The sequence below is a fragment of the Isoptericola nanjingensis genome (genome assembly GCF_050311635.1).
Lineage (GTDB): Bacteria > Actinomycetota > Actinomycetes > Actinomycetales > Cellulomonadaceae > Isoptericola > Isoptericola nanjingensis.
This window is the reverse complement of record NZ_JBNOZL010000007.1, coordinates 1-55,983: the sequence shown is the minus strand read 5'-3', so window position 1 is coordinate 55,983 and position 55,983 is coordinate 1. Positions and strand designations below refer to the sequence as shown.

Genomic DNA, 55,983 nt, shown 5'->3' with positions numbered 1-55,983 from the left:
CAGCGTGGCCGGGTGCGAACCGCCCGGGTGCTCCACCTCGCGCATGCCTACGACTCTCGCATCGGCACGCGGAGCCCGCCCCGCGACGCCGCGGCCGCTGCGTCGTCGTACCCGGCGTCGACGTGCCGCAGGACGCCGAGCCCCGGGTCGTTGGACAGCACGCGCGCGAGCTTCTGCGCCGCCAGGTCGGTGCCGTCCGCGACGGACACCTGCCCGGCGTGGATGGACCGCCCCATCCCGACGCCGCCGCCGTGGTGCAGCGACACCCAGGTGGCGCCGGACGACGCGGCGGTGAGCGCGTTGAGCAGCGGCCAGTCGGCGATGGCGTCGGAGCCGTCGGCCATGCCCTCGGTCTCCCGGTACGGGGAGGCGACGGAGCCGGAGTCGAGGTGGTCGCGGCCGATGACGACCGGCGCGCTCACCTCCCCGGACGCGACGAGGTCGTTGAACGCCAGCCCCGCACGGTCGCGCTCGCCGTGGCCGAGCCAGCAGATGCGGGCCGGCAGGCCCTGGAACGCGACGCGCTCCTGGGCGGCGCGGATCCAGCGGTGCAGGTGGTCGTCGTCGGGGAAGAGGTCGAGGACGGCCTTGTCGGTGGCGGCGATGTCACGCGCGTCGCCGGACAGCGCGGCCCAGCGGAACGGGCCCTTGCCCTGCGCGAACAGCGGCCGGATGTAGGCGGGGACGAAGCCCGGGAAGTCGAACGCCCGGTCGAAGCCGCCGCGGCGCGCCTCGTCGCGGATCGAGTTGCCGTAGTCGAACACCTCCGCGCCCGCGTCGAGGAAGCCGACCATGCCCTCCACGTGCCGGGCCATCGACTCGCGCGCCCGGTCGGTGAACTCCTCCGGCTTGGCGTCCGCGCAGTCGTGCCACTCGTCGACGGAGACCCCCACCGGCAGGTACGACAGCGGGTCGTGCGCCGACGTCTGGTCCGTGACCACGTCCACCGCTACGCCCCGACGCAGCAGCTCCGGCACGACCTCCGCGCTGTTCCCCTCGACGCCCACCGACAGCGCCCGGCGCCCCGCCTTCGCCGCCTCGACCCGCCGGACGGCGTCGTCCAGGTCGTCCGCGACCTCGTCGAGGTAGCGCTCGCGCACGCGCCGCTCCAGGCGCGACCGGTCGACGTCGACCACGAGGCACACGCCGCCGTTGAGCGTGACGGCCAGCGGCTGCGCGCCGCCCATGCCGCCGCACCCGCCGGTCAGCGTGAGGGTCCCCGCGAGCGTGCCGCCGAACCGCTTGGCGGCGACGGCCGCGAGCGTCTCGTACGTGCCCTGGAGGATGCCCTGCGCGCCGATGTAGATCCACGACCCGGCCGTCATCTGGCCGTACATCGTGAGGCCCTGCGCCTCGAGCTTCCGGAACTCCGGCCACGTGGCCCAGTCGCCCACGAGGTTGCTGTTGGCGAGGAGCACGCGCGGCGCCCACTCGTGCGTGCGCAGCACGCCCACCGGCTTCCCGGACTGGACGAGCAGCGTCTCGTCGTCGGCCAGCGTCGTGAGGGTGCGGACGATGGCGTGGTAGCTCGGCCAGTCGCGCGCCGCCCGGCCGGTGCCGCCGTAGACGACCAGGTCGTCGGGGCGCTCCGCCACCTCCGGGTCGAGGTTGTTCATGAGCATCCGCAGCGGCGCCTCGGTCTGCCAGCTGCGGGCGGTGAGCGTCGTGCCGCGCGGCGCGCGCACGGGGACGGGGGTCCCCCGGTCGTAGGACATGGCGTGGGACATCGTCGTCTCCTTCGGGAGTGGCTCGGGGGTTCGGGAGGGTCAGCGGAGCGGGCCGACGGCGGCGCTCGCGGCGGCGACGACCTTGCCGTCGGCCACGAGCCGCGTCACGGCGTCGATCTCGGGGGCGAGGAACCGGTCCGGCCCGGGGCCGGGGACGGCGGCGCGCAGCAGCGCGTGGACGGCGCCGGTGCCGGCGGCGGGCGACAGGCCCGTCGCGGGGGTGCAGCGCAGGTCGAGGGCCCGGGCGGCGGTCATGAGCTCGACGGCGAGCACGCGGCCCAGTTCGTCGACGGCGCGGCGCAGCTTGCGTGCGCCGGCCCAGCCCATGGACACGTGGTCCTCCTGCATCGCGGACGACGGGATGGAGTCGACGCTCGCCGGCGCGGCCAGCCGCTTGAGCTCCGAGACGATCCCGGCGGCCGTGTACTGGGCGATCATCAGGCCGGAGTCGACGCCCGGGTCGTCGGCGAGGAACGCCGGCAGGCCCTCGTTGCGCGCGACGTCGAGGAACCGGTCGGTGCGCCGCTCGCTCATGCTCGCGACGTCGGCCACGGCGATCGCGAGGAAGTCGAGCACGTACGCGACGGGCGCGCCGTGGAAGTTGCCGTTCGACTCGACCCGGCCGTCCACCGTGACGACGGGGTTGTCGATCGCCGACGCGAGCTCACGCCCCGCGACCGACGCCGCGTGCTCGACGGTGTCCCGCGCGGCGCCGTGCACCTGCGGCGCGCAGCGCAGCGAGTACGCGTCCTGCACGCGGGTGCACTCCGGGCGGCCGTCGGCGTCGAAGGTCCGGTGGCTCGCCACGACCGGCGACCCGGCGAGCAGCGCCCGCAGGTTCGCGGCCGACGCCGCCTGCCCCGGGTGTGGCCGCATGCCGACCAGGTCCTCGGCGAACGGCGCGTCCGAGCCGAGCAGCGCCTCGACGCTCGACGCCGCGGCGACGTCCGCCGTCGCGAGCAGGCGGTGCAGGTCGTCCAGCGCGAGGCACAGCATCCCGAGCATGCCGTCGGTGCCGTTGATGAGGGCCAGGCCCTCCTTCTCGCGCAGCTCCAGCGGCGCGATGCCGGCCGCCGCGAGCGCGTCGGCGGCGTCGACGGCGCCCCCCGATGCCGTCACACGCACCGGGCCCTCCCCCAGCGCGGCGAGCGCCACGTGCGCCAGCGGCGCCAGGTCGCCGGAGCACCCGAGCGACCCGTACTCGTGCACGACCGGCGTGATGCCGGCGTTGAGCATCGCCGCGTACGTCTCCGCGACCACCGGGCGGGCGCCCGTGCGGCCGGTGGCGAGCGTCGCGAGCCGCAGCAGCTGGAGCGCGCGCACCACCTCGCGCTCCACCTCGGGGCCGCTGCCCGCGGCGTGCGAGCGCACCAGCCCGAGCTGCAGCTGCGCCCGCTTGTCGGTGGGGATGTGGCGGCGGGCGAGGGCGCCGAAGCCGGTGGAGACGCCGTAGTGCGGGCGGGCGTCGTCGGCGAGGTCCTCGACGACGGCGCGGCTCGCGGCCATCCCGGCCAGGGCGCGGTCGGTGAGGTGGACCTGCGCGCCGTGGCGGGCGACCGCGACGACGGCGTCGACGGTCAGCGGGTCGCCGCCGACCTCGACGACACGGTTCTCGGCGACGGCGCGAGCGGTGGTGACGGTCATGCCGCCAGCACACACCGTCCGCGGCGCGCTGGACACGGGTTCCGGCGAGGTTCAGTCTGGGATCCCAGACAGGACGACCGCGCGCGAAGGAGGCCCGATGGCGGACGTCCCGGCGGCGCGCAGCACGCTGCGGGTGCTGACCTACCTGGCCGCGCAGGCGGGCCCGGTCCCGGCGGCAGCGGTCGCGCAGCACCTGGGCCTGCCGCGGTCCACCGTCTACCACCTGCTGTCCGTGCTGGTGGACGAGGGCTTCGTGACGCACCTGCCGGAGGAGCACCGCTACGGGCTGGGGACGGCGTCGCTGTCGCTCGGGTCGGCGTACGCGCGGCAGGCGCCGCTCGCCCGGCTGGCGCGCCCCGTCGTCGCGCGGCTGGTCGAGACGACGGGCGAGAGCGCGCACCTCGCCGTGCTGCACGGCCGCGAGGTGCTGTACCTCGTGGAGCAGCGCGCGCCGCACCGGCCGAGCCTCGTGACCGACGTCGACGTCCGCCTGCCCAGCCACCTCACCGCCAGCGGCCGCGCGGTGCTGGCCCTGCTGCCGGCCCCGCAGGTGCGGGCGCTGTTCCCGTCGGCCGCGGCGCTCGCCGACCGCACCGGCGTCGGCCCGCGCACGCTGCGCGACCTGCGCGAGGTGCTGCGCGACACCCGCCGTCGCGGCCACGCCACCGAGGACGGCGAGGTCACGACCGGCCTCGCGTCCGTCGCGCACGCCGCCCTCGACCACACCGGCCGCCCGGTGGCGGGCGTGGCGCTGACGTTCTGGTCCGACGACGTCGACGCCGCGCGTCGCGACGAGCTCGCCGCCGCGGCCGGTCGCGCCGCCGCCGAGATCAGCCGCCGGCTGGGCGCCCGCTGACCCCGCCGCGCGCATCGAGCGCGGGTCAGTCGAGCCACTCCTGCGCGGCGGCGACGAGCGTCGCGACGCCGAGGTCCAGCGTCGGCTCGGGCTCGGGCGCGAAGAACGGCGAGTGGTTGGACGCGACGCCCTCGGGGAGCCGGCCGGCCGTCAGGTCGACGCCGGCGAACCGGGCCGGGTCGAAGCCGCCGAGGAACCAGTACACGAGCGGCGCACCGGCGTCGGTGGCGAGCTCGCCGACGTCCTCCGACGCCGCCATCGGCGGCAGGGTCAGGACGGCGGGCCGGCCGCCGGCCGACTCGATCAGGCCCCGCTGCCCCTCCAGCGCGGCGGCCAGCACCGGGCGGGTGCGCTCGGTCGCCACCGGGTCGTTGACCATGGCCGCGAAGGTGGTGATCGTCTCGACCTCGGGCGCCTCGCTGGCGCCGGACGCGACGGCCTCGGCCTCGACGATGCGGCGGATCGCACCGAGCACGCGATCGCGCACCGGCTCGGTGAAGGTCCGCACGTTGACGAGCAGCTCGGCGCGGTCCGGGATGATGTTGGGCTGGGTCCCGGCGTGGATCGCCCCGACCGTCACGACCGCCGAGTCGCTCGCCGCGATCTCGCGGGACACGACGCCCTGCAGCCGCTGCACCGTGGCCGCGGCCATGAGCACGGGGTCCACGGTGGTCTCCGGCATCGACCCGTGGCCCCCGCGCCCGTGCAGGGTGATCCGCAGCGAGTCCGTGGCCGACATCGCGACGCCCGGCGTCACGCTCACCACGCCGGCGGGCGTGGGCATGACGTGCTGGCCGAGCACGACGTCCGGCGCGCCGCCGACGGTCGCGTAGAGGCCGTCGTCGAGCATGGCCCGCGCGCCGTTGCCCAGCTCCTCCGCCGGCTGGAAGACGAGCAGCAGCGTGCCCGACCAGGCGTCCCGGCGCGCCGCGAGCTCGGCCGCGGCGCCGAGCAGGCAGGTGACGTGCACGTCGTGGCCGCAGGCGTGCATGACGCCGGTCTCCTGACCGTCGGCGGCCGTCGTGACCTGCGTCGACGCGTACGGCAGCCCGGTCCGCTCGGCGACCGGCAGCCCGTCCATGTCCGCGCGCAGCAGCACGCGCGGTCCCGCGCCGTTCGCCAGGACGCCCGCGACGCCTGTCCCGCCGATCCCCTCGTGCACGTCGTAGCCCCAGCCGCGGAGCCGGTCGGCCACGATCCGGGCCGTGCGGTGCTCGGCAAAACCGAGCTCCGGGTGGGCGTGCAGGTCGGTGTAGATCGCCGTCAGCTCGGACGTCGTCAGCGCGCTCATGGCGTCATCCTGCCGCCGCGGGGCGTCGCCGTCCTGGGCAGCCGGGACGGTCGCTGTGTGCAAGATCTCCACGGCCCTATAAGGGAATGTTCAGGTTGGCAGTGCAGAATCGTGGCCATGACGTCAGCGACGACGAGCACCACGAAGGGCAAGACGACGACCCGTCTCGCCGCGGCGAGCCTCCTCGCCCTCGCGATGATGCTCGGCGCGTGTTCCGCCCCCGCCGACGTCGAACAGTTCATCGCCGACGCGCAGAGCCAGGCCGAGGCCATCGACTCCGACCTGCAGCGCATCGAGGAGCAGGTGACCGGCATCCCCGACGAGCTCCGCACCGACGTCACGAACGCGATGGCCTCCGCCCAGGCCGCGACCGACGAGGCTCGGGAGGCGCTCGCGCGGGCCGAGAAGTCGCAGGACGGCGCGGTCGTCGCCCTCGAGGACGCGCAGGTGGCGCTCGAGGCGGCATCCGCCGAGGTCAAGCACGTGACGGACGAGGCGCGGGAGAACGGCTCCGACAAGGTGGCCGACCTGCTGTCCACCCTGCAGGAGCAGATCGACGCCCTGCGCGGCGAGACCGAGAACGCCGCCGCCTGACGCGGCGGCGCCCTCGGGCACGCGGAGGGTCACGCTAGGCGGGCTCGCCGAGACGCAGCATCACCTTGCTGGAGCCGGTCGACCGGTCGGCGGCGACGGCGAGCGCCTTCTCGGCCTCCTCGACGTCGAAGACGTGCGAGACGACGGGCGACACGTCGAGCCCCGCGGCCATCGCGTCGATCGCGTCGGTGATCTCGTCGATGAACCGGTAGGAGCCGACCCAGGTGATCTCCCGGGTGACGAGGTCGCCGAGCGCGGCAGTGACCTCGCCGCCGGGCAGGTTGCCGACCTGCACGAGCGTGCCGCCGCGCGCAGTCGCGCGCAGCACGCCCGCGAGGGCGCCCGGCGCACCGGACGCCTCGATCACCACCTCGACGTCCTCGGGCAGGGCGTCGCCCTCGGAGAGCACGCGGACGTCGTCCGCCCCCATGCGGGAGGCGACCGCGGCCGACGCCGACGCGACGTCCGCCGCGACGATCCGCGCCGCCCCGGCGCGGCGGGCGGCCGCGACGACGAGCGCCCCGATCGGGCCGCACCCGTTGACGAGCACCTGCCGGCCGCGCAGGTCGCCGGCGCGCGCGACGGCGTGCATGGCGACGGCGAGCGGCTCGGCGAGCGCCCCGTGCTGCGTGCTCACACCGTCGGGCAGCGGGCGCAGCTGGTCGGCGCGCACGACGACCCGCTCGGCGAACCCGCCGTCGGTGTGCGGGTCGAAGGCCGCGGAGCCGAGGTACCGCACGCGGGCGTGCAGGTTGGTCCGGCCCGCGAGGCGCGCCGGCAGCGGCTCGTCGCCGACCGGCGTCGCGGGGTGCACGGCGGCGCGCAGGCCGACGTCGACGCGGTCGACGCCAGGCCCCGTCGCGACGACGTGCCCCGCGATCTCGTGCCCGAGCACGAGCGGCACGCGCAGCACCGCGGTGCCGGAGACGCCGTTCCGCCAGTACGACAGGTCCGACCCGCAGACGCCTCCCCACTCGACGGCGAGCAGCACCTCGTCGGGACCGGGGACGGGGTCGGGGCGCTCGTCCACGCGGACGTCGCCGGCCCCGTGCACCACGACGGCCCTCATACCGCGTCCTCCAGCCGCACGAGGTCACGCCCGCGCACCTCGGGCGCGATCCGGGCCGCGACCAGGGTGATGAGCGAGTACGCGACGAGCATCGCCGCGATCGGCCACCAGTGACCCGTCAGCGCGGTGAGGCTCGCCGCGACGACCGGGCCGATCGCAGTGGCGAGGATTCCGCCGAGCTCCTTGGCGAGCGCGAGCTGCGTGAACCGCGTGCGCGCGCCGAACAGCTCGGCCATGGTGACGCTCTCGAGCGAGAACAGGCTCAGCACGGCGACGTTCAGCAGCAGCGCCACGGCGACGACGACGAGCACCGGGTTCCCGGTGGTGACGAGCAGCATCCCCGGCACGGCGACCAGCACGGACAGGATCGTCATCGCCGTGTACACCGGGCGGCGGCCGAAGCGGTCGCCGAGCAGACCGACCACGGGGATGGTCACGAAGCCGACGAGCGAGCCGATGGCGATGGCCGTGGTGCCCACCGACTCGTCCACGAGCACGGTGGTCGCGATGTACCCCACGAGGAAGGTCTGTACGAGCCCGGAGTTCCCGGCCTGGCCGAAGCGCAGGGCGAGCGCCAGGAAGAAGGCCTTGCCCTTGCGCTGGTGCAGCGCGGCCTCGAGCGTGCTGCGCTCGCCCTCCGTGCCGGCGGCACGGTCGGCGGCCGCGAGCTCGTCGCGGGAGAGGGCCACGCCGTCGACGACGTCGGACCGCTGCTCGAACACCGGGCTCTCCTTGAGGCGGCGGCGCAGCCACACGGCGAAGATCATGAGCACGAAGCTCAGCAGGAACGGGAGCCGCCAGCCCCAGGACAGGAGCTGCTCCTCGCTCAGCACGGCGAGCAGCAGCGCCCAGAGCGCCGATGCCGCGAGCGTGCCCGAGTTGGTGCCGAGGCAGACGAGGGACGCGATGAGGCCGCGCTTCTTCGCCGGAGCGTACTCGGCGAGCATCACCGTCGCCCCCGCGATCTCCGCCCCGGCGCCGAAGCCCTGGATCATCCGCAGCGCGACGAGCAGGATCGGGGCCCAGATGCCGATGACGGCGTGGGTGGGCAGGGCACCGATGAGCGTGGTCGAGACGCCCATGAGCGTGATGGTGATGACGAGCACCCGCTTGGCGCCGATGCGGTCGCCCATCCGGCCGAAGTAGATCGCGCCGGCGAGCCGCGCCACGTACCCGACGCCGTAGGTGCCCATCGCGGCGATGAGCCCGATGGCGGGGCTGACGTCCGGGAAGAAGATCCGGTTGAACACGATCGCGGCGGCGAGCGAGTAGAGCTGGAAGTCCATGAACTCCATCGCCGTGCCGAGCCATCCGGAGACGGCGGCGCGGGTGAGGTCCTTGGTGGACCGCTGCCCCGGAGGGCTGGTGGTGGACTCGTGCGTCACGGTCTGCTCCTTCGCGTCGCCGACCGTCATGGTCGACCCTCGTGGCCGGCGGCTGCGCCGGCAGGGTGCGCGGCACCCACTTTCATGGCAGTACTGGTATACAAGTACTGGAACGTCAGTCTGTCAACCGGCGGTACGCACGGGGAGGTCGATTAGAGTGGCGGCCATGAGCCTTCCGGGCGGTCGTCGGACCGCACGCCGCGCGGTCCACGAGACGCTGCGCCAGAAGGTCGTCACGCTCGAGCTCCCCCCGGGATCGGCGCTCTCCGAGAACGAGCTCGCGGCGAGCCTCGGCGTCAGCCGCACCCCGGTGCGCGAGAGCCTCCTCCTGCTGTCCGAGGAGGGCTTCGTCCAGGTGTTCCCGCAGGTGGGATCGTTCGTCTCGCGCGTCGACCCGCAGCGCGTCGCCGACGCCCAGTTCGTCCGCGAGGCGGTGGAGCTGGCGTCCCTCGCGGCCGTCCCGGACCCGCCGGGCGACGACGCCGTCGCCGCCCTGCACGAGAACCTCGAGCAGCAGCACCGGCCGGGCATCGACGTGGAGGAGTTCTTCCGTCTCGACGAGGAATTCCACCGCGGGCTGCTGGGCCTCTCCGGCCACTCCAGCGCGTGGAGCACGGTGGCCTCCGCCAAGGCGCACCTCGACCGGGCCCGCCGCCTCGGGCTCAACGAGACCCCGCCGGACGCGTTCGTCGCCCAGCACCAGCAGATCCTCGACGCGCTCGTCGCGGGCGACCGCGCCACCGCGCACGACGTCCTGCGTTCCCACCTGCGCGCCGTCTTCGACGACATCGAGCAGGTGCGGGCCCGCTCCCCCGAGCTCTTCGCCTCCGACGCCGGCTCGGTGCCGGTGCGCCGCAGCGTCGCCGTCTGGACCTGACGCCCCGGGGTCAGGGGCAGCCGGCGTCAGTCCGGGTCGCTCGGGTCGATCGGCAGGTGGTGGTCGAGGTTGACCGTGCCCCTCCGCCAGTACCCGGAGACCTGCACCTGCTCGGCGGGGAGCCCCAGCTCGCGCCGGAGGTAGCGGCGCACGGGGACCAGGTCGTCGGCCTCGCCGAGCCCGACGAACAGCTCGTCGGGCTCCAGCCCACCCAGGGAGCGGACGGCGTCCGCGAGCTGCCCCGGGCCGTCGGTCCGGTAGAGGATCTCGACTGCCGCGCCGTCCAGCTCGCTCTCGACGTGCGCCTCGTCGACGTCGTCGCCGATCTCGACGATCGCGGTCACCGGCACGTCCGCCCCGACGGCAGCCACCCAGCGGGCGAGGGCAGGCAGGCCGGTCTCGTCGCCGGCCAGGGTCAGCCGGCCGATCCCGTCCGGCACCCCGACGCTGCCGCGCGGCCCCGCGAGGACGACCTCGGCGCCCACGGCCGCCCGGGACGCCCAGGCGGACGCCGGCCCCTCGTCGCCGTGCAGCACCCAGTCGATGTCGACCTCGGCCACCCCGTCGACCGTCCGCGTGGCCCGCACGGTGAGGTCCCGCGAGATGGAGACGACGCCGGTCGGCCGCTGCAGCCCGCCGTCCGCGGCCAGGGTGGGGGCGTGCAGCTCGCCGGTGGCCGGGTCGGGCAGGAACACCTTCACGTGGCCCTCCGGGCCGGGCGCCCGCAGCGCCGCGAGCGACGTCGGGGCGCCCGGGTCCGCGCCGTCGACGTCGCGGAACGTGGTGCGGCGCAGCGTGCCGGTCAGCTCGGTGACGGCGTGCACGCGCACGCGGCGGGGGACCAGGCCGAGGCGGGTGCGGGGTCGCGTGAACACCCGTCGATTCCACCACGACGATCAGTTCGGTACGGAGCAGATCTGTTCGGCACAGTCCCGTGCCGAACAGATCCACTCGTTGCCGAAGTGACGGTCCGGCCGGCTCAGCCGAAGAACACCCGCAGGTCGGCGACGACGTCGTCCGGCACCTCCAGCGCGGCGTAGTGGCCCCCGCGCGAGAACTCGGACCAGTGCTGGATGTTGGAGTTGTCCCGCTCGGCGAGGCTGCGGATGGTCTGGAAGTCGTCCTTGAACACGGCCACTCCGAGACGGCCGGTGCTCACGACCGGCTCCGCCCCGGTCCGCTGCTCGGAGTAGTGGTAGCGGGCGGCGTTGGCGTAGGTGTTGGTCAGCCAGTACAGGCTCGCCTGCGCCAGCACCTGGTCGGCCGAGACGAGCGCGGTGCCGTTGCCGAAGCTCTCGAACAGCTCGGAGTAGGCCAGCGTCGCCACGGGCGAGTCCGCCAGGCCTGCCGCGACGGTCTGCGGACGTGACGCGTTCATGGTGTTGTACGCGCCCACGGACTGGAACCACTGCATGTGCCCGAGCGCCGCGTACTCCTTCGGCCCGAAGCCGTCCATCTCGCCCTCGGCCCCGGAGGGGAACGAGAACAGGTGCAGCACGTGGGCGCCGAGGAACCCGTCGGGCTCGGCGACGGCGAGCTCGCGGGAGATCATCGCACCCGCGTCGCTGCCGTGGATCCCGTAGGCGCCGTACCCGAGCCCTCGCATCAGCCCGTCGTACAGGCTCGCCACCTGGGACATCGTCCAGTCCCTGCCGTTCGGGGCCGGCGCGACCGGGGTCGAGAACCCGAACCCGGGCATCGACGGCACGACGACGTCGAACGCGTCCTCGGCACGCCCGCCGTGGGCGACGGGGTCGACGAGCGGGTCGATCATGTCGAGGAAGTCGAGCACCGAGCCGGGGTAGGTGTGGGCGAGCAGCAGCGGCGTCGCGCCCGGGTGCGGCGAGCGCACGTGCAGGAAGTGGATCGTCTGCCCGTCGATCTCGGTCGTGAACTGCGGGTAGGCGTTGAGCCGTGCCTCCACGGCGCGCCAGTCGAAGGCCTTCCAGCGCTCGACCATGTCGCGCAGGTACGACTCGGGGGTGCCGTACTCCCACGAGTCGCCGGGGGCGGCCGGCGCGAAGCGGGTGCGCTCGAGGCGCTGCTGCAGGTCGTCCAGGTCGGCCTGCGGGACGTGCACGGCGAAGGGGCGGAGCTCGAGGGTGGCGGCTGTCGAGGTGGTCGTCGAGGTCATGGCGTGCTCCCGAGATCGTGGGCCGGGCGTTCTCCCCAGCTCCTGACACCCACCGTAGACAGGGTTCCGGAATACTTCTTTCCGTTATTCTGACCTCGTTCCGACGAGTTTCTGAACGCGTCTCCCCTGTCGCCCCCGGAGGCCCCGATGGGCTCTGCATCCGCACGACTTCTCGCCCTGCTGGGGCTGCTCCAGTCCCGCCCCGACTGGTCCGGCGCGGAGCTCGCCGACCGCCTCGACGTCACCGACCGCACCGTGCGCAACGACGTCGCGCGCCTGCGAGAGCTGGGCTACCCCGTGCACGCCGTGCGCGGCCCGGGCGGGCGCTACCGGCTCGGGGCGGGGGCGCGGCTCCCCCCGCTGCTGCTCGACGACGGCGAGGCGGTCGCCGTCGCCGTCGGGCTGCGCGCCGCGACCGGCACCGCGGGCTTCGAGGAGTCCGGTCAGTCCGCGCTCACCAAGCTGGAGCAGGTGCTGCCCGACCGCCTGCGGCGCCGCCTGGCCGCGATCCGTGACGCGAGCACCACGGGCCCTGAGAACACCGGCTCCAACGTCGCGGACCCGGGGATCGACTCGGGCACGCTGTCCGCCGTCGCCGACGCGATCCGCGACCACCAGGGGCTGCGAGCTCTCTACCGCGACGAGCCGGTGGAGCTCGAGCCGTACCGCCTGGTCTCGTGGCAGCGCCGCTGGTTCCTCGTCGCGCGGAGCGTCGGCCCCGCCACAGGCCCCGGGGCCGACGCCTGGGCACCCTTCCGCGTCGACTGGCTGCGGCTGCGCACGCCGGGCGGAAGGCGGTTCCGGCCGGAGCCGTTCCCCGGCGACTTCTCGGAGTTCGTGGTGCGCGAGGTCGCGCGCACGGGCTGGGCCGTGCACGCCCGCATCGTGGTGGACGCCCCCGCCGAGGAGGTGCTGGCCCGCATCAACCCCGCCGTCGGCACCGTCGAGCCGCTGCCCGACGGCCGCAGCGTCCTCGTCACCGGCGGCGACAGCGTCGAGGTGGTCGCCGTCTGGATCGGCATGCTCGGCCTCGACTTCCACGTCACCGAACCGCCCGAGCTGGTCGAGCACCTGCGCGTGCTGGCGGCGCGCTACGCCCGCGCCGTCCCGGGCTGACGACGTGCTCGACCTGCGCCCCGCGCTGCGTCACACTGTGCCGGTGAGCGATCCGCACCAGCCCGGTCAGCCGTACCAGGAGCCGAGCCCGCAGCAGCCCCAGCCCGGCTACGGCGAGCAGCCCTACCAGCAGCACGCGTACCCGCAGCAGGGCTACCCGGCCGGGCAGGGCCAGTACCCCCACGCGCCGTACCCGGCGTACCCCGCCTACGCGCCGGAGCCGCCCGGCAAGACGATGGGCATCGTCGGCTTCGTGCTCGCGTTCGTCATCGCGCCCGCCGGCATCGTGGTGTCCGCGATGGCGCTGTCGGAGTCGAAGAAGGTGGGCTACCCGAACGTCCTCGGCAAGTGGGGGCTGTGGCTGTCCATCGCGTTCACCGCGCTCTGGGTGCTGTACGTGCTGTTCATCGTGCTCGCGGTGTTCGGCGGCCTGTTCGCGTCGTTCGCCACGACCTCGACGCTCGACGGGTACGGGATGTCGGTCTGACCTGTCCGGTCACGTCAGCACGCGCACCGGCGCCCCCGCCGCCCAGGCGGCGACGTCCTCCACGGCCTGGCCGTAGAAGGTGCGGTACGTCGCCTCGGTGACGTATCCGACGTGCGGCGTGAGCACGGTGCGCGGCGCGGAGCGCAGCGGGTGGTCGGCCGGCAGCGGCTCGACGTCGTACACGTCCAGCCCGGCCCCGCCGATCCGGCCGTCGTGCAGCGCGGCGAGCAGGGCGTCCGTGTCCACGAGCGGCCCGCGCGAGGTGTTGACGAGCACGGCGGTGGGTTTCATGCGCGCCAGGTCGTCGGCGCCCACGATGCCGCGGCTGCGGTCGCTCAGCTTGTAGTGCACGGTGACGACGTCGGACGTCGCGAACAGCTCGTCCTTCGCGACGGCGCGCACCCCGGCCTCCTCGGCCGTCGCCGGGTCGAGGCGCTGGCTCCACGCGACGACGTCCATCCCGAACGCCTGACCGACGCGCGCCACGCGCGTGCCGAGTCGCCCCAGCCCGACGACGCCCAGCCGGCGACCCTCCAGGTCTCCGCCCACGGTGTGCTGCCACCCGCCGTCGCGCATCGCCCGGTCCTCGGCGGGCACGTGCCGCAGCACCGCGAGGATCAGCGCCCACGTGAGTTCGGGCGTCGCGTTCGCCGGGGACTCCGTGCCGCACACGACGACGCCGCGCTCGCGCGCCGCGTCGAGATCGATCGCCGCGTTCTGCCGCCCGGTCGTCACCAGCAGCCGCAGGTCGGGCAGGCGGGCCAGCCGCGCCGCGGTGAACGGCGTGCGCTCCCGCATCGCGACGACGACGTCGTACCCCGCGAGCGCCGCGGCCACCGCGTCGTCGTCGGCCAGCGGGTGGTCGAGGACGTCGACCTCGGCCCCCAGGCTCGCCCAGTCCGCGAAGCGGTGGGCGACCCGCTGGTAGTCGTCCAGGACGGCGACGCGCACGATGACCTCCTCGTTCGGCCCGGATCTCGGGCGGTGCCGACGTTACCCGCGCCACCGGGGTGGTCGGGGTACGACATCAGGCCGGCTGCGCCACGGCCAGGTTCGCCTCCCCGACGAGCTCCAGCAGCCGCGCGGCGGTGGGCTCGGCCGTCGGCGACGCGATGGCGGCGACCACCCACTCGGGCGTCCCGCGCTCGGGCAGCTCCAGCACCGCGAGGCCCGCGGCCTGCGGCTTGGTCGCGACGTGCTGCGGGACGACGGCGATGCCGAGGCCGCGCTGCACGAAGTCGAGCAGCGTGTGCACGTCGTCGACGCTCATCCGCACCCGTCGCTCGAGGTGCCGGGCGCCGAACGCGTCGTCGGCGAGCCGCCGGATGGCCCACTGCTCCCGGAAGTCGACGAAGTCGCGGTCGACGAGGTCCTCCCACGCGATCTCGGGGGCCGCGGCGAGCGGGTCGGTCGCGTGCGTGAGCAGCACGATCGGGCGGCGGCCGAGCTCGAGCCGGCGCAGGGACCCGAGGTGCTCGGTGGCCGCGACGAACGCGACGTCGAGGTCGCCCGCCCGCACCTGTGCGGTGAGCTCGCGCGAGCCGGCCTGGGTGAACTGGACGTCCACGAGCGGGTAGCGCAGGCGGAACCGCTCGAGCAGCGGCGCCACGTCGACCACGCCGAGGCACTGCTCGGAGCCCAGCCGGAGCCGACCCGAGAGCTGCTGGCTGGCGCGCACCACCGCGTCCCGGCCCGCCGACGCCTGCGCCAGCATCCGCCGGGCGAAGGGCAGCAGGGCGCGCCCGGCGTCCGTGAGGGAGACCTGGCGGGTGGTGCGCAGGAACAGCGAGGTGCCGAGCTCGCGCTCGAGGTTGCGGATCGCGGCGGACAGCCCGGACTGCGTGACCCCGCACAGGGCGGCGGCCCGCGTGAAGTGGCCCTCGTCGGCCACCGCGACGAGGTACTCCATCTGACGCAGCTCCATTGATCACTCCCAGTGCTGGAACCTATGAGGTCAAGTTGTTGGACTCATCAACGTCATCTTCCTATCGTCGGAGGCACCGACGACACAAGGAGTGCTGTGAACGCTCGCACGATCGGAAACCAGTCTGTCAGCGCGATCGGGCTCGGCGGCATGCCGATGTCCATCGAGGGCCGCCCCGACGAGGCGCGCTCGGTCGCCACGATCCACGCGGCGCTGGACGCCGGGATCACCCTGATCGACACCGCCGACGCCTATCACCTGCACGCCGACGAGGTCGGCCACAACGAGGAGCTGATCGCCCGCGCGCTGCGCTCGTGGGGCGGCGACGCGTCGAGCGTGCTGGTCGCCACCAAGGGCGGCCACCTGCGCCCCGGCGACGGGTCGTGGACGCAGGACGGCCGCCCCGAGCACCTCAAGAAGGCTGCCCGGGAGTCCGCCCGCCGCCTCGGCGTCGAGGCGATCGGGCTCTACCAGTTCCACCGCCCGGACCCCGCCGTGCCCTACGCCGAGTCGATCGGCGCGCTGGTCGAGCTGCTCGACGAGGGCGTCATCGTCCAGGCCGGCATCTCGAACGCGAGCGTCGCCCAGATCGACGAGGCGAACGACGTGCTGGGCGGGCGGCTCGCGTCCGTGCAGAACCAGTTCTCGCCCGCGTTCCGCTCCAGCCTGGCCGAGCTCGAGCACTGCGCGTCCCTCGGCGTCGCGTTCCTGCCGTGGTCGCCGCTCGGCGGGATCCGCCGGGCGGGCGAGGTCGGCACCGCGCACGCCGCGTTCGGCCGCGTCGCCGAGGCCCGCGGCGTCAGCCCGCAGCAGGTCACCCTCGCGTGGGAGCTCGCGCTCGCGCCCGTCGTCGTCCCCATCCCGGGGGCGTCACGACCGGCCAGCGTCGAGGACTCCGCGCGTGCCGTCGACCTCGTCCTCACGGCCGACGAGCTCGCCGAGCTCTCCGGCTCCTGACCCGGCGCACCACCACCGCCGACCCACCTCTCCCCCGATCGAGGAGGATCCATGCGAACCGTCCCCCTGGGCAGCACCGGCCGCCAGGTCCCGAACGTCGTGCTCGGCCTCATGCGCATCCAGCAGCTGGACGACGACGCCGTCCGCGAGCTGGTCCGCACCGGCCGCGACGCCGGCATCGACTTCGTCGACCACGCCGACGTCTACGGCGACGACCTGCACGGCTGCGAGCGCCGCTTCGCCGAAGCCATGCGACTGACGCCGTCCGAGCGCGAGCAGCTCACCATCCAGTCCAAGGCCGGCATCGTGCGCGAGGGGCCGTACTTCGACTTCTCGTACGAGCACCTGGTCGAGTCGGTCGAGGGCTCCCTCCAGGCGCTCGGCACCGACCACCTCGACGTGCTCCTGCTGCACCGCCCCGACGCGCTCGTGGAGCCGGACGAGGTGGCGCGCGCGTTCGACCACCTCGAGTCGTCCGGCAAGGTCCGCTCGTTCGGCGTCTCCAACCACACGCCCGGCCAGATCGAGCTGCTGAAGAAGTCGGTGCGCCAGCCGATCGTCGCGAACCAGCTCCAGCTCTCGATCACGCACGCGCCGATCGTGGCGCAGGGCGTCGCGGCCAACATGGCCGGCGAGGACCAGTCGCTCACCCTCGACGGCGGCGGCATCCTCGACTACTGCCGCCTGCACGACATCACCGTGCAGGCCTGGTCGCCGTTCCAGGCCGGGTTCTTCACCGGCGTCTTCCTCGGCTCGGACGACTACCCCGAGCTCAACGCGGTGATCGACCGCCTCGCCGCGAAGTACGACGTGCCGCCCATCGCGATCGCGGTCGCGTGGATCACGCGCCACCCGGCGGGGATGCAGGTCGTGCTGGGGACGACGACGCCGGAGCGCGTCGCCGGCGCGGCGCAGGGCTCGGACCTCCCGCTCACGCGGGCCGAGTGGTACGAGCTGTTCCGGGCCGCCGGGTACCGCGTGCCCTGAGCGCCGACCGGCCGGGACCCGTCACCCCTCGACGGGTTCCGGCCGGTGCACCCCGCGCGGTCGGTAGCCGAGCTGGTCGGCCAGCCCGGCGAGGTCGGCGAGCAGCCACACGATCGCCAGCCACATCTCCGTACCCTGCAGGCCCGGCGTCGTCGCCGGGGTACCGGCGGTGGACGGGTGCGCAGCCCGGAAGGCGAAGCCCTCGCCGGCCGACCAGCGGCGCAGCGCCTGTGCGAGCAGGCCCCGCGCCAGCTCGACGACCTCGTCGCCGCGGTGGCCGGTGCCGCGAGTGAGCCACAGCGGGTGGGCGACGTCGAGCACGTCGCACGCGTTCTGCCGCTCCGGCCGGAAGAACCGCGGGTCGCGGGCGTGCTCCAGCACGGTGTCGACCACGCGCTCCGGGAACGGCACGGGCAGCCCGAGCTGGGCGAACGTGCCCCGCGACGCCCGGTAGTAGCCGTTGACGACCTGCAGCAGCCCGTCGGGCCCGCCCGGCGTGCCCCACGTCCCCGTGCGCGGGCTCGCCCGGGTGAGCAGCCACCCGAGCAGCGCCTCCTGCGCCCCCGGCTTGCCCGCGACGCCGGCGCGGCGGTTCCAGTGCATCGCGGTGCCGAGGATGTCGACCCAGTGGCCGGCCGACCACGCGCCGGCCTCCCAGTCCTGCCGCTCCAGGCCGTCGACCACGTCGCCCGGGGTCGCGTCCGCCACGACGGCGATCGGGTGCGCGAAGGCGCTGCCCAGGAGGTCGAGCGCGTACCCGACGGACAGGACGTGGTAGCCGGCGGCGGGGTCGAACAGGCCCGGGCGGGGCGGCACGGGTGCGAGGTCGGCCCCGAGCTCGCCGACCATGCCCGTGGCCGGGTCCTGCCAGGACCGCAGCCGGGCGACCTGCTCCTCGGCCGGCAGCTGCGGCGGGGGACCGCCGAGCAGCAGGTCCGCGATCTCGACGGCGTCGCACTGGGCCCGGACGGTGGGCGCCGTGCCGGGGGCGTCGACGAACAGCCCGGTCGCGGGGTCCCAGCAGCGGTCGAGCAGCGACCGGGCCTGCTCGCGGGCCGTGTCGGCGAACTCGCGCACCTCTCGCGCGAGCCCACCGGCGGCCGGCGCCGCGGCGGCCTGCGGCACCCGCCAGCGGATCAGCCGCGCCGGGTTGCCACCCACGACGGCGCCCGCCGGCACGTCCTTGGTGACGACCGCCCCCGCGGCCAGCACCGCCTTGTCCCCCACGGCGACGCCGTCGAGCACGACGACGTGGGAGCCGATCCACACGTCGTCGCCGACGGTGATCCCCGCGGAGGTCAGCGGCTGGCGGTGCACCTCCGTGTCCGGGTCCGTCGAGTGGTTGAAGCCGAGCACGGACGTGTGCGAGCCGATCCGGACGGCGTCGCCGAGGCGCACGTCGCCGCGCACCACCGTGTACGGGTTGAGGGTGCAGTCGCGGCCCGCCCGCAGGCTGCCGCTGACGTACGCGCCCGCGGCGACGTAGGTGCGGTCGCCCAGCTCGAGAACCTCGTTCGTCACCGACGCCTGCTCGGACACGAAGCACCGCTCGCCGAGCACGTACCCGCGCTCGCGGCAGAGCTCCGCCTGCAGGGCGAGCTGGCGGTCGCGCCGTTCGTCGTCGGCGTCGGCCCAGAACCGCCAGGGCGTGAAGTCGAGCGCGCTCCGGTCGAGCTCGGCCGTCACCGGTTCCTGCGTGTGCGTTCGCACGGTCATCTCGACTCCTGCTCGTCGGGCTTCGTCGGCCGCCGTCGGCTCGGACGTGCACGAGTGTCGGACGGCAACCCCCCGCAGACACCGTCGTCGGCTAGAAATGAACAGACTCGAACAAGCAGTTCCGGCTCCCCAGGAGGCATCGGTGGCACCCACGCCCGGCCCGGAGCTCAGCACGGCGCGGCGCGAGCACATCATGCGGGAGCTGCGCACCCACGGGACCGTCGCGGTCGGCGCGCTCGCCGCCCAGCTCGGCGTGTCCGCGATGACGGTCCGGCGCGACGTGAACGCGCTGGCCGCGAAAGGGCTCCTCGTCCGCGTGCACGGCGGCGCAGCGCTGCCGGAGCCGTCCGCGGGCGTCGCCCCGGCGCCCGCGCCCGAGCCCACCGCCCGGGGCTCGCGGCTCACGATCGGCCTCGTCGTGCCGCAGCTCGACTACTACTTCCCCCGGGTCGTGGCCGGGGCGCGGGCCGCCGCGGCGCGCGCCGGGGTCCGGCTCGTCATCCGCACCACGGCCTACGACCCCGACGAGGACCGTCACCAGTGCCGGCGGCTCGCGGAGGCGGGGGTGGACGGGCTCGTCGTGACGCCCACGCTGGACGGGCCGCTCGTCGGCGAGCTCCTGGGCTGGCTCGACCGGCTGCGCACGCCGGTGCTGCTCGCCGACCGCCGGCCGCCGGAGATCAGCCCTTTCAAGAGCCTGGAGTGGGTGGTGTCCGACCACGCGTCCGGCGCGGCGACCGCGGTGTGGCACCTGCACGCCCAGGGGCACCGGCGCATCGGGCTGCTGTCGATCGCGGGGACGACGACGTCGCGCGCCCTCGGCCACGGGTGGCACGACGCGCTGCGCACCCTGGGGATCGACCCCGACGAGCGGGTCGTCGGGCACAGCGACGGCTTCGACCGCCCGGGCCGCGCCGAACGGCTCGCGTCGACCCTGGACGAGATCCGGCGCACGGGCACCACGGCCCTGCTGCTGCACTCCGACCCGTTCGCGCTCACCTTCGCGCAGTACTGCCAGGACCTCGGCGTCCTGGTGCCCGACGACCTCGCGATCGTCGCGTACGACGACGAGGTCGCCGAGCTGGGCGACCCGCCGCTCACCGCCGTCCGGCCCCCGACGTACGACGTCGGGCGGCTCGCCGTGGAGACCATGGTCGCCCGGCTCACGGAGGGCGACCGCCGCCCGACGCACCGCCTGCTGCTCGACCCGACGCTCACCGTCCGCGCGTCGAGCGTGCGCCCCCGGCGGTGACCGCGGGGCTCCGCATACGCTCCCGCAACATGACGCCTGGTGGGCTGGAGCGATGACCGTCCCCGTGCCCGCGCCCCGCTCGCGGCTCCTGCCCCTGCTGTTCGCGGCGTACCTCCTCCTGCTCGCCTGGACCGTCCTCTGGAAGCTCGACGTCCCCCGGGTCGGCGAGGCGGGCCAGCGTGTCGTCAAGCTCGTGCCGTTCGCGGCCACCGCCCACGCGGGCGCCAGCGAGCCCGTCGAGCTCGTGCTCAACCTCCTGCTCTTCCTGCCCTGCGGCGTCTACCTCGGGCTCCTCGCGCCGTCCTGGCCGTGGTGGCGGGTCGTGGGCGCTCTCGCCGGCGCGAGCGCGCTCCTCGAGACAGCGCAGTACGTCCTCGCCGTCGGGAGCTCGGACGTCACCGACGTCGTCGTCAACACCGCGGGCGGCCTCGCCGGGCTGGGCGTCGTCGTCCTCGTGCGCCGGTCGCTCCGGGCCCGGACGGCCGCGGTCGTGACGCGGTGGTGCGCCGCCGGGACGGCGCTCGCGCTCCTCGCGGCGGGGCTCTTCGTCGCCTCGCCCGTGCGCCTCACCGGGCCGCCTCCGGGCGACGTCGTGGTCGGGTGTGAGGACGGCGCGGCGGGCGGGCACGAATCACCTTGCCGAGGTTGAGAGAATGGGACGTCGTGAGCACCGAGCCCAGCCCCGCACCGCAGTCGTCGTCGGACGACGGCGGTGCGCGTCGTCCCCAGGACCGGGGGCACGGTCGGGGTCGCGGGCGGGGCCGAGGGCGCGGTCGCGGGCAGGGGCGCGGCCCCGGGCAGGCGGGCCCGCGCCGCGTCAGCCGCGAGCAGCTCGAGAAGGCCGCCGCTTTGCGCGCCGCCGTCGAGGTGCCACCCATCGTCTACCCCGAGCAGCTGCCGGTCTCGGCGCGCCGGGAGGACATCGCCGCCGCGATCCGCGACCATCAGGTCGTCGTCGTCGCGGGCGAGACGGGGTCCGGCAAGACGACGCAGCTGCCGAAGATCCTGCTGGAGCTCGGGCGCGGCCGGAAGGGCCAGATCGGGCACACGCAGCCGAGGCGGATCGCGGCGCGCAGCGTCGCCGAGCGCGTCGCGGAGGAGCTGTCCACCCCGCTGGGCGGCGTCGTCGGCTATCAGGTGCGGTTCACCGACGAGTCGAGCGACGAGACGCTCGTCAAGGTGATGACCGACGGCATCCTGCTGGCCCAGATCCAGCGGGACCCGGACCTGCTCGCCTACGACACGATCGTCATCGACGAGGCGCACGAGCGGTCGCTCAACATCGACTTCCTGCTCGGCTACCTGTCCCGGCTGCTGCCGCGCCGCCCCGACCTCAAGCTCGTCATCACGTCCGCGACGATCGACTCGGAGCGCTTCGCCGCCCACTTCTCGCCGTCGCACCTGGCCGAGATCGGCGGGGCGCCCGAGGCCGTCGTCGACGTGCTGCCCGACGCCGCCCCCGTCGTCGAGGTCACCGGGCGCACGTACCCCGTCGAGATCCGCTGGCGCCCCCTGTCCCCGGACACCGACCCCGACCAGCCCAAGAAGGCCAAGGGCGAGGAGAAGGACCTGGTCACGGGCATCGTCGAGGCCTGCGACGAGCTGATGCGCGAGGGCCCCGGCGACATCCTCGTGTTCCTGTCCGGCGAGCGGGAGATCCACGACGCCGCGGACGCCCTGGAGGGGCACCTCAAGGACCGCGTGCGGGACGCCAGGCGCCCCGACCACGTCGAGATCCTGCCGCTGTACTCGCGGCTGTCGGCCGCGGAGCAGCACCGCGTCTTCCAGTCGCACCCGGGCCGCCGCATCGTGCTGTCGACGAACGTCGCGGAGACGTCGCTGACGGTGCCGGGCATCCACTACGTCGTCGACCCGGGCACGGCGCGCATCTCGCGCTACTCCAAGGCGACCAAGGTGCAGCGGCTGCCGATCGAGCCGATCAGCCAGGCGTCGGCCAACCAGCGCTCCGGGCGCTCCGGCCGCGTGGCCGACGGCGTCGCGATCCGGCTCTACTCGCAGGACGACTTCGAGAACCGGCCGGAGTTCACCGAGCCGGAGATCCTGCGCACGTCGCTGGCGTCCGTGCTGCTGCAGATGATCAGCGTCGGCGTCGTGACGACTCCCGACGACGTGGCGAAGTTCCCGTTCGTCGAGCCCCCGGACACGCGGGCCGTGCGCGACGGCGTGCAGCTGCTGTCCGAGCTGGGCGCGCTGGAGACGACGGACGGCGCGACGCGCCTCACCGACGTCGGCCGCACGCTCGCGCAGCTGCCGATGGACCCGCGCCTGGCGCGCATGATCATCGAGGGCTCGAAGCGCGGCGTCGCGCGCGAGGTCGCGATCGTCGCCGCGCTGCTGTCCATCCAGGACCCGCGCGAGCGCCCTTCGGAGTCCCGCGCGCAGGCCGACCAGCTGCACGCCCGGTTCACCGACCAGTCGTCCGACTTCCTCACCGCGCTGAACCTGTGGGAGTACGTGCGCGGCCAGCAGCACGAGATGGGCTCGTCCGCGTTCCGCCGGATGTGCAAGGCCGAGTACCTCAACTTCCTGCGCATCCGCGAGTGGCAGGACGTCGTCGCGCAGCTGCGCGAGATGGCCAAGCCGCTCGGCATCGACATGTCGTTCAGGCCCCGCGCGGCGTCCTCGGTCGAGGACGAGGCGGTCGAGGTGGACCACCGCCTCACGTGGGACGACGACACCATCCACCGGTCGCTGCTGGCGGGGCTGCTCAGCCAGATCGGCATGCAGGACACCGGCGAGATCAAGGCGTCGTCGGTGGCGCACCTGCGCGGCGAGGCCCGCGCCCGCGCGCTGCGCCAGGCCGCCAAGCGCGCCCGCAACGAGTACGTGGGCGCGCGCGGCGCCCGGTTCGCGATCTTCCCCGGCTCGCCGCTGAGCAAGAAGCCGCCGGAGTGGATCATGGCCGGCGAGCTCGTCGAGACGTCCCGGCTGTGGGCGCGCGACGTCGCCCGCATCAAGCCCGAGTGGGCCGAGGAGCTCGCGGGCCCGCTCGCCAAGCACACCTACTCCGACCCGCACTGGTCCACCAAGCAGGGCGCGGCCATGGCCACGGAGAAGGTGCTGCTGTACGGCGTGCCGATCGTCGCCGACCGGCCCGTGCTCTACGCCAAGGTGGACCCGGAGGCCGCGCGCGAGATGTTCGTGCGGCACGCGCTCGTCGAGGGGCAGTGGACCACGCACCACCAGTTCTTCGCCGAGAACCGGCGCCTGCTCGCCGAGGCGGAGGAGCTCGAGGCGCGCTCGCGGCAGCGCGGGCTCGTCGCCTCGGAGGACGACCTCTTCGCCTTCTACGACGAGCGCGTGCCCGACGACGTCGTCAGTGCCGCCCACTTCGACCGCTGGTGGCGCACGGCGCAGCGCGAGACGCCGGACCTGCTGACGTTCACGCTCGACCAGCTGGTCGACGCCGACGCCGTGGACACGTCCGAGTTCCCGGAGACCTGGACGCAGGGCGAGGTCACGTTGCCGCTGACGTACCAGTTCCAGCCCGGCGCGGCGGCCGACGGCGTCACCGTGCACGTCCCGCTGTCGATCCTCAACCGGGTCGCCCCCGACGGCTTCGACTGGATGGTGCCGGGCCTGCTCGACGAGCTGTGCGTCGCCACCATCAAGTCCCTGCCCAAGGCCGTGCGCGTGCAGCTCGTCCCCGCGCCGGACGTCGGCCGCGCCGTCGCCGGCTGGCTGCGCGCGAACACGCCGTCGTGGGAGGACATGACCCGCGCCGGCGACATGGCCGAGCCGTTCCACGCCGCGTTCTCCCGTGCCGTCCGCGCGCTGCGCGACGTCGTCATCCCCGACGACGTCTGGGACGCCGAGCGCGTCGAGCGGCTGCCCGCGCACCTGCGCATGACGTTCCGGGTCGAGGACGCCGCCCCCGCGGGCGCGCGGGACACGACGAAGGGCGCACCGAAGGGGAAGGGCCGGAAGGGTAAGGGCCGTCGCCCCGCGCCCGTCCCGCTCGACGAGTCCAAGGACCTGCTGTCGCTCCAGAAGCGGCTCGCCGCGCAGGCCGAGGCCGCCGTCCGCGCGGCCGTGAAGGGCGCCGTCGGGCTGGCTCTGGAGGAGGCGCGACGCTCGGCGGGCACCGCCGCGTCCGCGCCGTCCGCTCCGACGCCGGGGCGCCCCGCGCGGACCGCCCCCGCGCCGACCGCGACCGGCGGCGCGAGCGCCGTCGTCCCCGAGCAGACCGGCCTCACGACCTGGCCGGAGGGCCTGCCCGACGGCGCGCTCCCCGCGAGCGTCTCGACCGACCTCGGCGGCGGGGTGGTGGTGCGCGGTTACCCCGCGCTCGTCGAGGAGGAGGACGCGAAACGCGCGCCGTCGGTCGCGCTGCGCGTGCTCGCCGACGCGTCCGGCCGCGACGCCGCGCACGCGCGCGGCGTGCGCCGCCTGCTGCTGGCGGAGACGGCGCTGCAGGCGGGCCGCATCACGTCGCGCTGGACGTCGAAGCAGTCGCTGACGCTGGCGGCCGCGCCGTACCGGAACACCGAGGCGCTGGTCGGCGACCTGCAGCTCGCCGCCGTCATCGCCCTGACCAGCCCGGACGCGGAGAAGGCGCCGGGCACCCCGACGGGCGGCCCGGTCGCCACGCAGGTCCGTGACGCCGAGGCGTACGCGGCGGCGCGCGAGTTCGTCCGCCGGCACCTGGAGGACGAGGTGCACCGGGTCGTGGGGCACGTCGTCGCCGCGCTGGCCGCCTGGCGCACGATCGAGGGCGAGGTCCGCGCGTCGTCGTCGCTCGCGCTGCTCAACACGCTGCAGGACATCCGCGACCACGTCGCCGGGCTGATCCACGACCGGTTCGTCGCGCAGACGCCGCCACGCCGCGTCCCGCACCTGGTGCGCTACCTGCGCGCGGCGTCGTACCGGCTGGAGAAGGCGCAGACGAACCCCGCGCGCGACGCGGAGCTCGCCTGGCGCGTGCACGACGTCGCCGAGGCCTACGACAAGGCCCGCGCCGCGTACGCCGCCGGCCCCGCCGACCCGGCCCGGGCGGCGGAGCTGGCGGACGTGCGCTGGCTGATCGAGGAGCTGCGCGTCTCGCTGTTCGCCCAGCAGCTCGGCACGGACGGCGCCGTCAGCGAGAAACGCATCCGCAAGGTGCTCAGCCCGAACGGCTGGTGACCCGGCCCCGACGCCGCGTCAGCTGCGGTAGGCCGCCCTCCCGTAGCCGCTGCGCGGCGCGGCCTCGCCCTTCGGCACCAGGAGCACCTGCACCGCCGTCGGCCGCGGGGTGTACGACGACGTGCCGGACGCCGCGCCGTCGTGCGCCCAGCCCAGCCAGCCGATGCCCTGGACGTACGTGCGGTAATAGAGGCGGTAGTGGTCCGCCATGCTTCCCGTGAGGCGCATGCGGTAGGCCGAGGTCGGCAATCCGTAGCCGGTCGACCCGGCCGTCCGGTCGTCGCCGACGTACGCCCGCCATCCGTCGCCCTTGACCTTGGCGGAGACCTGCACGCTGCCGGAGTACCGGCCGTCGAGGTCCACCCGCACGGCGTTGAGCCGCTGGGGCGCGCTGACGCTGCCGGCGCGCCCCGCCGTCGAGCCCCCGCCCATGGGCACGCGCCACACCTTGCTGGGATCCATGAACGCCTCGACGTGCACCTGCTTCTGCGTCGACCGCGAGTAGTAGGGTGCGTTGCCCGTCCCGGACGCCGTGGGCGTCTTCCCGTGGCGCAGTACCTTGATCTGCACCCCCTCGATGCGGCTGCCCCAGCCGATCGTGCCCGATGTGCCGCCGTTCGTCGCCCAGCCCAGCCAGCCGCGACCGGGCACGTAGACGCGGTAGAACACGTCGTAGTACGGCGACAGCGGCCCCGCCGTGTCGATGCGGATCGCCTCGAGCCGGCGCTTCCCGCCGATGCTCCCGACGTAGGGCACGTTGTCGGTCTTCTGGATCTTCTGCCCCGACCACCCCTGCCCCTGGACGTAGCCGCTGATCTCGAACCACATCGCGGAGTATTCGCTGGGGCCAAAGCTCGTGGCGTAGGCCCGGGATCCCGGCGTCGCCGACAGCATCTCGACGGTGTACCCGCTGCCGGGCCAGCCCGCCGTGTCGCCGTCGCGGGTGGTCCGGTAGGTGAACCGGTGCTCCCAGTCGAACCTCGTGAACTTCACGCCGTAGTCGACGTGCATCTCGTCGCGGTCGCCCACCAGGACGGACGACGACGTCACGGAGCGCGGCGTCATGCGCGGGCCGTGCGCGGTCACCCTCACCGAGAGCCGGTGGCCCTGATCGGTCGGGACACCGAAGTAGTCCTTCGTCGTCGCGCCCTTGAGCGCCTTGCCGTCGCGCAGCCACTGGTAGGTGTAGGACCACGGAGTGGGCGAGAACCCGGAGACCCGGGCCGTCAGGTCGGTAGTCACGCTGACCCTGCCGGAGTCCGAGCCGACCGAGACCTTGCCGCCGCTGAAGGGGCACGAACCAGCACACAACCGCGCCGTCGTGACGACGGGCGCGGCCCCGGCGAACTGCCGGTACTCCACCTGCAGGTCGCGGAAACCCGTCCCGAGAGCCGCCTCGTCGACCAGCACCGGCTCCGACATCGAGTCGAAGGTGGTGCGCCCGAGCTCCGCCCCCGTCGATGAGCGGACGACCGCGTCGCCCATCGGCAGCGATTGGCCGTCCCGGAGCCTGAGGTCGGCGGAGAGCCTGACGTTGACAGGGATGCGTCCGTCATCCGGCGTGGTGTCGTTCCCCACGCTGAGGGTGACAGCCGGCGCGGGGCTGACCGCGCTGCCTGCGGCGACCTGGAACCTCTCCGTTTCCCAGGCGCCCCGCAGCCCGGCGGCGTCGATGCCCGCCACCATGAGGAAATGGGTCCCGGGCGCCGAAGGGACGACGGGGATCTCGGCGGTCCCGTCCTCGCTCGCGTCGATCCGCGTCAGCTCGGTGGGCTGGGTGCCGCCCATGTCGGTGAAGCCGTACTCGAACGCGACCGCATCACCTCGCACCTTCGGGACGGCCACGAACGCCCCGGGGACGCCGACGCCTCCGCTGTCCCTGGAGGTGTACACCCCGGGCTTGCCGAGCACCGGGAGGACCTCCGGCCAGTGCGGGCCGCCGTGCAGCTCGAAGGCGCAGTCGAGCGCCTCCTCGGAGAGCCCCTCGGCCGACACGCCGCGCACCCGGTAGGTGTACCGCTCGCCCTCCACGATCCCGTACGTACCGCGGTCGAGACTCACGCGACCCCGCCGGTCGCGCACCTCGACCTGCGTCGCGTCCATCCGGACGTCGCCGTCCTGCTCGAGCACCTCGACACGTGCGGTCGTCACCTCGGCGTCGGCGAACGCGAACTCGAGGAGGACCGTGTCGTCGGCCTCGCCCTCGAACGTCGTGACCAGCGGCTCGGAACGGCACACCTCGCCGTTCACCGCCAGCACCGTCGGCGCAGGGGGCAACCCTGCGGCCGTCGCGGCCGTCGCGGGCCCGAGCCCTGCCGCCACGACCGCCAAGGCGCTCACGCCGACCCACAGCGGTCGTAGCCTCCGGGCCGTCCGTGTCAGACGCTCGCGCGCCAGCCCTCGCTGCTGCATCGTGCTCCCTGCTCCTGGCACAACACCCGGACGGCACCGTCCGAGGGCGAGGACGCACGCTCGCCGAGCGGGAGCATAGCGCCAGGTCAACGGCTGCTGGAAGCGCCCTGGGGAGCTGTGGTCGGCGCGATGGTCCGGGTCGCCGGTGCCGGCTTCTCGGTCAGCAGCAGGACGCCGGTGACCACCAGCGCGAGCGCGGTCAGTCCGTGCACGGCCAGCGCCATGACTGTCGATCCGCCGGTGGACAGGATGAGCGCGGCGTCGCTGAGGGGCACGAGGGTCCAGATCGTCAGCACCCAGCCGAGCGCGCGGCGCTGGCCCGTGAGCAGCAGCGCGAGGGGGACCAGCCCGGACGCGAGGTCGCGGGCACCCTTCGTGACGAGGAAGGTGGCCGCGTCGCCCTCGGGCCACACCGCCATGCCGAACTGCGGCGCGGTCGCCGCGGGGAAGAACAGGTAGCTGATGCCCACGTAGCCGATGCCGACGGCGAGCAGGACGGTGAGCGTGGTGGCGAGGTGCTTGCGGAACATGGCGGTCTCCAGGTCGGTGCGGGCGGGCGCGGTCGGGTGGGTCGGGTCAGCGGTGCGCGAGCGGGCCGAGGACGCGGACGGCGGCGCGGGTGACGGGCGACGTGGGTCGCATGACGTCGCGATAGCGGTGCAGGACGCCGGCCAGCGGGACCAGCCCGGCCCGGCCCTCGCGCTGCAGCCGGTCCATGGCGGTGAAGAACGCCTCGACGCGGCCGGCCGGGGTGCTGAGCCAGCGCAGCACGGCCGGCTCGTCCCCCGGGTTCCACATGTGGTGGGCGGTGCCGCGCGGGACGACGAACGCCTCACCCGCCGCGTAGTCGCGCTCGTCGTCGGCGAACCCCACCCGGACGGTGCCCGAGAGCACCGTGAACTCCTCGTCGTGGTGCGGGTGCACGTGCTTCGGCGGGCGCTCGCCCCGCGGCTCGTAGGTGGCCTCCACCTCGAAGCGGTCGGTCGTGCTCTCGCGCACCACCAGGGACTCGGACCCGTTGAGCGTCAGCGTCGTCGCCATTACTCCTCCTCAAGTTACTTGTGTACGAGTGACTTGAGGCGAAGGTAGACCGCAAGTAACTCGCGCGCAAGCTAAAGTGCCGGGGTGGACGACAACGACCGCATCGACGCCCTGGTCCAGCAGTGGGCCGACCAGCGACCCGACATCGACCGCGACACGATGGCGCTGCTCGCGCGGCTGACCCGCGCGGCCGCGCTCGTGGACGCCCGGACCGAGAGCGTCGCGGCGGGCTACGGCGTGAACCGCGGCGACGGCGACGTCATGTTCGCCCTGCGCCGGTCGGGCGAGCCGTACCGCCTCTCCCCCACCAGCCTCGCCCGGGCGCTGCTCATGACCACGGGCACGATGACGGGCCGGCTCGACCGGCTGGAGAAGCGCGGCTGGATCGTCCGCGTGCCGAGCGCCCACGACCGGCGCAGCCTCGACGTCGAGCTCACCCCCGAGGGCCTGCGCCTGGTGGACGAGGCCGTCACGAAGCACGTCGCCGAGCAGCAGGAGGCGGTGTCCGCGCTCACCGCCCGTGACCGCGCCGACCTGGACCGCATCACTCGCAAGCTCGTCGCGCACCTCGGGGACCGGTGAGCAGCCCCATGCCCCCCACCCCGCTGCACGAGCTGCTCTGGTTGACGCCCCTCGAGGCGCTCGCCGTCGTCGTCGGCACCGCCGGCATGTACGGCGCGATGGTGCTGCTGGTCCGCGTCCTCGGCCCGCGGATGCTGACGGCGATGTCCAGCTACGACCTCGCGGCGGTCATCGCGTTCGGCGCCATCCTCGGCCGCGCGTCGCTCGGTGAGGTCCCAGTGCTCGGGGGCGGCCTGGTCGCGCTCGCGACGCTCGTAGGGCTGCAGGCCGCCACGGGGGCGATCCGCGTGCGTCGAGCGGGCGCGCGTGCCGTCGCGACCCCGCCCGTCCTGCTCATGGCCGACGGCGAGATCCTCCCCCGGCAGCTGCGTCGCGCCCACCTGACCGCGGAGGAGCTGCGCTCCCGCCTGCGGCTCGCCGGCGTGCACGCGTACGACGAGGTCGCGGCCGCACTGCTCGAACCCACGGGCGCCATCAGCGTGCTGCGGGCAGGGACGCCGATCGATCCCCTGCTGCTGAGCGGGGTGGTCGGCGCACACCTCGTGCCGGAGCACGTGCTGGCGCGCGTCGCCGGCACCCCCGGTCAGCAGGCGTCGTAGACGTACCCGTCCGCGCCGGCGGCGACGAGGTCCCGGTCGCGCAGGATCGTCAGCGGCGCGCGGTCGTCCCGCGCGCAGACGTCGTCGAAGGTCAGGCCCGCGTCGTCGAGGGCGTCGGGGTACTCCACCTGCAGCACGCGGTCGCCGTAGACGTCGGTGTACGCGGCGCACTCGTCCCACGCGGCACACTCCTCGGTGACGGCGAGGTCGAAGCCGAGCTCGTCGTGCGCGACCCGCGTGATCTCGGCGGCGTTCTTCTGCGCGACGGCGAGCCCCGCGCCGTGCGCCAGGTCAACATACGCGCGGGCCAGCGCGTACGCGCCCGCCTCGTCGATCTGGTCGAACCGCGTCCACGTGTCGAGGTTGTCGAGCTCGACGGCGTCGAAGCCGTCCTCCGCGCACCCCGTCACCACCGGCCCGAGCACCTCGAGGATCCCCGCGCGCTGGTCGGCGGTCGACGGGTCCAGCACGTGCTCGTCCGGCCAGTCCGGGTCGACGACGAGGTCGCCGTCGGCGTCGTGCAGCAGCAGCTCCTCGCGGTCCGCCCACAGGTCCGCCTGGTCGGGCTGCGTCTGGAAGCCGTTGACGTAGCAGACGGAGTACGCCGCGGGCAGCGGGTCGGCCGTCGCGTCGCGGACGACGACGTCGATCGCTGCCGGGCCGTCCCCCGCGCCCACCTCGTCGTACGCGCCGCCGAGCTGGTAGTCGAAGGTGCCGCTCGAGGGAGGCAGCGAGACTGCCGGCGGCGTCTCGGACGCCGCGGCCGAGGACGCCGCCGACGACGCCGGCCCCGGGGCGCACGCCCCCAGCGCCGCGAGCGTGAGCACGGCCGTGAGCACCGCCGTCGTCCGCCGAGCCTTTCCGCGTGTCACTGCCCGAGTATCACCTGGCCGCACCCGGTGGCGCGCGCCTACGGTCGGCCCATGCCGCTGCACGACGACGAGGTCCCCGTCACCGCCGACGACGTCCGCCGCCTGATCGCGGCGCAGCACCCGCGGTGGGCCGCGCTGCCCGTGACGCCGGTGCGGGAGTCCGGCACCGACCACCTGCTGTTCCGGCTCGGTGCGGACCTGGTGGCCCGGATGCCGAAGGTCGGGTGGTCCGGCGAGCACGCGCTCGCCGACGCGCGGTGGCTGCCGCGGATCGCCCCGCACGTCCCACTGACGGTGCCGGCGCCCCTCGCCGTCGGCGAGCCCGACGACGCGTACCCGTTCCACTGGTCGGTGGTGCCGTGGGTGCCGGGCGCCGCCGCGGCCGACCCGCTCGACCCCGCGACGGGGCCGAACCTCGACCCGGCGCGTGCCGCCGCCGACCTGGGCGCGTTCGTCACCGCGCTGCGCGCCGTCGACGCGACCGACGGCCCCGTGAAGGACGGCACCGGTCGGGGCGTGCCGCTCGCCCGGCTCGACGAGGCCGTCCGCCGCGCCACCGCGGAGTCCGGCGACCGCGTCGACGGGCCCGCCGTCCTCAAGGCGTGGGACCGCGCCCTGGAGGCCGCCGCCGACCCCGTTCCCGGCAGCTGGCTGCACGGCGACCTCATGCCGGGCAACCTGGTGGTCGCCGGCGGCCGCCTCACCGCCGTCATCGACTGGGGCGCGCTCGGCGTCGGCGACCCGGCGGCGGACCTGCCGCCCGCCTGGTGGCTGTTCGCCGGCCGCGACCGCGACGCGTTCCGCGAGGCGGCCGGGGCGGGTCCCGACGGCGACCTCGACGACGGCGCCTGGGAGCGAGGGCGCGGCTGGACGCTGGTGCAGGGCATCATCGCCCTGCCGTACTACTGGGACCGCTGGCCCGCGTTCGCGCGGGCCTCCCAGCGGCGCGTGGCGGCCGCCGTCGACGACTGACGGCCGGGCCTCACCGGAGGTCGAGCACGCGCTGCATCGCCGCCGGGACGGGCTCGACGACGGTCCCGATCCCGCTCGCGGCGATCCGCCGCGCCGCGCCGCTGAGCGGGCCGCCCGCGATGATGACGGCCCTCGCGCCGTCCTCCTCGAAGCTGGCCCGGGCCGCCCGCTCGAGCTCCAGGTCCTGCAGGTCGGGCTGCTCGGCGAGGGTGGTCGGGCCGGTGCGCGTCAGCCGGACGCCGGTGAACGTCGCCGCGACGCCGTGCCGGCGCACCATGGCCTCGAGCGAGGGCACCAGGCCCGGCGTGGTGGTCGCCATGCCGAAGCGACGGCCGCCCGCGGCGGCGGCCAGCAGAGCGGACTGCCCGATCCCGACGACCGGGACGTCGACGGCCGCCGCGAGCGCCTCCCGCCCGGGGTCCCCGAACGCCGCGACCACGATCGCGACGACACGGCCCTCGCCGTCGCGGAGGCCGCGCAGGGCCGCCTCCAGGACCCCGTCGGCCGACCGCTCCAGGTCGGCGGCGCCGACGATCATCGTGGGCCCGGACGCCGCGGTCACGCCGCGGACCTCCAGGCCGGCGGGTTCGAGGGTGGCCCGGGCGACGTCGACCATGAGCGCGGTCGTCGCCGCGCTGCTGTTGGGGTTGACCAGAAGCACGAGCGGGCGGCCTGTCTGCGACAACGCGGTTCCTCCAGGGGTGCGGCACGGAGCCCGAACGCTAGCCTGACTCCCGACACGGATGGCTGACGAGGGGCGGCGACAGTTGGCAAGGCAGGCTTCGAGCCGTCTGTACCGCAACAGCAAGCCGCTGCGCGACATCGTCGGGGACGCGCTCCGCGCCGAGATCTTCGACGGCCGGCTGCAGCCGGGTGACCGCCTGGTGGAGCGCGACCTCGCGGAGCGGTTCTCCGCGTCGCGCCACCCGGTGCGCGAGGCGTTGCGCATGCTGGCGCGGGAAGGCCTGGTCGAGAGCCTGCCGTCGCGGGGACTCGTGGTCAGCGGCCTGGGCGAGAAGCAGGTCTCGGACCTGTTCGGCATCCGCGAGGCGCTGGAGGTCCTCGCCGTCCGGGAGGCCACGGTGCGGATCGCCGCCGGGGAGCCGCACGGGCTCGGCGAGATCGTCGAGGCGGCGTCCCGGGCCATCGCCGACGGCGACGACGACGCGGCGCACGCGGCCAACGCCCGCTTCCACGACGAGATCATCGCGCTGGCCGGCAACGAGCTGCTGCAGGACATCCTCCAGCCGCTGCTCGGCCGGCTGCACTGGCTGTTCCGCCAGATCCTCGACCTCGACCTGGTCAACCAGGAGCATGCCGCCCTCTGCGAGGCGATGACGGCCGGCGACCCCGAGCGCGCGGCGGAGCTCGCCCGCGACCACGTCACGGCCTACCGCGCTCGGACCATGGCGTACCTGTTCGGCGACGACGCCGACCAGTCCTGACGCACGCCTGACGCCGCCGGGGACACACCACCGGAACGGGGCGGACACCCCGGCGTAACTTGGGCTCCCAAACTCTTGACAGATGGGATCCCGAGTTGCCACGATCGCCGCACAACTTCATGCACGGGTCCCGGCGGACGGAGACCGCCGCGACCCGTGACCGGTAGATCCGCACGATGCCCGCAACGACGCGGGCAGACGGCCGCCCGTCGCTCCCGTGCCACCTCGACGACGAGGTCACCCCGCACCGAGGCATTCGAACACCCGGTTGGAGAGACTCGCATGAACGCACTTCCGTCCACCGACGTCACCGACGTCCGGACCGACAAGAAGACCCTTCGACGCGTCGTCGGCGCCAGCGCCGTCGGCACCACGCTGGAGTGGTACGACCACTTCATCTACGGCTCGGCCGCTGCGCTCGTCTTCCCCCAGCTCTTCTTCCCCGAGGGCGACCGCCTGACCGCGACGATGCTGTCGCTCGTCACCTACGCCGTCGCCTTCGTGACCCGGCCGCTCGGCGCCGCGATCTTCGGCCACTTCGGCGACCGGTACGGCCGCAAGAACGTCCTCATCGTGACGCTCGTGCTCATGGGCACGGCCACCGGCCTGATCGGCCTGCTGCCGACCTACGCCAGCGTCGGCATCCTCGCCCCGCTGCTGCTCACGATCCTGCGGTTCGTCCAGGGCGTCGGCCTCGGCGGCGAGTGGGGAGGCGCGGCGCTGATGGTCGGCGAGTACAGCAGCTCGGGCAGGCGCGGCTTCCTCGGGTCGCTGGTGCAGATCGCGAGCCCGCTCGGCCTGCTCATCGCCAACGCGGTGTTCTCCGTGACCACCTACCTCGTCTCCGAGGACGCGTTCTTCGCCTGGGGCTGGCGCGTGCCGTTCCTGCTCAGCACGCTGCTCGTGGCCGTCGGCCTGTGGATCCGCTCGCAGGTGCAGGAGTCCCCGATGTTCGAGGAGGAGGCGTCCGACAAGGAGGAGAAGACGCCGCTGCGCACCGTGCTCACCGAGCACTGGCGCCCGCTGCTGATCGCGATCGGCTCCCGCGTGGGCAGCGACGTCGCGTTCTACGTCGTCAACGTCTTCATCCTCGTCTACGGCACCACCCAGCTCGACCTGCCCCGTCAGCTGCTCCTCAACGCCGTGCTCGCGGGCGCCGCGAGCCAGGCGCTGTCGATCCTCTTCTGGGGCCGGCTGTGCGACCGGCTCGGCCGCCGGCCCGTGCTCCTGCTGGGCGCGCTCGGGTCGATCGTGTGGGCGTTCGCGTACTTCCCGCTGCTGGGGTCCGGGAGCACGGCGCTGATCGTCCTCGCGCCGGTGGTCGGCAACTTCTTCATCGCCGCCATGTGGGGCCCTCTCGCCGCCTACGTGCCCGAGCTGTTCCCCACCAGGGTCCGCTACACCGGGGCGGGGCTCGGCTTCCAGAGCGCCGGCGTGTTCGGCGGCGCGGTCGCCCCGATCATCACGACCGCGATGATCGCCCGCTTCGACTCCTGGGTACCCGTCGCGATCTATCTCGCCGTGACGCTGCTGGTCCTCGTCGTCTGCGTGCTCCTCGCGAAGGAGACGGCCTCGACCGACCTGCGGGAGGTGGGCCGGTGACCGCTCCCACCGGTCCCACGGGTCGCGACGACGAGCGGTTCCTGCGCGCCGCCCTCGCCCAGGCCCGGCGCGCCGGGGACCGCGGGGACCTCGCGGTCGGCGCCGTGGCCGTCGTCGACGGCGAGGTCGTGGCCGCCGGCGGCAACGAGGCGGTCACGAGCGGCGACCCGTCCGCGCACGCCGAGGTCGTGGCGCTGCGCGCCCTCGAGGCCACCGGCCTGCCGGCCCGGGACGCCGTCCTCTACACCACCTTCGAGCCGTGCCCGATGTGCCTGGGCGCGTGCCTGGTGCACGGCGTCGGCGCGGTCGTCGTCGGCGGCACCCGGGTGCCCGACGACCGCGCCTGGGGCGGGTACACGCCCGCCGGGCTCGCCGCGCAGGTCGCCGACGGCGGCCCGCGCGTCGAGGTTCGCGAGGGCCCGCTCGCCGACGAGTGCCGCGAGCTCCGCGCGGCCTCCCTGCCCTGGGCCGACCCGGCCCGCGAGAGGAAGCACGCATGACGACGAGCCCGCCCGCCGCCCGCGACCTGGTCGGCTACGGTCGCGAGGGCGCCGCGATCGAGTGGCCCGGCGGCGCACGCGTCGCCGTCTGCCTGGTGATTAACTACGAGGAGGGCAGCGAGCTCTCCTACCCGGTCGACGGGCGCAACGAGGTGCCGCAGGAGTTCGACTACCCGCCGCTGCCCGTCCGCGACCTCGGCAACGAGTCGATCTTCGAGTACGGCTCCCGGGCCGGCATCTGGCGCCTTCAGCGGATCCTCGACGAGCGCGGCCTGCCCGCCACGATCCAGGGCTGCGCCGAGGCCCTCGAGCTCAACCCCGAGGTCGGCGCGTGGATCGCCGAGCGCGGCCACGACGTGTGCTGCCACGGGTACCGCTGGGAGAACGTCAGCGTCCTGGAGCGGGACGTCGAGCGCGAGCGCCTGCACATGGCCGTCGAGTCGATCGAGGCCTCCTGCGGTGAGCGGCCCCGCGGCTGGTACAGCCGGCAGCCCGCGTCGGTCAACACGCGCGAGCTGCTCGTCGAGGAGGGCGGCTTCCTCTACGACAGCGACTCGTTCGCCGACGACGTGCCGTTCTACACGCCCGTCCACGGGCGCGACCACCTGGTGGTCCCGTACTCGTTCACCCTCAACGACGGGCTGTTCCTGCCCGGCCAGTCCTACTCCAGCCCGGACTCGTTCCTGGACTACGGGCGGCGCGCCTTCGACCTGCTGTGGGAGGAGGGCGCCACCCGCCCCACGCTCATGAGCATCGGGCTGCATGCCCGGCTCATGGGGCAGCCGGCCCGGGCCCACGTGCTGCGCGAGCTGCTCGACCATCTCCTCGACCACGAGGGGGTCTGGTTCACCCGCCGGCTCGACGTCGCCCGGTGGTGGCTGGACCGCCACCCGACCGCCACCTCGCGACCCGCCTGACCCCCACGACCCCGACCCGACCCCCGAGCGAAGGAGCCCACCGTGGACGCAGTCACCCTCCTCACCCACGCGACCGTCGTCACCGTCGACCCGCAGAGGACGATCCACCAGGACGGCGCGGTCGCGATCTCCGGCCGCCATGTCGTCGCTGTCGGCATGACGACGGACCTCGAGGCCGCCTACCCCGGCGCGACGCGCGTCGACGCCCGCGGCCAGATGGTGCTGCCGGGCTTCGTCAACCTCCACGTGCACTGCGCGATCGGCGTCACCCGCGGGATCGGCGACGACATGGGCGGCGCGCCCATCTACCGACGCGACATCCCCCAGGGCGTGATGATGTCGCCCGACGACACCCTGACGATGTCGCGGCTCGGGGCGATGCAGGCCCTGGCGATGGGCTCCACGACCATCGTGGAGAACTACATCCACTCGGAGAGCAACGTCGAGGCGCTGGCCGAGGTCGGGATCCGCGCGGTCGTGAGCGAGCGGGTGCACGACGCGGACCTGTTCAGCGTCCGGCACGGGCAGTACACCTACGACGAGGCACGCGGGCGCCGCCTGCTCGCCGCGAACGCGCGGCTCATCGAGGACTGGCACGGGTACGACGACGGCCGGATCACGTGCCACGTGGGGCCGCACGGCCCGGACACCGCCTCCCCCGACCTGCTGCGGCGTGCGCGGGCCCTGGCCGACGAGGCCGGCGTCGGGATGTTCGTCCACCTCGGGCAGAGCGCGGGCGAGGTGGCCCAGGTCCGCGCGCTCACCGGCCGCGGCTCGGTGGAGCACCTCGCCGACGTCGGCGTGCTCGGCCCGGACCTGGTCGCCGGGCACTGCGCGTTCCTCGGCGACGGCGAGGCGCAGCTCCTCGCCGACTCGGGCGCCACCGTGTGCCACCTACCGGCGGTGAACGCGAAGAGCGGCTGGATCGCGCCGGTCCCCGAGCTCCGCACGCTCGGCGCCCGGGTGGGCCTCGGCACCGACAACATGGCGCACGACATGATCGAGGCGATGCGCTTCGCCGTCGCCATGAACCGCGTCGCGGCGGCCGACGCCGGCACGATCAGGGCGATGGACGCGCTCGAGATGGCGACGATCCAGGGCGCCCGGGCCCTCGGGCGCGAGCACGAGCTCGGGTCGATCGAGCCGGGCAAGCTCGCGGACCTGATCCTGGTGGACCTCGACGGCCCTCACGTGGCCCCCGTGCTCGATCCGGTCGCCTCCATGGTCTACGCCGGGCACGGCTCGGACGTGCGGTCCGTGCTGGTCGGCGGGCGGTTCGTGGTCCGCGACCGCGAGGTGCTCACCGTCGACGCCCGCGCCGTCGTCACCGACGCCCAGAAGCGGGCCGAGCACCTCTGGGCGCACGTGGCGGGCTGGGCACCCGCGGACGGGCCGACCGGGCACCGGTGCTGACATGACCGTCGCCACCCCGCCCCTCCCCACGCTGCCCGACGCCGCCGCGCGGCTCGCCGCCGGCGCGCTGACCAGCGCCGCGCTGGTGGATGCCGTCCTCGACGTCGCGGCCGCCACGGAGGGCGACGTGCACGCCTACGTCGCCCTCGACCCCGACGCGGCGCGCGCCGCCGCCCACGCCGCGGACGCCGCACCCGGGCCGCGCGGGCCGCTGCACGGCCTCCCCGTCGGCGTGAAGGACCTGATCGCCACCGCCGACCTGCCCACGCGGGCCGGGTCGGCGTCCTGGACCCCGCCCGCGCCCCCGCGGGACGCGGCGGTCGTGCGGGCGCTCCGGGCCGCCGGAGCGGTCGTCGTGGGCAAGCACCACACGCACGAGTTCGGCTACGGCACCAGCGAGCCGCCCACGCGCCGCCCCGACCGTCCCGACCTGTACGCGGGCGGGTCCACCGTCGGCGGCGCCGTGTCGGTGGCCGTCGCCTCGTGCCTGGCCGCGATCGGCACGGACGGCGGCGGCTCGGTCCGCAAGCCCGCCTCGCTGCTGGGCCTCGTGGGCCTCAAGCCGACTCACGGTGCGGTGAGCACCGACGGCCTGCTGCCCGGCGCCACCGCGAACGACCACGTCGGCTGGATCACCCGCGATGTGGCGGGGTCGGCGCTGCTGCTCGACGCGCTCACCACGCTCGGCGGCCCGCTGGGGCGCACCGTCACCGGGCTGCGGCTCGGCTGCCCCGGCGCCCTCTTCCGTGACCTGGAGCCCGGGATCGAGGCCGCCGTGCGCCGCTGCCTCGACCTGCTGGCAGCCGCGGGCGCAGAGGTGGTCCCGGTCGAGATCCCCGAGCTCGACCTGGCGGCCGACGCGCACGGCACGCTCGGCGCGTTCGAGTCGGCCGCCATGCACCGCGACGTCCCGGCGGCGGTGCGGGACGGGTACCACCCCGGCACGCGGCGCTTCCTCGACGAGGCCGCCCGCGTGACGCCGGAGCAGGCCGCCCAGGCCCGCACCGTCCGCGCCCGGGTGCGCGGCGCGGTCGACGCCGCGCTCGACGACGCCCGCCTCGACGTCCTGTGCTCCCCGACGCTCGCGCTCGGTGCCCTGCCCCTGGCCGCGATGCGGCCCGAGGCGGACCTCCCCCGGTACTGCCGGCTCACGATGCCGTTCAACCTCACCGGCCACCCGGCCGTCAGCGTCCCCTGCGGCGTCGACGGCCCCACCCCCGTGGGGTTCCAGGTCGTGGCCCGCCACAGCGCCGACCTGCTCGCCCTCCGGGTGGCCGCCGCCGTCGAGGACCTCGGCACCCCCGGCCGCACCTGACCCGTCCCTGTCCCGCCCCGCACCCGACCCACCCGGAGCCCTCGTGCAGCTGCTCGTCGTCAACCCCAACATCAGCGAGACCGTCACCGACCTCATCGCCGCCGAGGCTCGCCGCGTCGCGAGCCCTGGCACCGACATCGTGGTCCGGACGGCGGCCAGCGGCGTCGCCTACATCGAGACCCCGCTCGAGGCCGTGCTGGCGGGCCCCGCCGTCGCCGAGGTGCTCGCGGCCGACGGGCGCGCCGCCGACGCCGTCGTGGTCGCCGCGTTCGGCGACCCCGGCCTGCCCGGGCTCAAGGAGCTGCTCGACGTGCCGGTCGTGGGCATCACCGAGGCCGCGCTCGCCACCGCCTCGTTGCTCGGCGCCCGGTTCTCGATCATCGCCATCTCCGAGCGGATCACTGCCTGGTACCGCGACTGCGTGGAGCGCCACGGCCTCGCGGGCCGGCTCGCCTCGATCCGGTCCCTGCGCGACCCGCTGCGCGGCATCGGCACGGTGCAGGAGGACTTCGGGCCCGAGCTGGTGCGGCTGGCGAACGACGTCGTCTCCCGCGACGGCGCCGACGTCGTCATCCTGGCCGGCGCGCCGCTCGCCGGGCTGGCCCGCGCTGTCGCGGACCGCATCCCCGTGCCCGTCGTCGACGGCGTCTCCGCGGGCGTCGCGCAGGCCGAGGCGCTGGTGCGCCTCGCCCCCGGCGCCGCCCGCGCCGGCTCGGCCGCCCCGCCGCCCCCCAAGGACACCGCGGGCCTGTCGCCCACGCTGCGCGCGGCGCTGCGCCGCGAGCCCCGGCCCTGACCCGCCGCCACCCGCCCGCCCACACCACGCCGCGGCACCGACGCCGCCGGCCCCAGGAGGACCCCGTGATCCACGACCTGCTCATCACCCACGCCACGATCGTCAACGCGGGCGGCACGACCCACGGGCACGTCGGCGTCACCGGCGGCACCGTCGCCGCGGTCTACGCCCCCGACCTCGAGGACCTGCCGCCCGCGGTCCGCACCGTCGACGCCACGGGCCTGCTCGTGCTCCCCGGCGGGGTGGACGCGCACTGCCACGTCGCACAGGTGACGGGCGCCTACACGTCGCTCGACACGTACGAGCGGGCCACGACCGCCGCCCTCCACGGCGGCACCACGACGATCGTCGACTTCGGCATCCCCGCCGACCCGGCCGAGCGCCCGATCGACGCCCTGCGCCACAAGCTGGGGCTCCTCGACGGCGCCCGGTGCGACGTCGGCCTGCACGGCGCCGTCGTCGCGTGGGACGACGACGTGCCCGCCCAGATGCTGGAGATGGCCGACCTCGGCGTGCCGTCCGTGAAGGTGTACACCACCAACCGGGGCACGACGATGGCCGACGAGGACACGATCCTGCGGGTCATGAAGGAGACGGCCCGTCGGGGCGGCCTCGTGTACGTCCACTCCGAGCACGACGCGATCGTCGTGGACCGCACCGCCGCCTGCGCCGCGGACGGCCGCATCGGCATCGAGGACCTGCCGCGCTCGCGGCCGGAGATCTCGGAGGACGCGTCGGTGCGCGAGATGCTGGCCGTGGCCGCCTACACGGGCGCCGCCGTCTACTTCGTGCACCAGACCACGCCCGCCGCCGTCGAGGCCGTCCGGGAGGCCCGCGCCCGCGGGCAGGAGGTGTACTCCGAGACGTGCCCGCACTACCTCCTGCTCGACGAGTCCGTGTACGCCTCGGCGACGCCGGAGAAGTTCGCCTGCTGCCCGCCGATCCGCCCGGCGTCCGCCGCGGCCGGCCTGCGGGACCGGCTCGTGCTCGGCCAGGTGGACACCGTGTCGTCCGACCACTCCTGCTACGACCTCGCCCAGAAGCAGCGGTGCCGCCACGACGTGCGCCGCATGCCGCACGGCCTGCCCGGCGTGGAGACCCGCCTGCCCGCCGCGTTCACCGCGCTGGTCGCCCGCGGGGGGCTGCCCGTCGAGCGGTTCGTCGACGTGTTCGCCACGGCCCCCGCGCGGATCAACGGCCTCGCGACCAAGGGCGCCGTCGCCGTCGGGTACGACGCGGACCTCGTGCTGCTCGACCCGTCGGAGTCCCGCACGGTCGACCCGGCCGCGCTGCACCAGGGCACCGACTTCTCCCCCTTCGACGGGATGGAGCTGTCCGGGTGGCCGCGGGTCGTCGTCGCGGGCGGCCGCGTCGTGCTCGACGAGGACGGCTTCCACGACCCCGGACCGGTGGGCCGGTTCCTCCCGCGGACGGGGCCGGGTCAGGGTTCCTCAGGGTCGAACGGGGGGACCACCCGATACCGAGCGCGACGCGCCGCTCGTACCGTCGAAGCATGACCACACCGACCTCGACCCCGGACGTCCAGCCCTCCCCCGCGCCGAAGCGCAAGCTGTTCCGCCCGAAGCACGGCCGCGTGCTCGGCGGCGTCTGCGCCGGCCTCGCCGACTACCTCGGCTGGAGCCGCGGCCTCGTCCGCGTGCTCTCCGTCGCGTCGATCCTCATCCCCGGCCCGCAGGTGCTCGCCTACATCGTGCTGTGGATCCTCATGCCCGACGAGGACAAGGCCCTGCGGACGGCCTGACGTCCAGGCGCCCCTGCCCTCGACCCGCTCGCGACCCCCAGGAGGAACCGTGGAGCTCGTCCTCGAACGCGGCGACCTCACGACCGTCGCCTCGGACGCCATCGTCAACGCCGCGAACTCGTCGCTGCTGGGCGGCGGCGGAGTCGACGGCGCCATCCACGCCGCCGCGGGCCCGCGTCTGCTGGAGGCGTGCCGCGAGCTGCGCCGCAGCACCCTGCCCGAGGGCCTGCCGGTGGGCGACGCCGTCGCGACGCCCGGCTTCGACCTGCCCGCCGCGTGGGTGATCCACACGGTGGGGCCGAACCGGCACGCCGGGCAGACGGACCCCGCACTGCTCGCCTCGTGCTTCTCCCGGTCGCTGGACGTCGCGGCCGACCTCCGCGCCCGGACCGTCGCGTTCCCCGCCGTCGGTGCCGGCGTGTACGGCTGGTCGCCGGACGACGTCGCGCGCGAAGCCCTGGAGGCCGTGCGGTCGTGGGACGACGCCAACCCGGCGGCCATCGACGAGGTCCGCTTCGTGCTCTTCAACGAGCCCGTGCTGTCCGCCTTCGAGCGGGCGTCAGCGGACGCGCGAGCGTCCCTGTCGGTCAGGAATTCGTGACGGATTCCTGACCGACAGAGACGCTCGACAGCCTGGCGCCGCCGTCAGCGCTTGGGGTAGCCCGCCTGCGGCTTGTCGGCGTCGAGGTCTTCGACGTCCTCGAAGTGGATCTGCTGGTGCTTCACCGTGCGGTTGTACAGCCAGGTGATGAACGACAGCACCAGCCCGACGGCGAGCAGGCCGCCGGCGATGACGTACTGCTCCTGCTGCTCCTCGCTGCGCGCCCACGGACCCGCGAGGAAGGCGCAGGTCACGGCGCCGAGCACCGCGATCCACGTCTTGGTGCGGAAGTGCTCGTGCTGCACGGGCTTGCGTCGCAGCACGAGCAGCGCCACGTTCACCACCGCGAACACGGTGAGCAGCAGCAGCGACGTCGTCCCGCCCAGCAGGCTGATCGCGTCCGAGCCGGCCTCGGTGGCGCTGGCCCGGACCACGTAGATGATGAGCCCGAACGAGATGAGCGTGGTGACGATGATCGACACCCACGGCGTCTTGCGGGTGCGGTGCACCTTGCCGAAGCTGCGCGGCAGCACGCCCTGGTGGGCCAGGCCGTACAGCAGCCGCGACGCCATGAGCATGTTGATGAGCGCGGAGTTCGCGACGGCGAACATGCCGATGAACGGGAAGATCGTGTCGAACGGCAGGCCTGGCGCCCCGGCCGCGACCACCTGGGTGAGGGCGGACCCCTTCGAGTCGTCGGCCAGGTCGCCCACCGGGACCAGCGCGACGGCCGTGATCGCGACCAGCACGTAGATGAGCCCCGTGATCGACAGGCCCGTGAGCATGGTGCGCGGGAAGTCCTTCACGGGGTCGCGGCACTCCTCGGCCATGTTCACGGAGTCCTCGAAGCCCACCATCGCGAAGAAGGCGAGCGTCGTCGCCGCCGTCACGGCCAGGAAGACGCTCTTGTCGTCGGCGCTCTCGAAGACCACCACGCGGGAGAAGTCCGCCCGGCCCTGGGTCATGCCCCACATGCCGACGAAGATCACCATGAGCAGGCCGGACAGCTCGACGATCGTGAGCACGACGTTCGCCTTGACGCTCTCGCCGACGCCGCGGAAGTTCACCAGCGCCACCAGGGTCATGAACCCCAGCGCGATCAGCAGCAGCCCCGCCCCACCCGGCTCGAGACCCAGGCCGAAGCCGTCGTTGAGGAAGCCCGCGAACGCGTTCGAGGCCGTCGACGCCGACGTGATGCCGGAGCACATCACCATGAACGCGATGATGAACGTGACGAAATGGATGCCGAACGCCTTGTGCGTGTACAGCGCGGCGCCCGCGGCCTGCGGATACTTGGTGACCAGCTCCAGGTAGGAGAACGCGGTCAGCGTCGCCACCACGAACGCGATGAGGAACGGCGCCCAGGCGGCGCCGCCGACCTCGCCGGCGACCTGCCCGGTGAGGGCGTAGACGCCGGTGCCGAGGATGTCCCCGACGATGAAGAGCAGCAGGAGCTTGCGCCCCATCACCCGCTTGAGGCCCGGTTCGGGGGCGGTGCCGCCCGCCCCGCTGCCGGTCTCGTCGATCGTCTGGCTCATCGCGACCTCCTGGATCCTGGGTGGACCGTCGTTGGCACCACCTCATGGAACCGCGCCGAGGCCTGACCTGCATGGGCGACGCGCGGGAGGGCAGGGCAGAGTGGCCCGCAACAAGGTCTCGCACGGTGCGGGTGCAGGGGGCAACCGGACTGACGAGGAGCACTCGGGTGCGACGAGCGGTGGTCACGGGTGCGGGGGCGGTCACGCCCGTCGGCGGCACGGTCAGGGAGACGTGGGCGGCCCTCCGGGCCGGCGCGAACGGGGCCGGCGCGATCACGGACGACTGGGCCGGCACCCTGCCGGTGCGCATCGCCGCGCGGGCGGACGACGCCTTCGCCGACGGCCTGAGCGTGCCCGAGCGCCGCGCGCGCGACCGGGTCGAGCAGCTGACCCTGGTCGCGGGCCGGGAGGCCTGGTCGTCGGCGGGGTCGCCGGACGTGGACCCCACCCGGCTCGGCGTGGCCGTCGGCACGGCGCACGGCGGCATCGCGACGACCGTCGCCATGCAGGACACCCTCGGCTCGGCCGGATACCGCAGCGTGTCCCCGCACACCATCACGATGGCGATGGCGAACGGTCCGGCGGCGTACCTGTCCCTCGAGCTGGGAGCCAAGGCCGGCGCCCGCGCGCCCGTGAGCGCGTGCGCCGCGGGGGTGGAGGCGATCGTCCAGGGCCGCGACCTGATCCGCTCGGGGGCCGCGGACGTCGTGGTGTGCGGCGGGGCGGAGGCCAGCATCGTGCCGCTGTCGCTCACCGGGTTCGGCCGGGTCCGCGCGCTGTCGACCCGCAACGACGAGCCGCTGCGCGCCTCGCGCCCGTTCGACGTCCACCGCGACGGCTTCGTCATGGGCGAGGGCGCCGTGCTCGTGGTGCTCGAGGACGAGGAGCACGCCCGCGCCCGCGGCGCGACGGTCCTGGGCGCCGTCGACGGGACGTCCCTCACCTCCGACGCGTTCGACATCGTCGGCGGCGACCCGGCCAACCAGGCCCGCACCATCACGCTCGCGCTGCACGACGCCGGCCTGGCACCGGGCGACGTCGGGCTGGTGCACGCGCACGCGACGTCCACGCCGATGGGCGACGTCAACGAGGCCGCGGCCCTGCGCGCCGCGCTCGGCAGCCCGCCCGCCGTGACCGCCACGAAAGCGTCCACGGGACACCTGCTCGGCGCGTCCGGCGCCCTGGGCGCGCTGGTCGGGCTGCTGGCCCTGCGCGACGGCGTCGTGCCCCCGACCATCAACCTCGACGACCCCGACCCGGAGGTCGACCTCGACGTCGTCACCGCCCCCCGGACGACGACGGCGCGCCACGCCCTCGTCGACGCTTTCGGCTTCGGCGGGCACAGCGCCGCCCTGGTGCTCTCACGGGGATGAGCGCCGGAGCCCGCGGGGGGTCAGACGAGCACGGAGGCCAGGAAGCCCTCGACCGCCTCGAAGTAGGCCTCGGGCTGGTCGCGACGCACGCAGTGGCCGGCGTCGGCGACGACGACGGTCCTCAGCAGGGGGTTCTCCGGTCCGGGCTCGGCGGGGGACGGGCCGACACTGTCCCGGTCGGGCAGGACCAGCAGGGTCGGCACCGTCAACCGGGGCACGAGGTCGGCCCAGCTCTCGCGGCCGAGGTGCAACCCTGCACGCAGGTAGTCCCGCTGCACCTGTGGCTTGGACAGCGCCCACGCCTCGACCTCTGGCCGGTTCCACCCGCTCTCGGTGACGAGCGCCTCGAGCTCGCCGCGTGCGACGCGCGCGCTCATGTCCTCGACGAACGCGAGGAACCCGGCAGCGTGCTCGGCCGGGCTGGGGCCGCCGTCGGCGCGCGGTGGGTCCTCGAGCACCAGGGCTCGAACCGCCGTGGGGCGGGCGACCGCCGCGCGCAGCGCGAGCGCCCCGCCCATCGAGTGGCCGAGGAGCACCACCGGCTCCGGCTGATCGTCGAGGACGGCGAGCACGTCGGCGAGCATCAGGTCGGCCGTGCGGCCCATCTCGTCGTCGCGAAACCGCGGCGAGGTGCCGTGGCCGCGCATGCTCGGTGCGACGATGCGCCACTCCGACCGCCAGCGGTCCACCAGGTCGGGGAAGTTGTCGCCCGCGTCGGACAGGCCGTGGAGCACCACGGCCGTGCGAGACGTCGAATCGCCCGCAGTGTGGATCGTCAGCGCTGAGGTCACGGACCGGGAGCCTAGCGTCACCCCGCTGGGTGACGGGGAGTGCGACGGAGGGAGCCGATCGCGACGCCGAGCCCGTCGACGACCGGCGCGGACCGAACCCTGGGTGACATCCGGTCACGATTCGGGCGAAGGTTCCCCTGGCGCCTTGACACCGTGACCGCGCCGGTCGTGCGATGAGAGCGAGACCGGGGCGCAAGGATGCGCCAGGCCGGTGACGCGCGCTGCGCGCACACCGACCCCCACCGGCCCGAGGGCGTAGGGGTGAGGCAGATGCGAGGAGCTCCCAGGACGTCGGCTGTCGCCGCGGTCGCGGCCGTGGCGGCGTTGGCGCTGGCCGCGTGCGGCGGCAACGGCGGTGAACCGGAGAGCAGCGGCAGCGGCGGCGCGGACGAGGTGGAGGTCTTCACCTGGTGGGCGGCCGGGTCGGAGAAGGCCGGTCTGGACGCGCTGGTCAAGGTGTTCGACGAGCAGCACCCGGACGTGACGTTCGTCAACGGGGCCGTGGCCGGCGGCGCGGGGTCGCAGGCGAAGGACCTGCTGCAGACCCGCCTGCAGGCGCAGGACCCGCCGGACACGTTCCAGGCCCACGCGGGCGCGGAGCTGCAGGACTACATCGACGCCGCGCAGATCGAGCCAGTCTCCGACCTCTACGACGAGTTCGGGCTCACCGACGTCTTCCCGCCCGACCTCATGGACCGGCTCACGGCGGACGACGGCCAGATCTACTCGATCCCGTCGAACATCCACCGCGCCAACGTGGTGTGGTCCAACCGGCAGGTGCTCACCGACGCCGGTCTCGACTCGGACGCCACGTACCCCGACCTCTCGGCGTGGATGGACGACCTCGCGACGCTCAAGAAGGCGGGCGTCACGCCCCTCGCCGTCGCTCAGGCGTGGACGCAGGTGCAGCTGCTCGAGACGGTGCTGCTGGCCGACCTGGGTGCGGAGGGCTACTCCGGGCTGTGGGACGGGTCGACCGACTGGAAGGGTCCGGAGGTCACGGCGGCCCTGGAGGACTTCGAGACCCTCATGGGCTACACGAACACCGACCGCGACGGCCTGGACTGGCCGGAGTCGCAGCAGCTCGTCATCGACGGCAAGGCCGCGTTCACCGTCATGGGCGACTGGGCGGAGGCGTCGTACGAGGAGCAGGAGCAGGAGCTCGGCACCGACTACTCGGCCTTCGCCGTCCCGGGCACGGACGGCGTCTTCGACTTCCTCGCCGACTCGTTCACGCTGCCCGTGGGCGCCCCGCACCCCGACGGGGCCAAGGCGTGGCTCGAGACGGTCGGGTCGGCCGAGGGCCAGGAGGCGTTCAACAAGGCCAAGGGCTCCATCCCGGCCCGCACGGACGTCGACATGTCGACCTTCGGCGAGTACCAGCAGTCCGCGGCCGAGGCGTTCAAGAGCGACACGATCGTGTCCTCGCTGGCGCACGGGGCGGCGGTCCCGGTGGCGACGCTCACGGCCATCACGGACGCCACGAGCAAGTTCACCTCGGGGGCGTCCGACCTGGCGGCGTTCCAGTCGGAGCTGGCCGCCGCGAACGCCGGCTGAGGCGCCGATGGCCACCGCCACGCGCAGGCGGGCGGGGGTGCGCCGGGCGGTCCGCCGCGCCGGCGCTCCCCTGCTCCTGCTCCTGCCCTCGCTGATCCTGGTCGGGGTGTTCGTCTACGGCCTCATCGTGGCGAACGCCCGGCAGTCGGCCACCGACAACCACACGGCCGCGCAGGCGACGGGCCAGGCGCCGACGACGGGCGTCGGGCTGCGCAACTACCTCGACCTGCTGGGCAGCGAGGAGTTCCAGCACTCGCTGACCAACCTCGTGCTGTACACCGTGGTGTTCCTCGTGGGCACGATGGTCATCGGCTTCCTGTGGGCCTGGCTGCTCGACAAGCCGCTGCGGGGCGAGGGGTTCTTCCGGTCGATCTACCTGTTCCCGATGGCGGTCTCGTTCATCGCGTCCGGGGTGGTGTGGCGGTGGCTGCTCAACTCCAACCAGGACGAGCAGGCGTCCGGCCTCAACCGGCTGTTCCAGATGATCGGCCTGGACGCGCTGCAGAACAACTGGTGGAACAACGTGTCCGTGGGCATCGTCGCCATCGCGATCCCCGCGATCTGGCAGCTCTCCGGCTACGTGATGGCGCTGTTCCTCGCCGGCTTCCGCGGCATCCCCGTGGAGCTCCGCGAGGCCGCCCGGGTGGACGGCGCGAGCGAGTGGAAGCTGTACCGGCACGTGCTGTTCCCGCAGCTGTCGCCGATCGCGCTGTCCGCGCTCATCATCATCGGCCACATGTCGCTCAAGGCGTTCGACCTCATCATGTCGATCTCCAAGCCGGCGAACTACCAGACCAAGGTGCCCGCCGTGGACATGTACGTGTTCAAGTCGGCCTTCGACTACGCGAACGCGGCCGCTGTCGGCACGATCCTGCTGGTCATCGTGGCGATCGTCATCGTGCCGTACCTGGTCCACACGCATCGGCAGGACAAGCGATGACCGCCGTCGTCGAGGAGGCCGGGCGCCCCATCGACCTCGGCCGCCGCGCCGCGCCCCGCGGCCGGTTCACCGTGGGCCGCACGCTGCGCTACCTGGTGCTGCTCCTCTTCGTGCTCGTGGTGCTGGTGCCGGTGTACGTGCTGCTCGTGACCAGCTTCAAGGGCCCCGGCGACGCCGCCCCCACCCGCGCGTGGAACCTGCCGCAGGTGTGGACCACCGCCAACTGGGAGACGGCGTGGTCCACCCTCTCGCCCGCCATCGCACGCACCGTGCAGATGGTGGTGCCGGCCGCGCTGATCTCGGCGTTCCTCGGGTCGCTCAACGGGTTCGTGCTGTCGCGGTGGCGCTTCCCCGGGGCGGACCTCGTGTTCACGCTGATCCTGTTCGGCATGTTCATCCCGTACCAGGCGGTGATGATCCCGCTGAACCAGCTGGTGCTCGGGCTGGGCGTGCCGAGCGGCGTCCCCTCGCTGATCCTGCTGCACGTCGTCTACGGCATCCCCATCACGACGCTGATCTTCCGCAACTACTACATGACGGTGCCGCAGGAGCTCATCGAGGCGGCGCGCGTCGACGGCGCGGGGATGCTGCGCACGTACGCCTGGATCGTGCTGCCGATCTCCGTGCCGAGCTTCGTCGTCGTGCTCATCTGGCAGTTCACCTCGGCGTGGAACGACTTCCTGTTCGCCGTGTTCTTCTCCTCCAGCCAGAACGGGCCGGTCACCCTCGCGCTGAACAACCTGGCGAACGGCGCGCTGCTGCAGGACTACGGCGTCTCCATGGCGGGCGCGCTGTTCGCGTCGCTGCCCACGCTGCTCGTGTACGTGCTGCTGGGCCGGTACTTCATGGGCGGGCTGATGTCCGGGTCGGTCAAGGGCTGAGCGGACCGCGCGGGCCTGTGGACGACTGCGGTCGGGTGTCGGGAGCACCGGGCAGGCTGGGGGTATGACGACGACCACCGGCCCGGAGCCCGACGCCCCGCCAGTCACCGCCCGCTGCTTCGGCGACGGCGACCCGCTCTACGAGGCGTACCACGACACGGAGTGGGCCGTGCCCGTGCACGGCGAGGCCGCGCTGCTGGAGCGCATCGCGCTGGAGGGGTTCCAGTCCGGCCTGTCGTGGATCACCGTGCTGCGCAAGCGCCCCGCGTTCCGGGAGGTGTTCCTCGACTTCCAGCCCGAGCGCGTCGCCGCCCTCGGCGAGGACGACGTCGAGCGGCTCCTCGGCGACGCCCGGATCATCCGCAACCGGCAGAAGATCGAGGCCACGATCGGCAACGCGCGCGCCGTGCTCGCCCTGCACGACGCCGGCCGCACGCTCGACGAGCTGTTCTGGTCGTTCGCTCCCCCGCCCCGCGAGCGCCGGCTGGGCGCCTGGGACACCGTGCCGGCCAGCACTCCCGAGTCGGTGGCCCTCGCCAAGGCGCTGAAGAAGGAGGGGTTCCGCTTCTTCGGCCCGACGACGGCGTACGCGGCCATGCAGGCCTGCGGGCTCGTGGACGACCACCTCGCCACGTGCCCGGTGGTCACGGGCCGCCGGTCAGCGGCGGGCGGCGCGGCGTAGGGCGGCGAACGCCCCCGTCGACCACAGCGCGAGCGCGACGAGAGCCGGCTGGAAGAACAGTCGGACGAACCGCTTGGCGTCGGTGTCGAGGCCGAACCCGTCCTTCCGTTCGAGCCACTGGCCGACGTTCCCGGGGAAGATCACGACGAAGAACGCCGCGACGACCAGCCCGACCGCGACCTTCCACCGGGAGAGCGCGACGAGCGACCCGCCCAGCACGATCTCCACGACCCCGGACGCGAGGACGGTGACGTCCTCGTCGACCGGGAACCAGGCGGGGACCTGGGCACGGAACTCCTCGCGGGCGACCGTGAGGTGCGTGATCCCGGCCCCGGCGAGCGCCACGCCGAGCGTGACCCTCCCGATCCGGCGAGGTATCGACGTGGGCTCCGGTCGCACGAGCTCCTGCAGGTCCATCCCGCGATGCTCGCAGCACCGCAGTGATGACGCACCCGCGAGCCCGGCCGGGCGACCCTCGACGGGCGGCCGGCCGCGCCACCTGGTCCACTGTCCGCATGACCGGGTTCTGGTGGGGCCTGCTGGGCAGCTCGTCGCTGCTGATCGGTGCGGCCCTCGTCCTGTGGCGGACGCCGAGCCGGCGGATCACGGGCCTCGTCATGGCGTTCGGCGCGGGGGTGCTCATCAGCGCGGTCGCGTACGACCTGGTCGAGGACGCCTCCCGTGCGGCGAGCGGCTGGGTGCTGCTCGCGGGGCTGGCCGCCGGGGCGCTGACGTTCTTCGTCGGCGACCTGCTCATCGACCGGCGCGGCGGCCAGGACCGCAAGCGCTCCACGGGCGCGCAGTCCAAGGGGTCGGGTGGCGCGATCGCGCTGGGCACCGTGCTCGACGGCATCCCCGAGTCCGTGGTGCTGGGCTCGACCCTGGTCGGGGGCGGCGGGGTGAGCGTCGCGGTGCTCGCCGCCGTGTTCATCTCCAACCTGCCCGAGGCGATGTCCGCGACCGTGGGGCTGCGGCAGGCGGGCACCTCTATCGCGCGGCTGGCGCTGCTGTGGGGCGGCACCACCCTCGTGTCCGCCCTCGCGGCCGGGGTGGGGTACGCCGTGCTGGGCACCGCGGACCCGGTGACCATCGCCGTCGTGCAGGCCTTCGCCGCCGGCGCCCTGCTGACCATGCTGGTCGACACGATGATCCCCGAGGCCACCGAGTTCGGCGGTCCCGTCACCGGGCTCGTCACCGTGCTCGGCTTCGCGACCGCCTTCGGGCTGTCGGCGCTGGGCTAGGTCGGGGGCCGAAGCCGATCCTCGACCTCGCCGCCCGCGCAGCCCGAACGGGTCGAAGCCGGGCGCCGTGGGCGACGACGTCGCACCCCTCGCCTACCGGCGGATCGCGCACGGCCCGAGGAACCACGGCGTCTCCGTGCGGGAGCGCGACGGCGCGCGCACCCACATCCTGCGCGTCTTCGCCGACGACCTCTGGGAGACGTGCCCGCAGCGGCTGTTCCGCGACAGGCTGCTCCACGACGCGACGGCGCCGCGCCGGTACGGCGAGCTCAAGACCCGCCTCGCGGCCGAGCTCACCGACGGCCGGGAGTACACCGCCGGCAAGAGCGCGCTCGTCGAGGAGCTGCTCAACGCCGAGCGCGCGGACCGCGGGCTGCGGCCGACGGCGGCCTGGGACACGGAGGCCCGGCCGCCGCCGGAGGTCCGCCCGTGCGTCAGACCGCGGCGCGGTCCGCCTCCTCGACGGCGGCGACCTGCTGCTGCACCTCGCGGACGCGGGCGACGTCGAGCTTCTCGGAGCGGTCGAAGCGGTACACGCCGTTCTGCTCCTGGAACACGTCGGTGAGCTGGGTGTAGCAGTAGCCGAACATCAGCGGGTCGCCGAGCAGCACCTCGGTCAGGCCGCGGAACCGGGCGTGGAAATCTTCCTCGTCCGCGACGCGCTGGCCGTAGCCCCACGACTCGGCGGCGTCGTTCCCCGCCGCGGCGGCCGCCGCCTCCGGGTTCCACCAGATGCCGCCGTACTCGGACACGAAGTACGGCTGGCCGCGGTACGGCAGCGACATGACGGCGTTGTCGTCGCGCCGGTTCTCGTACGGGGCTCCGTCGGCGAGCCCCGCCATCTGGACGGCGAACGCCGCCGGGTCCTGCTCGTAGCTGTGCGAGTCCCACACGTCGGTCTCGAGCACGCGGTGCGCGTAGCCGCTGGCGTCGATCACCGGGCGCGACGGGTCGGCGAGCTTGGTCGCGAGGAACATGCCGCGGGTGACGTCGTCGAGCACGGTCATCCGGTCGTGCAGGTCCTGGTGCGTCTCGTTGAGCGGGCACCAGCCGATGATCGACGGGTGCGAGTGGTCCCGCTCCAGCACCTCGAGCCACTGGGTGGTGAACGACGCGGTGGGCTGCTGGTTGTGGCCGACGGTGCCCTGCCCGCTCACGCCCCAGTCGCCGAACTCGCCCCACACGAGGTAGCCGAGGCGGTCCGCGTGGAACAGGAACCGCTCCTCGAAGACCTTCTGGTGCAGCCGCGCGCCGTTGAAGCCGGCCTGCAGACCGAGCTCGATGTCGCGCACGAGCGCGGCGTCCGACGGCGCCGTCATCAGCGACTCGGGCCAGTAGCCCTGGTCGAGCACCAGCCGCTGGAAGACGGCGCGGCCGTTGATCCGCACCGCCTGGCCGTCGATCGCGACGGACCGCAGGCCCGCGTAGGAGTCCACGGCGTCGACGAGCGCGCCGTCGCCGTCGCGCAGCTCCACGCGCAGGCCGTACAGGTGCGGGTCCCCCGGGCCCCACAGTCGCACGCGACCCTCGGGGACGACGACGCGCAGCGCGGGCGCGAGGTCGACGTCGGCGCGCGCGGTCTCGGACGCCACGACGCCGTCGGCGTCGGTGAGCGTCGCGGTGACGGTGTGGCCGGGGCGGTTCGCGGTGAGCGGCAGCACGACGTCGAACGCGCTGCTCGCCACGTGCGGCGTGACGCGCGGGCGGCGCAGGTGGGCGCCGGGCACGGGCTCCAGCCACACCGTCTGCCAGATGCCGGTGGTGCGCGTGTACTGGCAGTGCGTGTTCGCGTACCAGGTGGCCTGCTTGCCGCGGGCCTGCCGGGCCTCGCGCGGGTCGCGGGCCCGCACGACGACCGTCACGGTGTCGCCGGGCGCCGCCACGCCGTGCAGGTCGGCCGTGAAGGGCGAGAACCCGCCGCGGTGACGCACCACCTCGGTGCCGTCCACCCACACGGTGGTGTCGTGGTCGACGGCGCCGAAGTGCAGCAGCACGTGCGTGTCGTCGCCGGCGACGGCGGCCCACTCGGCCGGGACGGTCACCTCGCGGCGGTACCAGACCGCCTCGAGGAAGTCGCTGTCCCCGATCCCGGACAGCTCCGACTCGGGCGCGAACGGCACGGTGATGGTGCCGGCGAGCTCGCGGTCGCGCAGACCGCGTTCCAGTCCCGAGTCGCCGCGGTCCAGCTCGAACTGCCACGTGCCGTTGAGGTTCAGCCAGCGCTCGCGCACCACCTGCGGGCGCGGGTACTCCGGGCGAGGGACGTCGGCACCGACCTGGGCGGAGGGCGGGTCGAGGTGGGTGAGGTGGTCTGCCATGGCGGCTGCTCCGTCGCGGTCGGCGTGGTCGATGGTCCGGGCTGATTCAACCTCCGTGATCCGAAAAACGCAACGTTGTACCAGCAGGACTCGTCGACATAGCTCCGTCAGCCCTGTCGACGGGAGCTCTCCCGGACGAGCAACCGATGGGGCACGACGACGTCCTCGGGCGCTCCTCCGGTGCGCTCCACCTGCGCCACCAGGCGGCCGACGGCGGCCTCAGCGACCCCTCGCACGTCCGGCGCGATCGTCGTGAGGCCCGGGTTCGCGTAGCGGCCGTCCTCGGTGTTGTCCCAGCCCACCACGCCGACGTCCTCCGGCACCCGGACGCCGTTCGTGCGAAGCGCGTGCATCGCACCGAGCGCGAGCAGGTCGTTGCCGCACACGAGGCCGTCGATCTCGCCCGCACGGGGCAGCACCTCCTCGACGGCGCGGGCTCCGGACCGCCGGCTGTAGTCCGCCACCGGGAGCAGCCAGGGAGGCCGCACCTCGAGCCCGGCCGCGCGCAGCTCCTCGACGAACCCGCGCTGGCGGGGGGCTCCGGACCGCTCCGGCACCTCGGGTTCCGCGCCCAGGAAGGCGAGCCGACGACGCCCGGTACCGAGCAGGTGGCGCGTGGCCTCCCGCGCGGCGGCGACGTTGTCGATGCTCACATGGTCCGTGGTCAGCGCCCCGCCGGGGCGCCAGGGCCGCTCGCCGAGCAGCACCATCGGCGTGCTGCCGCGCAGCTCGTCGACGTCGTCGAGGCTGAGGTCGAGCGGGCTGAACACGATGCCGTCGATGAGACGCACGTCGAAGCCGCGCGCCACGAGGCGCTCCGCCTCCGGGACCCCGCGCGTCTCGTCGATCAGCACCCGGTAGCCCCGCGCCGCCGCCACCTCGATCGTCTCGTGAGCGAGGGTCGAGAAGTAGGGCGAGTCGATCTGCGGCACCGCCAGCGCGAGGATCCCGGTGCGTCCCTGGCGCAGCTGACGGCCGGCGAGGTTGGGCCTGTAGCCGAGGTCGGCGATGACCCGTTCGACCCGTCCGCGGGTCGCCGCGCCGACCCGGCCCGTGCCGTTCACGACGTTCGAGACCGTCTTCCACGACACCCCGGCGGCCGCCGCGACGTCCTTGACCCCCGGCGGCTTCGTCGTGGCGGCCGGGCTCCCCGTGCTCGTCGTGCCGTCGTCGCCCACTCGTCCTCCTCGCCGTCGGTCCCGGGCCGGGTCCGACGAAAACGGCGCGCCACCCCTTGACGGGAGGTGCCGCGGTAGTTCATCGTGATCCAACGTTAGATCGCAACGTTGCACCATGCTCGACCATGACGTGTCAGCAGACGCTGTGTCGACGACGACTCAGAAAGACGGACCACGTGACAGTGACCGGTGAGACGGCTCCGGCGGCCCCCTCCGCCGCACCCACCCGTGCCAGCAACCCGCGAAGCGCCCGATCCCGCCGCCGTGAGGCGGGTGCGGGGTTCGCGTTCCTGTCGCCGTGGTTGGTGGGTTTCGTGGTGTTGACGGCGTTCCCGATGGTGGCGTCGTTGTATCTGGCGTTCACGGACTATGACTTGTTCCGGCCGCCGTCGTGGGTGGGGTTGGAGAACTTCACGAAGCTGTTCGAGGACCCGCGGTTCTGGACGTCGGCGAAGGTGACGGCGATCTATGTGCTGGTGGGGACGCCGATCAAGCTCGCGGCGGCGTTGTTGGTCGCGATGGTGCTGAACATGAAGCACCGGGGGCAGGGTGCGTACCGGTCGATCTTCTACGCCCCGAGCCTGATCGGTGCTTCGGTGTCGATCGCGATCGTGTGGAAGGCGATGTTCATCGACGACGGCATCGTGGACCGCATCCAGCAGCTGTTCGGGCTGCCGGCCGGGGGCTGGGTGGGTGACCCGTCCAAGACGATGCCGATGTTCGTGCTGCTCGCGGTGTGGACGTTCGGCGCCCCGATGGTCATCTTCCTCGCGGGCCTCAAGCAGATCCCCGCCGAGCTGTACGAGGCGGCCGCGGTGGACGGCGCGGGCCCGATCCGCAAGTTCTGGCGGATCACGATCCCGATGCTGTCCCCGGTGCTGTTCTTCAACCTGCTGCTGGAGACCATCGGCGCGTTCCAGGTGTTCGGGTCGGCGTTCATCATCTCCGGCGGCACCGGCGGCCCGGCGGACTCCACCCTGTTCTACACGCTGTACCTGTACATCAAGGGCTTCGCCCAGTTCGACATGGGGTACGCCTCGGCCATGGCCTGGGTCCTGGTCGTCGTGGTCGGCATCATCACCGCGATCCTGTTCAAGACCTCAGGCGCCTGGGTCCACTACTCCGGAGACAACCGATGAGCGCGCACATCACGACACCGCCGCTGTCGAACCAGGCAGCCGCCACAGGAATCCCCACCGGCTCGGGCTCGTCCCGCCCGCCCGGCCAGGTCGACACCTCGCTGCGCAAGGCGGCCAAGCGGCGCAAGGGGGTCCGGTCGGTCGGGTTCCACGCCTTCATGGTCATCTGCACGATCGTGGTGCTCTACCCCGCGGCGTGGATGCTGATGAGCTCGTTCAAGCCGTCGAACGAGATCATCGGGAACATCAGCCTGTGGTCGGACAACCTGTCGCTGTCGAACTTCGCCACCGCGTTGTCCGGGATCGGCGGGGTCGGGTTCTGGACCTTCTTCGGCAACTCGATGATCCTGGCCGT

51 protein-coding genes and 2 pseudogenes (1 of these 53 only partly in view) are annotated in these 55,983 nt (G+C 73.9%); 32 read left to right on the top strand and 21 right to left on the bottom strand.

What is annotated here, in order from left to right:
- The 3 genes in view from hutI to hutH are tightly spaced (at most 39 nt apart) and all read right to left on the bottom strand, a layout consistent with a single transcriptional unit that may run on beyond the window.
- Positions 1–45: the beginning of an imidazolonepropionase gene (hutI, locus tag ACQP6G_RS14680; protein WP_429765283.1), read on the bottom strand. Its footprint begins 1,215 nt before the window's first position; only the first 45 of its 1,260 coding nucleotides appear in the window; the start codon lies at positions 43–45; its stop codon lies off the left edge, out of view.
- A gap of 2 nt (positions 46–47) precedes the next feature.
- Positions 48–1,727: a urocanate hydratase gene (hutU, locus tag ACQP6G_RS14675; RefSeq protein WP_429765281.1), complete on the bottom strand. Its 1,680-nt coding sequence runs from the start codon at positions 1,725–1,727 to the stop codon at positions 48–50.
- Positions 1,728–1,766: 39 nt separating this feature from the next.
- Positions 1,767–3,371 carry a histidine ammonia-lyase gene (gene hutH / locus ACQP6G_RS14670; RefSeq protein ID WP_429765280.1) on the bottom strand — a complete coding sequence of 535 codons (1,605 nt, stop codon included), beginning with the start codon at positions 3,369–3,371 and terminating at the stop codon, positions 1,767–1,769.
- Positions 3,372–3,468: 97 nt separating this feature from the next.
- Between hutH and ACQP6G_RS14665 the strand changes: the two genes are divergently transcribed.
- Entirely contained in the window at positions 3,469–4,227 is a 759-nt protein-coding gene (locus ACQP6G_RS14665; protein ID WP_429765278.1) for an IclR family transcriptional regulator, read from the top strand.
- Positions 4,228–4,252: 25 nt separating this feature from the next.
- Here the strand turns inward: ACQP6G_RS14665 and ACQP6G_RS14660 are convergent, their stop codons facing one another.
- Positions 4,253–5,518, bottom strand: coding sequence for an amidohydrolase (locus ACQP6G_RS14660; RefSeq protein WP_429765276.1), 1,266 nt, complete (start codon positions 5,516–5,518; stop codon positions 4,253–4,255).
- Positions 5,519–5,635: 117 nt separating this feature from the next.
- On the opposite strand from ACQP6G_RS14660, the gene ACQP6G_RS14655 reads away from it, so the two are divergent.
- A complete protein-coding gene (locus ACQP6G_RS14655; protein WP_429765275.1) occupies positions 5,636–6,112 on the top strand; it encodes a hypothetical protein in 477 nt (158 codons plus the stop codon).
- Positions 6,113–6,146: 34 nt separating this feature from the next.
- Here the strand turns inward: ACQP6G_RS14655 and ACQP6G_RS14650 are convergent, their stop codons facing one another.
- Together ACQP6G_RS14650 and ACQP6G_RS14645 are read right to left on the bottom strand one after the other, a co-directional pair.
- Positions 6,147–7,181 (bottom strand): L-idonate 5-dehydrogenase, encoded by a 1,035-nt coding sequence (locus tag ACQP6G_RS14650; RefSeq protein ID WP_429765273.1) that lies wholly within the window; start codon positions 7,179–7,181, stop codon positions 6,147–6,149.
- A complete protein-coding gene (locus ACQP6G_RS14645) occupies positions 7,178–8,476 on the bottom strand; it encodes an MFS transporter (RefSeq protein WP_429765777.1) in 1,299 nt (432 codons plus the stop codon). Before ACQP6G_RS14645 ends, ACQP6G_RS14650 begins: the two co-directional genes overlap by 4 nt.
- A gap of 256 nt (positions 8,477–8,732) precedes the next feature.
- Between ACQP6G_RS14645 and ACQP6G_RS14640 the strand changes: the two genes are divergently transcribed.
- Positions 8,733–9,443, top strand: a complete 711-nt coding sequence (locus ACQP6G_RS14640) for a GntR family transcriptional regulator (protein WP_429765271.1) — start codon at positions 8,733–8,735, stop codon at positions 9,441–9,443.
- 26 nt (positions 9,444–9,469) lie between these two features.
- Here the strand turns inward: ACQP6G_RS14640 and ACQP6G_RS14635 are convergent, their stop codons facing one another.
- Complete coding sequence (locus tag ACQP6G_RS14635; protein ID WP_429765270.1) at positions 9,470–10,318, bottom strand: siderophore-interacting protein; 849 nt, start codon at positions 10,316–10,318, stop codon at positions 9,470–9,472.
- Positions 10,319–10,422: 104 nt separating this feature from the next.
- Positions 10,423–11,577 (bottom strand): epoxide hydrolase family protein, encoded by a 1,155-nt coding sequence (locus ACQP6G_RS14630; RefSeq protein WP_429765268.1) that lies wholly within the window; start codon positions 11,575–11,577, stop codon positions 10,423–10,425.
- 147 nt (positions 11,578–11,724) lie between these two features.
- Between ACQP6G_RS14630 and ACQP6G_RS14625 the strand changes: the two genes are divergently transcribed.
- Both ACQP6G_RS14625 and ACQP6G_RS14620 read left to right on the top strand, forming a co-directional pair.
- Positions 11,725–12,693 (top strand): helix-turn-helix transcriptional regulator, encoded by a 969-nt coding sequence (locus ACQP6G_RS14625; protein ID WP_429765266.1) that lies wholly within the window; start codon positions 11,725–11,727, stop codon positions 12,691–12,693.
- A gap of 43 nt (positions 12,694–12,736) precedes the next feature.
- A complete protein-coding gene (locus tag ACQP6G_RS14620; protein ID WP_429765264.1) occupies positions 12,737–13,180 on the top strand; it encodes a hypothetical protein in 444 nt (147 codons plus the stop codon).
- Positions 13,181–13,189: 9 nt separating this feature from the next.
- On the opposite strand, the gene ACQP6G_RS14615 is transcribed toward ACQP6G_RS14620, so the two are convergent.
- Together ACQP6G_RS14615 and ACQP6G_RS14610 are read right to left on the bottom strand one after the other, a co-directional pair.
- Positions 13,190–14,131: a D-2-hydroxyacid dehydrogenase family protein gene (locus ACQP6G_RS14615; RefSeq protein WP_429765262.1), complete on the bottom strand. Its 942-nt coding sequence runs from the start codon at positions 14,129–14,131 to the stop codon at positions 13,190–13,192.
- Between the two features lie 76 nt (positions 14,132–14,207).
- Positions 14,208–15,104 carry a LysR family transcriptional regulator gene (locus tag ACQP6G_RS14610; protein ID WP_429765260.1) on the bottom strand — a complete coding sequence of 299 codons (897 nt, stop codon included), beginning with the start codon at positions 15,102–15,104 and terminating at the stop codon, positions 14,208–14,210.
- A gap of 96 nt (positions 15,105–15,200) precedes the next feature.
- Between ACQP6G_RS14610 and ACQP6G_RS14605 the strand changes: the two genes are divergently transcribed.
- Both ACQP6G_RS14605 and ACQP6G_RS14600 read left to right on the top strand, forming a co-directional pair.
- A complete protein-coding gene (locus ACQP6G_RS14605; protein ID WP_429765259.1) occupies positions 15,201–16,061 on the top strand; it encodes an aldo/keto reductase in 861 nt (286 codons plus the stop codon).
- A gap of 51 nt (positions 16,062–16,112) precedes the next feature.
- On the top strand, positions 16,113–17,048 hold the full coding sequence (locus tag ACQP6G_RS14600) for an aldo/keto reductase (protein WP_429765258.1): 936 nt from the start codon (positions 16,113–16,115) through the stop codon (positions 17,046–17,048).
- 21 nt (positions 17,049–17,069) lie between these two features.
- Here the strand turns inward: ACQP6G_RS14600 and ACQP6G_RS14595 are convergent, their stop codons facing one another.
- Complete coding sequence (locus ACQP6G_RS14595) at positions 17,070–18,764, bottom strand: acyltransferase (RefSeq protein WP_429765257.1); 1,695 nt, start codon at positions 18,762–18,764, stop codon at positions 17,070–17,072.
- A 142-nt stretch (positions 18,765–18,906) separates the two neighbouring features.
- Here ACQP6G_RS14595 and ACQP6G_RS14590 point away from each other — a divergent pair, with 142 nt between their 5' ends.
- The 3 genes from ACQP6G_RS14590 to hrpA are packed head-to-tail and all read left to right on the top strand — an operon-like array spanning position 18,907 to position 25,161.
- Positions 18,907–20,016 carry a LacI family DNA-binding transcriptional regulator gene (locus tag ACQP6G_RS14590; RefSeq protein ID WP_429765256.1) on the top strand — a complete coding sequence of 370 codons (1,110 nt, stop codon included), beginning with the start codon at positions 18,907–18,909 and terminating at the stop codon, positions 20,014–20,016.
- Positions 20,017–20,068: 52 nt separating this feature from the next.
- Entirely contained in the window at positions 20,069–20,665 is a 597-nt protein-coding gene (locus tag ACQP6G_RS14585; protein WP_429765255.1) for a VanZ family protein, read from the top strand.
- A 14-nt stretch (positions 20,666–20,679) separates the two neighbouring features.
- Entirely contained in the window at positions 20,680–25,161 is a 4,482-nt protein-coding gene (hrpA, locus tag ACQP6G_RS14580) for an ATP-dependent RNA helicase HrpA (protein WP_429765254.1), read from the top strand.
- 18 nt (positions 25,162–25,179) lie between these two features.
- Here the strand turns inward: hrpA and ACQP6G_RS14575 are convergent, their stop codons facing one another.
- The 3 genes from ACQP6G_RS14575 to ACQP6G_RS14565 form a co-directional block, all read right to left on the bottom strand.
- Entirely contained in the window at positions 25,180–27,501 is a 2,322-nt protein-coding gene (locus ACQP6G_RS14575; protein ID WP_429765252.1) for a hypothetical protein, read from the bottom strand.
- 158 nt (positions 27,502–27,659) lie between these two features.
- Positions 27,660–28,103: a DUF4267 domain-containing protein gene (locus ACQP6G_RS14570; protein WP_429765250.1), complete on the bottom strand. Its 444-nt coding sequence runs from the start codon at positions 28,101–28,103 to the stop codon at positions 27,660–27,662.
- A gap of 46 nt (positions 28,104–28,149) precedes the next feature.
- On the bottom strand, positions 28,150–28,614 hold the full coding sequence (locus ACQP6G_RS14565; RefSeq protein WP_429765248.1) for a cupin domain-containing protein: 465 nt from the start codon (positions 28,612–28,614) through the stop codon (positions 28,150–28,152).
- 84 nt (positions 28,615–28,698) lie between these two features.
- On the opposite strand from ACQP6G_RS14565, the gene ACQP6G_RS14560 reads away from it, so the two are divergent.
- Positions 28,699–29,196 carry a MarR family winged helix-turn-helix transcriptional regulator gene (locus tag ACQP6G_RS14560; protein ID WP_429765247.1) on the top strand — a complete coding sequence of 166 codons (498 nt, stop codon included), beginning with the start codon at positions 28,699–28,701 and terminating at the stop codon, positions 29,194–29,196.
- Positions 29,197–29,204: 8 nt separating this feature from the next.
- Positions 29,205–29,795 carry a DUF421 domain-containing protein gene (locus tag ACQP6G_RS14555; RefSeq protein WP_429765245.1) on the top strand — a complete coding sequence of 197 codons (591 nt, stop codon included), beginning with the start codon at positions 29,205–29,207 and terminating at the stop codon, positions 29,793–29,795.
- On the opposite strand, the gene ACQP6G_RS14550 is transcribed toward ACQP6G_RS14555, so the two are convergent.
- Positions 29,780–30,667 (bottom strand): endo alpha-1,4 polygalactosaminidase, encoded by an 888-nt coding sequence (locus ACQP6G_RS14550; protein ID WP_429765243.1) that lies wholly within the window; start codon positions 30,665–30,667, stop codon positions 29,780–29,782. The genes ACQP6G_RS14555 and ACQP6G_RS14550 overlap by 16 nt on opposite strands.
- A 51-nt stretch (positions 30,668–30,718) precedes the next feature.
- Here ACQP6G_RS14550 and ACQP6G_RS14545 point away from each other — a divergent pair, with 51 nt between their 5' ends.
- Positions 30,719–31,639 (top strand): aminoglycoside phosphotransferase family protein, encoded by a 921-nt coding sequence (locus ACQP6G_RS14545; protein ID WP_429765241.1) that lies wholly within the window; start codon positions 30,719–30,721, stop codon positions 31,637–31,639.
- A gap of 10 nt (positions 31,640–31,649) precedes the next feature.
- On the opposite strand, the gene ACQP6G_RS14540 is transcribed toward ACQP6G_RS14545, so the two are convergent.
- Positions 31,650–32,324: an aspartate/glutamate racemase family protein gene (locus tag ACQP6G_RS14540; RefSeq protein WP_429765239.1), complete on the bottom strand. Its 675-nt coding sequence runs from the start codon at positions 32,322–32,324 to the stop codon at positions 31,650–31,652.
- An 82-nt stretch (positions 32,325–32,406) separates the two neighbouring features.
- Between ACQP6G_RS14540 and ACQP6G_RS14535 the strand changes: the two genes are divergently transcribed.
- From ACQP6G_RS14535 to ACQP6G_RS14490, 10 genes are all read left to right on the top strand, one after another.
- Entirely contained in the window at positions 32,407–33,084 is a 678-nt protein-coding gene (locus ACQP6G_RS14535; protein ID WP_429765238.1) for a GntR family transcriptional regulator, read from the top strand.
- A gap of 282 nt (positions 33,085–33,366) precedes the next feature.
- On the top strand, positions 33,367–34,686 hold the full coding sequence (locus ACQP6G_RS14530; RefSeq protein ID WP_429765236.1) for an MFS transporter: 1,320 nt from the start codon (positions 33,367–33,369) through the stop codon (positions 34,684–34,686).
- Positions 34,683–35,186: a deaminase gene (locus ACQP6G_RS14525; RefSeq protein WP_429765234.1), complete on the top strand. Its 504-nt coding sequence runs from the start codon at positions 34,683–34,685 to the stop codon at positions 35,184–35,186. Before ACQP6G_RS14530 ends, ACQP6G_RS14525 begins: the two co-directional genes overlap by 4 nt.
- Positions 35,183–36,103: a polysaccharide deacetylase family protein gene (locus ACQP6G_RS14520; RefSeq protein WP_429765233.1), complete on the top strand. Its 921-nt coding sequence runs from the start codon at positions 35,183–35,185 to the stop codon at positions 36,101–36,103. The genes ACQP6G_RS14525 and ACQP6G_RS14520 overlap by 4 nt, the downstream gene beginning before the upstream one ends.
- Before the next feature lie 42 nt (positions 36,104–36,145).
- Positions 36,146–37,516, top strand: a complete 1,371-nt coding sequence (locus ACQP6G_RS14515; protein WP_429765231.1) for an amidohydrolase family protein — start codon at positions 36,146–36,148, stop codon at positions 37,514–37,516.
- 1 nt (position 37,517) lies between these two features.
- A complete protein-coding gene (locus ACQP6G_RS14510; RefSeq protein ID WP_429765230.1) occupies positions 37,518–38,831 on the top strand; it encodes an amidase in 1,314 nt (437 codons plus the stop codon).
- Positions 38,832–38,874: 43 nt separating this feature from the next.
- The gene (locus ACQP6G_RS14505; RefSeq protein ID WP_429765228.1) at positions 38,875–39,627 is read left to right on the top strand and encodes an aspartate/glutamate racemase family protein; all 753 of its coding nucleotides are present in this window, start codon (positions 38,875–38,877) and stop codon (positions 39,625–39,627) included.
- A gap of 65 nt (positions 39,628–39,692) precedes the next feature.
- Complete coding sequence (locus ACQP6G_RS14500; protein ID WP_429765226.1) at positions 39,693–41,144, top strand: amidohydrolase family protein; 1,452 nt, start codon at positions 39,693–39,695, stop codon at positions 41,142–41,144.
- The gene (locus ACQP6G_RS14495) at positions 41,141–41,389 is read left to right on the top strand and encodes a PspC domain-containing protein (protein ID WP_429765224.1); all 249 of its coding nucleotides are present in this window, start codon (positions 41,141–41,143) and stop codon (positions 41,387–41,389) included. The genes ACQP6G_RS14500 and ACQP6G_RS14495 overlap by 4 nt, the downstream gene beginning before the upstream one ends.
- Positions 41,390–41,438: 49 nt before the next feature.
- Positions 41,439–41,990, top strand: coding sequence for an O-acetyl-ADP-ribose deacetylase (locus tag ACQP6G_RS14490; RefSeq protein WP_429765222.1), 552 nt, complete (start codon positions 41,439–41,441; stop codon positions 41,988–41,990).
- Positions 41,991–42,034: 44 nt separating this feature from the next.
- On the opposite strand, the gene ACQP6G_RS14485 is transcribed toward ACQP6G_RS14490, so the two are convergent.
- Positions 42,035–43,528, bottom strand: a complete 1,494-nt coding sequence (locus ACQP6G_RS14485; protein ID WP_429765221.1) for an APC family permease — start codon at positions 43,526–43,528, stop codon at positions 42,035–42,037.
- 167 nt (positions 43,529–43,695) lie between these two features.
- Here ACQP6G_RS14485 and ACQP6G_RS14480 point away from each other — a divergent pair, with 167 nt between their 5' ends.
- Positions 43,696–44,901 (top strand): beta-ketoacyl-[acyl-carrier-protein] synthase family protein, encoded by a 1,206-nt coding sequence (locus tag ACQP6G_RS14480; protein ID WP_429765219.1) that lies wholly within the window; start codon positions 43,696–43,698, stop codon positions 44,899–44,901.
- A 20-nt stretch (positions 44,902–44,921) separates the two neighbouring features.
- Here the strand turns inward: ACQP6G_RS14480 and ACQP6G_RS14475 are convergent, their stop codons facing one another.
- Positions 44,922–45,692, bottom strand: a complete 771-nt coding sequence (locus ACQP6G_RS14475) for an alpha/beta fold hydrolase (protein ID WP_429765217.1) — start codon at positions 45,690–45,692, stop codon at positions 44,922–44,924.
- Between the two features lie 270 nt (positions 45,693–45,962).
- Between ACQP6G_RS14475 and ACQP6G_RS14470 the strand changes: the two genes are divergently transcribed.
- The 4 genes from ACQP6G_RS14470 to ACQP6G_RS14455 all read left to right on the top strand — a co-directional run bounded on the left by ACQP6G_RS14470 (position 45,963) and on the right by ACQP6G_RS14455 (position 49,752).
- Complete coding sequence (locus tag ACQP6G_RS14470; protein WP_429765215.1) at positions 45,963–47,249, top strand: ABC transporter substrate-binding protein; 1,287 nt, start codon at positions 45,963–45,965, stop codon at positions 47,247–47,249.
- Positions 47,250–47,256: 7 nt separating this feature from the next.
- Positions 47,257–48,189: a carbohydrate ABC transporter permease gene (locus tag ACQP6G_RS14465; RefSeq protein WP_429765214.1), complete on the top strand. Its 933-nt coding sequence runs from the start codon at positions 47,257–47,259 to the stop codon at positions 48,187–48,189.
- Positions 48,186–49,070: a carbohydrate ABC transporter permease gene (locus tag ACQP6G_RS14460; RefSeq protein WP_429734924.1), complete on the top strand. Its 885-nt coding sequence runs from the start codon at positions 48,186–48,188 to the stop codon at positions 49,068–49,070. The genes ACQP6G_RS14465 and ACQP6G_RS14460 overlap by 4 nt, the downstream gene beginning before the upstream one ends.
- Positions 49,071–49,134: 64 nt before the next feature.
- Positions 49,135–49,752: a DNA-3-methyladenine glycosylase I gene (locus ACQP6G_RS14455; protein ID WP_429765213.1), complete on the top strand. Its 618-nt coding sequence runs from the start codon at positions 49,135–49,137 to the stop codon at positions 49,750–49,752.
- Here ACQP6G_RS14455 and ACQP6G_RS14450 read toward each other — a convergent pair.
- Positions 49,729–50,169 carry a DoxX family protein gene (locus tag ACQP6G_RS14450; protein WP_429765212.1) on the bottom strand — a complete coding sequence of 147 codons (441 nt, stop codon included), beginning with the start codon at positions 50,167–50,169 and terminating at the stop codon, positions 49,729–49,731. The two genes, ACQP6G_RS14455 and ACQP6G_RS14450, sit on opposite strands and share 24 nt — an antisense overlap.
- Before the next feature lie 98 nt (positions 50,170–50,267).
- On the opposite strand from ACQP6G_RS14450, the gene ACQP6G_RS14445 reads away from it, so the two are divergent.
- Together ACQP6G_RS14445 and ACQP6G_RS14440 are read left to right on the top strand one after the other, a co-directional pair.
- Positions 50,268–50,993, top strand: coding sequence for a ZIP family metal transporter (locus ACQP6G_RS14445; RefSeq protein WP_429765210.1), 726 nt, complete (start codon positions 50,268–50,270; stop codon positions 50,991–50,993).
- A 67-nt stretch (positions 50,994–51,060) separates the two neighbouring features.
- Positions 51,061–51,330: pseudogene (locus ACQP6G_RS14440) on the top strand (GrpB family protein); the annotation flags it as partial.
- Between the two features lie 97 nt (positions 51,331–51,427).
- Here the strand turns inward: ACQP6G_RS14440 and ACQP6G_RS14435 are convergent.
- Positions 51,428–53,311 (bottom strand): glycoside hydrolase family 2 protein, encoded by a 1,884-nt coding sequence (locus tag ACQP6G_RS14435; protein ID WP_429765209.1) that lies wholly within the window; start codon positions 53,309–53,311, stop codon positions 51,428–51,430.
- 107 nt (positions 53,312–53,418) lie between these two features.
- Positions 53,419–54,489 (bottom strand): LacI family DNA-binding transcriptional regulator, encoded by a 1,071-nt coding sequence (locus ACQP6G_RS14430; RefSeq protein ID WP_429765208.1) that lies wholly within the window; start codon positions 54,487–54,489, stop codon positions 53,419–53,421.
- Positions 54,490–54,614: 125 nt separating this feature from the next.
- Between ACQP6G_RS14430 and ACQP6G_RS14425 the strand changes: the two genes are divergently transcribed.
- Both ACQP6G_RS14425 and ACQP6G_RS14420 read left to right on the top strand, forming a co-directional pair.
- Entirely contained in the window at positions 54,615–55,628 is a 1,014-nt protein-coding gene (locus ACQP6G_RS14425; RefSeq protein WP_429765207.1) for a carbohydrate ABC transporter permease, read from the top strand.
- Positions 55,625–55,983: pseudogene (locus ACQP6G_RS14420) on the top strand (carbohydrate ABC transporter permease); the annotation flags it as partial. The gene ACQP6G_RS14425 and the pseudogene ACQP6G_RS14420, both read left to right, overlap by 4 nt.

What these genes read in the sequence shown, in the direction of transcription:
- ACQP6G_RS14485 (WP_429765221.1), bottom strand. Translation starts at nt 43,528, where the DNA reads ATGAGCCAGACGATCGACGAGACCGGCAGCGGGGCGGGCGGCACCGCC.
- ACQP6G_RS14610 (WP_429765260.1), bottom strand. Translation starts at nt 15,104, where the DNA reads ATGGAGCTGCGTCAGATGGAGTACCTCGTCGCGGTGGCCGACGAGGGC.
- ACQP6G_RS14595 (WP_429765257.1), bottom strand. Translation starts at nt 18,764, where the DNA reads ATGACCGTGCGAACGCACACGCAGGAACCGGTGACGGCCGAGCTCGAC.
- ACQP6G_RS14660 (WP_429765276.1), bottom strand. Translation starts at nt 5,518, where the DNA reads ATGAGCGCGCTGACGACGTCCGAGCTGACGGCGATCTACACCGACCTG.
- ACQP6G_RS14585 (WP_429765255.1), top strand. Translation starts at nt 20,069, where the DNA reads ATGACCGTCCCCGTGCCCGCGCCCCGCTCGCGGCTCCTGCCCCTGCTG.
- ACQP6G_RS14530 (WP_429765236.1), top strand. Translation starts at nt 33,367, where the DNA reads ATGAACGCACTTCCGTCCACCGACGTCACCGACGTCCGGACCGACAAG.
- ACQP6G_RS14600 (WP_429765258.1), top strand. Translation starts at nt 16,113, where the DNA reads ATGCGAACCGTCCCCCTGGGCAGCACCGGCCGCCAGGTCCCGAACGTC.
- ACQP6G_RS14470 (WP_429765215.1), top strand. Translation starts at nt 45,963, where the DNA reads ATGCGAGGAGCTCCCAGGACGTCGGCTGTCGCCGCGGTCGCGGCCGTG.
- ACQP6G_RS14625 (WP_429765266.1), top strand. Translation starts at nt 11,725, where the DNA reads ATGGGCTCTGCATCCGCACGACTTCTCGCCCTGCTGGGGCTGCTCCAG.
- ACQP6G_RS14460 (WP_429734924.1), top strand. Translation starts at nt 48,186, where the DNA reads ATGACCGCCGTCGTCGAGGAGGCCGGGCGCCCCATCGACCTCGGCCGC.
- ACQP6G_RS14645 (WP_429765777.1), bottom strand. Translation starts at nt 8,476, where the DNA reads ATGGAGTTCATGGACTTCCAGCTCTACTCGCTCGCCGCCGCGATCGTG.
- ACQP6G_RS14435 (WP_429765209.1), bottom strand. Translation starts at nt 53,311, where the DNA reads ATGGCAGACCACCTCACCCACCTCGACCCGCCCTCCGCCCAGGTCGGT.
- ACQP6G_RS14565 (WP_429765248.1), bottom strand. Translation starts at nt 28,614, where the DNA reads ATGGCGACGACGCTGACGCTCAACGGGTCCGAGTCCCTGGTGGTGCGC.
- ACQP6G_RS14555 (WP_429765245.1), top strand. Translation starts at nt 29,205, where the DNA reads ATGCCCCCCACCCCGCTGCACGAGCTGCTCTGGTTGACGCCCCTCGAG.
- ACQP6G_RS14545 (WP_429765241.1), top strand. Translation starts at nt 30,719, where the DNA reads ATGCCGCTGCACGACGACGAGGTCCCCGTCACCGCCGACGACGTCCGC.
- ACQP6G_RS14465 (WP_429765214.1), top strand. Translation starts at nt 47,257, where the DNA reads ATGGCCACCGCCACGCGCAGGCGGGCGGGGGTGCGCCGGGCGGTCCGC.
- ACQP6G_RS14495 (WP_429765224.1), top strand. Translation starts at nt 41,141, where the DNA reads ATGACCACACCGACCTCGACCCCGGACGTCCAGCCCTCCCCCGCGCCG.
- ACQP6G_RS14520 (WP_429765233.1), top strand. Translation starts at nt 35,183, where the DNA reads ATGACGACGAGCCCGCCCGCCGCCCGCGACCTGGTCGGCTACGGTCGC.
- ACQP6G_RS14510 (WP_429765230.1), top strand. Translation starts at nt 37,518, where the DNA reads ATGACCGTCGCCACCCCGCCCCTCCCCACGCTGCCCGACGCCGCCGCG.
- ACQP6G_RS14665 (WP_429765278.1), top strand. Translation starts at nt 3,469, where the DNA reads ATGGCGGACGTCCCGGCGGCGCGCAGCACGCTGCGGGTGCTGACCTAC.
- hutH (WP_429765280.1), bottom strand. Translation starts at nt 3,371, where the DNA reads ATGACCGTCACCACCGCTCGCGCCGTCGCCGAGAACCGTGTCGTCGAG.
- ACQP6G_RS14630 (WP_429765268.1), bottom strand. Translation starts at nt 11,577, where the DNA reads ATGACCTCGACGACCACCTCGACAGCCGCCACCCTCGAGCTCCGCCCC.
- ACQP6G_RS14450 (WP_429765212.1), bottom strand. Translation starts at nt 50,169, where the DNA reads ATGGACCTGCAGGAGCTCGTGCGACCGGAGCCCACGTCGATACCTCGC.
- ACQP6G_RS14445 (WP_429765210.1), top strand. Translation starts at nt 50,268, where the DNA reads ATGACCGGGTTCTGGTGGGGCCTGCTGGGCAGCTCGTCGCTGCTGATC.
- ACQP6G_RS14425 (WP_429765207.1), top strand. Translation starts at nt 54,615, where the DNA reads ATGACGTGTCAGCAGACGCTGTGTCGACGACGACTCAGAAAGACGGAC.
- ACQP6G_RS14640 (WP_429765271.1), top strand. Translation starts at nt 8,733, where the DNA reads ATGAGCCTTCCGGGCGGTCGTCGGACCGCACGCCGCGCGGTCCACGAG.
- ACQP6G_RS14650 (WP_429765273.1), bottom strand. Translation starts at nt 7,181, where the DNA reads ATGAGGGCCGTCGTGGTGCACGGGGCCGGCGACGTCCGCGTGGACGAG.
- ACQP6G_RS14455 (WP_429765213.1), top strand. Translation starts at nt 49,135, where the DNA reads ATGACGACGACCACCGGCCCGGAGCCCGACGCCCCGCCAGTCACCGCC.
- hutU (WP_429765281.1), bottom strand. Translation starts at nt 1,727, where the DNA reads ATGTCCCACGCCATGTCCTACGACCGGGGGACCCCCGTCCCCGTGCGC.
- ACQP6G_RS14655 (WP_429765275.1), top strand. Translation starts at nt 5,636, where the DNA reads ATGACGTCAGCGACGACGAGCACCACGAAGGGCAAGACGACGACCCGT.
- ACQP6G_RS14570 (WP_429765250.1), bottom strand. Translation starts at nt 28,103, where the DNA reads ATGTTCCGCAAGCACCTCGCCACCACGCTCACCGTCCTGCTCGCCGTC.